Here is a 55,602-nt window from a genome sequence, read left to right as displayed (position 1 = left end):
CCGGAGCGGGGGAGGGCAGACGGGACAAGGTAGGACGCCGCACGCGAGGACAAGTCCCTCGTGCCTGAGAAGTTGTACGAGGACGCCGGCTCACGGAGCTCTTCGCGGACCTTCACATAGTGCTGGTACTCGGCCGCCGCGGCCGCCGTGATGAGTGCGGTGGCGTTGAGCGCCATGGTGCGTAGCTGCTCCGGGCTGAGCCGTTGGCCCACGGCGGCCAGATCCGGGTGGTTGGGCGCGGCACGCAAGGCCTCGTCGAGGATCCGCTCGTACTCCGCGCGGTCTTCGTTCAGCAGGTGCGGAGCGCTGTTCACAGCCCCTCCTCCCCGAACGCCGGTCCCTGCCGCCATCGCGGCGCGCCTCGACCATCGAAACCAGGTCGTGATCCGTCGGCCGGGTCCGCGGGGACGGGAGTGTCCCCGGGGCGTGTGAGATCCGGGAACTGTGTTCGATCCGCGGGGAGCTCGTCGGATGCGGGATCCGGCGAGCGAGCCTCCGCGAGCGCGGCAGCCGGCCTGGGGGAAGGCATCGGTCGCGCGCGCAGCGGCGGACCTTCAGAGATGGGAGGCTGGGCCGGGTCCGCGGGGGACACGGAGGGTGCGGACGCAGGCTCCGTTCGGGGCGGAGCAGCGGACGGCGCGGCGGCCGCTGCGGCGCCGGGGGCTTCTGCAGTGCCGGTGCCATCCGCACCGGCCACGCCCACGGCACCGGCAGCCGTAGGCACCCCGGTCTCCGCGACCGCCTCCCCTGCCCCAGCCGACTGCCGCTCGCCCGTCACCGCCTCGTTCACCGTCTGGATACGACTGAGTTGGGTGAGCAGAATGGGCGCCGACATTCCGACGACGAGAGCGGCGTACTCACCGCTGATCTGTCCCGTGGTACCGAACAGCACCGCGGCCCCGGCACCCATCACGCTGTGCAGGACAGCCGCGACGATGTCGACGGCGGGGTCAAAGTACACCCGGAACTGCGGGGGTACCCCTTGTGCCGTCCCTTCGGCGGTCATCTGCCGATGGACGCGGCGATCGGCCTGCCACGACACAAACCGCGTGTACAGGTCCAAGACCCCACGCAACAGACCGCCCGCCGCCCCCAACACAATCAACGTCGGGACGTCCACGGTCTCCCCCGGGTGACGGCGCTGTGGCCTGGCTACGAACCTCCGGACACCAAACGAGCGTAGAGCCGCACGCAAGCCACAGGGAAGAGACCAACCCGCTTCAGTCAACTTCCCGCCCTCCCTGCGTATTTGCACGCCACGTCAGAGCGGGCTCAACCCGCCCTCAACCCGCGAAACACTTCGCCGCCAGCGTTCCGGGGGTGTCCTCGAAGAGGAGGAGCGGAGTCGCGCACATGCACGACTCGGGGCCGGTTTCTGAACTTGGAACCGTGGCCCTTCGGGCTTCGGCTACCGTCTGTCCGTGACTGTTGACCATGAGTCCCTAGCCTGCGATCTGATCGCCCGCACAGAACGGGCAGTCGAGAGCCTTGCTCACCTCCAGGCGGACACCGAAATCACATTCAAGGTCGATGACATCGTGGATGCGGTGGAGCGCGGATTGCCCGCTGACTATCCCGCGCCGACCACGGGCGACGTGACACGGCGTGACGTAATCGTGGAGATGGCAAGGGACATTCTGAGCGAGACGATGTACGAGGACTCCTGATCCGTTCGCTGAGGCGTCACGGAGACGGTTCCGCGAACGCGCTCCGGTCGATTACCCAAACCCGTGAAGGCCTCTCATCGGGTGTTCTCGAATGCCACTGATCAGCAGTTGCTTGAGGGCTGAGGAGATCGCTGCCCGCTGCGGTGTTGATCGTTGCCCGCAGTCTGGGGGTACGGGAGCTGGCTGACCCCGTAGAGGCCGAGGAGTGTCCCTGCCCTGTGCCGGTCTCAGGCCGGGGCTGCGGCGATGCAGAACTCGTTGCCCTCCGGGTCGGCCATCACAATGTGGTGCCCATCGAATTCCTCCAGGACGGCCCCGCCCGCCTTCCCCAGCCGTTCAGACTCCGCCTTGATCCGCGCCCACCGCTCGTCGGGGCCGCCGTGCCCCGGCACCCGGACGTCGACGTGAAGCCGGTTCTTTGCCGTCTTGGGTTCGCAGACCTTGAGGATGGAGAGGCGGGGGCCAACGCCGTCGGGATCGCAGAGCCATGCCCCGTCGTCCTCGGCATCGTCCTCTGGCAGGTCGAACTGCGCGAGCCATTCCTCGCGGGTCTTGAAGGGGGCAGGCGGGGGCTCGTCGATATAGCCCAGTGCCGTCTTCCAGAAATCGGCGAGGAGCTGTGCGTTCGCGCAATCGAGGGTCAGATCGATTTTGGCTGCCATGACAGGACCGTACTGCGCCCCTCTGACAGCCGCCGTTCGTTACCGGTCCTCATGATCCGCCGATGGTGCTCATGAAGTCGCGGACGCTGCAGTCCCGTTTCGGGATCTTCTCCTACAGTATTGGGTGAACTGTCCGCCAACTCGCTTCTACTGCTTGCGAGTTGACGGAATCGAGCCTCGCGGTGGAGGCGGTTCGCGATGTCGTTACTGGAAGACCACGCCACGCCGACCCCGCCGGCCCACCTAGTAGAGCCGCACGTTGACCTCTGGGAAGGTGCCGAAGTACGGGATGCCCGGAGCCCTCAACCAGCCCATCCGGTGCATCTGGAACGCCACAAGGCCGACGTAGGTCAGCCCTTCGTGTGTGTCCGGCACGGTCTCAGCCGGCAGTAGCGGTGCCACGTCCGAGGGGGCAACGGCCCAGTGCAGAACGTCAGGTCGGGCCAGGACTGGGTCAGCAGCGTGCTCGGCACGGTGCGCGCCGGATCAGCTGTTAAGGGCTTGTCTGGGCCTCGGCGTGAAACAACACGATGACCTGCCCCGACGCCGCCTGGCTGTTGTGCTCGACGCCTCGTGCGGGACATCGAGCGTGGGGCGATGCATGATCAGCAGGACCCCTGTGCCCAGATGTTGATGAGTGAGATCACCTGCCGGGCGAAGAGGGGCCCTGCCGCTCATGACTCCACTCGCGCTGATTCCGGCATCGCTCCCAGACCCCAGGCTGAGAAGGGTTCAGTGACGTGTAGGCGGCTTGTAGGAGCTTCTGGCCGCGGGGGTCGGTGAGGCCGAGGTGGGTCATCTGGTTCATCACATAGGCGATGGTCATGCGTGCGTTGAGGTCGTTGACGACCAGCGATCCGCCCCTTCCGCCCCAGTAGCAGGTGCGGAGGTTGGCTGTGCTGACCGGCGCGTCGTCTGAGCTCAGGGCGTAGCCGATACCAAAGCGCAGGGGGATACCGAGCACAAGATCGATACCGTAGGACTGCTCGTCGAACACTGCGCGACGAGTGGCTTCGGAGAGAATGGGCGATCGGGGGGTATGGCCGCTGGAGGTGAGTGCCGATTGGATAGAGGCCACAGAGCGTGCGTTTCCGTAGCCTGCCGCGGCCGGGATCTCGGCGCGGTGCCACTGAGCGCTCCAGGTGTCCTGGGCCGTCACGTATGCGCCGACGGGGATGGTTACCCGTGGGTTGGCCGCGGGTGCGGGCCCAGGTGCGGGGATGACCTCGGAGACACGGTGATCGTCTTCAGATGCGAGGCCGATGTGGAAATCGGCGTCCGACGGGGCGGCGATGTGCTCGGCGAAGAAGGTGCCGATTGACTGCTGGCAGATACGGCGAATGACCTCGCCGAGCAGAAATCCATGGGTGAAGCGATGGTAGCCGGATGCTGTGCCAGGTTCCCAACGGGGCGACTGGCGTGCCAGCAAGGTGGTGGATTTCTCCCAGTCGCACAGGTCGTCGAGTGTCATCGGCTGGTCCCAGTCGGGGAGCCCAGCGGTGTGACTGAGCAGGTGCTGGATCTCGATGCGGTTCTTTCCTGCGACGCCGAACTCGGGCCAGTATTTCGTGACCGGTGCGAACAGGTCGAGTTCGTTACGGTCGGCGAGAACGAGAGCGCACAGTGCGGTCATCGTCTTCGTGGTGGACCACACGTTGGTGATGGTGTCGCGCTGCCATGGTTGGGTACGTTCTCGGTCGGCGTACCCACCCCAGAGATCGACGACAGGTTCGCCGTCGAGGTAGACCGACACAGAGGCACCGACGTCCGCTCCGCTGCGCAGAGAGTCCGCGAGGGTCTCCCGCACTGCGCTGAACTGGTCGCTGCAACTGCCGTGAATTTCCATATCGGACGAGGTCTCCGGTCTCAGTGTTTCTCTATTGAGTGACTCAGGTGGGCGGCGAGTCGGCGGATCTGGGGTGAAGTATCCGCCTTGGCTACTTTGCGTAGGAACTCGATTTCGCCAGGCAAGTCCGCACCCCCGAGGATCGGCGCGATCAGATCGCCGCGCAGTGGGGGCGTGCCTCCTGCCTTGATGCGTCGGGCTATGCGTAACCAACAGGCGGTCACGCGGGCGTCCTCCTCGGCGAGGGGCGCGCCTTCGCGTTCCAGGTGGACCCGGCGGTGCAGCAATAGCACCTTGACCAGGGCTTTCGTCCCGTCGATCTCGCCCAGTGCCTTCTTGGCTCCGGCCCAGAAGGCTTCGTGGACGGCCGTGAAGGAGCCTTCGGTTCGGGCCTGGTGGAGGACCTCAGAGCGTTCCAGAGCCCCGGGCTTGGTCAGCAGGGCTTCCAAGTAGTGGTCGAGTACCAGATGTTCGGCTCCGCGGCCTGCCAGCCGCCGGTGGCGGGCGATTTCCCGGCGCCTGTCGTAGGCGGTCAGCTCATCGCAGGTGAGTGTGACGGTGACCTTGCGGTCGACGAAGCGGACCGGCACCGAGTAGCGGCACATCTTCACTGTGATCATGCCGTAGCGGTCGACGCGAGGTGTCAGCGTGATGCCGGTGGTGAACGGGGCCTCCGGCAGCGGCAGAAGATGGGCGGACTCGCGGGCAAAGTCCTGGCTGATGGTCCGGATCCTTGCCCCGATCCTCCGATCGCCCTCCTTTGCCTCGAACTGCGCGAACCGGGCGTTGAGTTCGTCGAGACTGTCCGCTCGCGGGACAGGAGTGAGGTAGTTGCGGCGGAAGTAGCCCACCTGGCCTTCGACTCCGCCCTTCTCGTGCGCCCCGCGCAGTCCCGGCTCGCAGTAGAAGGGGGTGAAGCCGTAGTACTCGCGAAAGTGCGTCCAGCGTGGATTCTCCTCGCGTGACCGGCTCTTGAAGATCACACGCTTCACCGCCGGCGTGAGGTTGTCGTAGCGGACCTGCCCGGCCGGCACCCCGCCCAGCGTGCTCAGCGCATGCATATGGCCTTCGAAGAACGCCTGCTGACCGCACGAACGCGACACCCGGTGCACGGCCTTGCCCGAATAGGCGAGCCGGAAGGCGAACACGTAGCAGCGAGTGCGTTTGCCATCCAGGTCCACCCAGACATCACCGAAGTCGACCTCGGCATCCGCACCGAGCGCGTTGTGCCGGGTCACAAATGCCTCGAGCGGAGCCCCCGCCTGAGCGGCGATCTCCTTGCGCCGGACCGCCACGAAGTCCCGCACCGTGGGATACGGGACTGCCTCGCCGAACTCCTCCTCGATGCGCGCGGCAATTCGCCGCACCGTGTGCCGCTGCTCGCGCGGCGCATCAAGATCAGCCCGCAGCAAGGCATCGACCGTCTTCTTGTACGGCTCCATCCGCGGCGACGTGCGTACCGGCCTGCGACGCGGCGTGGGCACCGGCGAGGACAGCGCCTCCCGCACGAGCCGACGATGCACGCCGTACTTCCGCGACAGGGCCCGAATCGACATCTGCTGCCAACTGTCCCGCCGGATCCGGTCAAACAACTCCTGCTTGGACAAAGACATCCACCGCACCGCCCCTGCCGGAAACCACAGAGACCGTCTCACCGCAAGAGGCAGGGTGGGGCCACTTCGCCCCGTCACCACCCCTCAATGCGACCGTGCGACCCACCGACTGGGGCCAGCGCAGACCGTCACGGCGGAGCCGATTATCAACGTCACAGCCAGCAAGGACCAACGCTGGGCCCTGGTCCGCCGCCTCGTCCACGACGAGCAACTCCAGGTAGGCGACCGGGCCGCTGGCCTGCTCCTGCTGCTGTTCGCCCAGCCCGTGGGCCGCTTCAGCCGCCTCACCACCGAGCACATCGTGGACCGTGGCGACACGCTCGCTCTGAAGCTCGGCCGCGTCCCCGTCGAGACCCCCGCGCCCCTGGACGGCCTGATCCGCCAACTCGCCGAGCGACGGAAAGGTCGCGCAGCCACCGTTCCGATCGAGGAACCCAAATGGCTGTTCCACAGCCTCTACCCCGGACAGCCGATCGACCCGCACACCCTCGGCCGGCGCCTGAAGGCGATCGGCATCCCGCCCCAGCTCGCGCGTCACGCGTCGCTGATGGACATCGCCTGGGAGCTGCCCGCTGTCGTCATCAGCCGACTGCTTGGCTTCCACCAGTCCACCGGATACAACTGGACCCGGGAAAGCCAGGGCTTCGGCGCCGACTACGCCGCAGACGTCAGCCGCCGGTGAATCCGACATTCCGCAGCTTCTCATGGCCCGGCGGGCCCGAAGGTTCCGCAAGACTCTCATTTGTGTGCATCCCGACTGCAATCCCAGGGCGAGAGCCTTGGCCTGCAACCGAGAGTCACCAATCTTGCATGACGTCCTGATCTTCCTCAGACCCATGCTTCGTGTTCGTCTCCACCCAGTCTGGGAGCGCCCTGGGGTCTACTGGAACGCTGTTCCATGCGGAATCGTCACCACCAACGGTTACTCGCCGTTCCGTGCCGGTGCCGAGGTCTTTGGCACTGACGTGCATGATGCCGTTGGCGTCGATGTCGAAGGAGACCTCGATCTGCGGGACGCCATGCGGGGCCGGCGGCAGACCGGTCAGCTCGAACATCCCAAGCTTCTTGTTGTACGCCGCGATCTCGCGCTCGCCCTGGTAGACCTGGATCTGCACGGAGGGCTGGTTGTCCTCGGCCGTCGTGAAGATCTCGGAGCGCTTGGTCGGGATCGTGGTGTTGCGCTCGATGAGCTTGGTCATGATGCCGCCCTTGGTCTCGATACCGAGGGACAGCGGGGTCACGTCGAGGAGCAGGACGTCCTTGACCTCACCCTTGAGGACACCGGCCTGGAGGGCGGCGCCGATGGCGACGACCTCGTCCGGGTTCACACTCCTGTCGGGCTCCTTGCCGCCGGTCAGCTCCTTGACGAGCTCGGCGACGGCGGGCATACGGGTGGAGCCGCCGACCAGCACGACGTGGTCGATCTCGTCGATGGAGAGGCCGCCGGATTCCTTGAGGCGGCGGCTGGCATCCTTGATGACATTGTGGAACGGGGTCTTGCAGCGCTCTAGGAGGTCCGCGGTCAGCTGTTGGAACTGAGCGCGGGTGAGCTTCTCGTCGAGGTGCAGGGGGCCCTTGGCGGAGGCGGTGATGTAGGGCAGGTTGATCGAGGTCTCGGTGGACGAGGACAGCTCGATCTTGGCTTTCTCGGCGGCCTCACGAAGGCGCTCGCGGGCTATCGTGTCCTGGCTGAGGTCCACGCCGTGGCCGGAGGCGAACTGCTTGACCAGGTAGTCGACGATGCGCTGGTCCCAGTCGTCACCGCCGAGGTGGTTGTCACCGTTGGTGGCCCAGACCTCCGCCACTCCGTCTCCGAACTCCACCAGCGACACACTGAGGGTGCTGCCTCCTAGGTCGAAGACGATAATGGTCTCGTTGTCTTTCTCTATGGCGAGTGCAGCTGTGCTCGTCTCGTTGAGGATGCGAAGCACGTTCAGACCGGCGATTTCACCGGCCTCCTTCGTCGCCTGGCGCTCGGAGTCGTTGAAGTAGGCCGGGACGGTGATGACCGCGTCGGTCACCTTCTCACCGAGGTAGGACTCGGCGTCGTGCTTCAGCTTCTGGAGGATGAAGGCGGAGATCTGCTGCGGGTTGAAGGGCTTCCCGTCGAGCTCGATCTTCCAGTCGGTGCCCATGTGGCGCTTCACGGAGCGGATGGTCCGCTCCACGTTCGTGACCGCCTGGCGCTTGGCGACCTCGCCGACGAGCACCTCGCCGTTCTTGGCGAAGGCGACGACGGACGGCGTGTTCCTGGCGCCTTCGGCGTTGGTGATGACGGTGGGCTCGCCGCCTTCGAGAACGCTGACGACTGAGTTAGTCGTGCCCAGGTCGATGCCCACGGCACGCCTACCGAGGCGACGGGGAGCAGCGGCTGCCGGACGTGAGGACGCCTCGGCTGCTGCCCATTCGGCCCAGAACACGCGGCTGGCCTCTGCAGCTTTCGCATCGGGCCAGTCAGTCCCGTAGAGCCGCACGAGAACACTCCCGACCTCCCCGTACTTGCGGGCCGCCTCGGTGGGATTTCCAGCGCGCCCGACGCGCTCTTCTTCGTCGAGGAGCAGGCGTGGCTCACCGCAGCCATCACCATGTTCCGCCGACCGACGTTGGTGTCCGGAGGGCGGGCGATAGCCCACGTTGCGGGCGACGATCAGGTCCGCAACTGTGTCAGTGCCCTGCCGCCGTGGTCTGGGCAGCCCTCGGCTCCTCAGGTTTCGGTAAAGGGAGCGGTAAAGGTCGTCGAGCGTCAGCTCTGCTGGTGCTTCTGGGTCGCCCTTGTTGAGTAGCCTCAGCAGCTCTGCGGTGAATGCGGTGTTGCGGTCGCCGGTTGGGGCAAGGGCAGTCATCCCGGCGGGGGTAGCGGTCAGCGTGTAGGTGCCGGTGATCTCGATCTGGTCCAATACCAGGTCGTCGAGCGGGGCCATCACATCGACCGCACGCCCGGAGAAGCAACAGTCCAGGATGAGAACGCGGTTGCGTGCGGGGCTGCTGAGGACGAGGTCCCTCACCCCGTCGAAGGGCATCGCCGTATAGCGTAAAAGGTCGCCGCGTTGGGTTTCTGACAACCCGAGATACAGCTGACCGCGGCTGTCAAGTAGACCGTGTCCCGCGTAATAGATCAGGAGCAGGTCCTCCGCCTGCCGAACGAGTTCGGCCAGCCGACCTCCCAGCGCGGACGGGGTGGCCGGGTTGGCGATGAGCTGACAGGTGTGTGGGGTGAACCAACCGTGCACGGGCTCACCCAGTGCATCGGCTACGTCCGTGAGGTTGTTGAGCACTGACGGCAGGGCCGGCAGATCCGGATCCGCCGCATAGTTCGCCGTGCCAATCAGAACGACACGGGAACGCTCGCCGTCAGGCAGTCTCATCGGGGTCCGTGCCCGACTGTTCCCGGCTCAGGAAGTCGCAGAGCTGGGCAGCAAGGGCCTCGGGCGCGGTGACGCGGCGGAGATCGATCTCGAAGCTCTCCCCATTAGGCTTGACAGCCTTCACAGTCACATCGCTCTTGCGCTGCTTGACCCATTCGACGACGGCTCGGGCCAAGACGGTGGCTGCCCCTCCCGTAGAGAGCGCCACTACCAGAGCCTCGGGGAGGCCGCCCATCTGACCAGGCGTGATCTCGCAGTGCTCCAGCCGAGTCTTCCCTCGCAGGTCCTCTTCGTAGCGCAGCCAGTCCGTGAGGGAAAGGAGGTGCGTCGAAGCCCGCTCGGCATCAGCATCCTTGATGAGAAGCTTCGACTCCAACGTCGCCCCCTGCCCTAACGGTTGATGCGGTCATCCTACGCAGGGTCCCGAGCTGTACATGTCCTGAGTGCCCGAAGACGAAGGGCGAACTGCTCCAGGTGTGGCCACCAGACAAGAGAGCCAAGGAACGCGCCCCATTACGCAGGTTCTGATAGCCCGGCTTACCAACACAGGCGCAGCAGGGTCGCCCCATGCACGTGCTGGCGCAAGCTGCAGGTGGTCAGCTCCGCCCGCAGTTCGGCCCCGGTGAGACCGTTCAGCGGGAAGGCGGCAAGGCGAGGGGACGGCAGAACCGCCTCGACCTCGAACAACGACATGGTTCTCCCGGCGTCGGCACGGAACTCCGCGGCGATGCCCACGATGGCCCCGGGCGCGAGCCTTGGTACAGGGAGGGCACCCGTGCGGGGCGCGTCCGTCGCCCGTGCAGCCGAGCGCGACCTGGAGGTGAGTTACCGGGCAGCCGGGGCGGATCTCTCCGTCGTGATGTCTGTGTCGGCCCTGGGGCGAGGATCGGGCACGTCGGGCACGGCGTCTTGGTGATACGAGTCCGGATCCCTCCGCCAGGCCCGCGCCCGACGGATCGCAGCACGAAGTTGCGCCTCGTCGGCCTGGTCGCGGGCGGAGATGCCCATGAAAGAGTTGAACCGTCACTGGACCTGAGCGATGGCTGCCTTGACCTGGCCGGCCAATAGGCCGGCCAGGTTGTTCAGCTCCGCGCGCAGCGCCTGCTACGGCATCGGCACCGGAGTGATCGGCCTCGGCTACGTCCTCTTCGAACGCTGCTGTAGCGACCTGCGGGAGCTCTGAGTGACGTCCGTCAGGACCTGAGGGCTCGCGTGGGCTGCAATCGTGGCGATGCCGTCTGAACAGGGCTACTGCGGGAAGTTGATGGTGTATTCCTGTACCGGCCCGGTCCGGGCGGCGGCGTATTCGGCGCGGGCCTGGCGGTCTTCCTCACTGATTGCGGGGTGCACAGGGTCGGTGGCTGGTGCCCGCCAGAACTGGATCAGGTGGCGTTCTCCGTGGTCGCCGATGCCGGGTTCGGGATCGTCGGCGTGGCAGTACAGACGCATGCGGATCCAGCCGTGATGGGAAGACGGCAGGGGCATCTGCGGGCAGGGGAGGTCCTCGGGCCAGGCGTCGTCGACCTCTCCGGGGTCCAGGGTGGCAAGGTGGAAGCGGGAGTCCTCGGCCAGCAGGCTGATCTCTTCCGCTGCCTGCCAGCGGTCGTCCGGTTCGGGGGCGGGCTGGCTGCCATGGATCTGCAAGGTGAGGTTCAGAGGTCCGTCCTCGGTGATGGGCAGGACGACGGCGCCGGCGGTTCCGGCGGGCCCGCAGCGCCAGCCGTAGGGCATTTCGTCGGGGTAGTTGGCGTGCTCGGTGAAACCGATGAGGTATCCACCCTCGCCGAGGCCGAGAGTGAACTGGGCTTCGTGGACCAGCATGAGGGCTCCTGATCTCCCGCAACGGAGGTGTTCCTCCCTGCGGCGAGCAGGGAGGAACACAGGTGCAGCACGGGGTCGCGCGATGATTCAGACGATCACGTAGAAGGGGTCGTTGTCCATGACGTGAAAGGCGCGGCGCCAGTTGGTGATCGTGCCGCCCTGGCTGTCGTTCTCGGCCTTCTTGACCCAGGTGATCGTGCGCTGCTTCGCCGACAGCTTGGTGCCGCCTTCGTAGGTGCTGGCGAAGGGATACTCGTCACAGGAGGTTCGGCCGGCCTTCTTGTCGGCGGCCGGCGGGGACTTCGGGCAGACGGCTGTCCGGTTCTTGGTCTTCTGCTTGGCGTTGATCATCCAGTGCAGGGGCTTACCGCCATTGGGGTCGCCGTAGTCGCCGCCACGTGCGCGGAGCTTGCGGATGCCTTCGGCGATGCGCGGCTGGTTGATCATGGAGACGCCGGTCGGAGCATCCGGGTAGGCGCATCCGCTGGTGCCGTAGAAGTTGTCGCACCGGTAGGTGGCCGAGTCGTAGGAGACGAGACCGGGTTGGTAGCCGGGCTTGGAGGCCGTGAAGGTGTATGTGGTCTTGGCCTTGGCGTTGATCTTCTTGTTCGCGATGGCGCCGGTCGTGTAGCTGACGCTGCCGCTCGCTGGGCTGTCGAGGGTGCGGCCCTGGTCGAAGGTGACCTTGGCTTTGGTGCCGCTCTTCGACGCGGCGGCGATATTGATCCGGGAGCCCTTGCCCGCACCCGTGGTCCTGGCCTTGGTCAGCTCGAACGTCTCCGACCAGCTAGTGGACTTCGCTTTCAGAGTCATCTTGTGCTTGACGTCGAACTCTACGGTGCCCCGCAGCGTGGGCTTCCCCGCGACCTCCTTGTAGATGTCGAAGTGGACGGTGAGCCACTGGCACTCGCTGAACCGGTTGATCGATATCTGGTTCTTGGCGCAGACGGCGCTGGCCGCAGCAGAAGCCGAGACGGACGCGCTGGTCCGCTGTGCGGCGGAACTGACCCCGGCACGTATACCGCCGACACCCTGCTGGTCCGCGATGGCAGGCGCCCCGGCGCCCGCCATCGTCACACTCATGGCGGCAGCACCGACGACGACTGCTCGCTTCATCGTCGCTTTTGCCCCTGAAGTGCGGCTGCGCAGATGGCAGTGCCCGCTCCTGCGAGACGGGAACAACCGCTTGCTCATAGAGCCGTCCTTTTCCTTCCGTGTGGCAACGTGCTTGACAGCGACGATCAAAGCCGCCGCTGAACTGCAGTCCTGACATTCCCTCAGGTAACAAGTGCCTTTAAAGGGGCTCAAGTCCTGGAAGATCAGGTCTGACGACTCTTGACGAACTGCCCGTGGTTGACACCCGGGGTCTGCTGGCCGCACGCGAAGTCCGACCTGACAACAGGCAGTCCCGACCGTGGCCGCGGCCTGCCCCGTGAAACACTGTCAACACGCTGGGGGGTCAGGGGATTTGGGGGGGGGCGCCAGATGCTGGGGCAACTGCGTGGGGCATCGCCGCGCGCTGTCGGACCGTATGTGACGCTGGCCCGGCTGGGGGCGGGTGGCATGGGCGAGGTCTTCCTGGCCCGCCCGGAGCGGCTGGTCGCCGGATACGGTCCGGCGGACCTTGTGGCCGTAAAAGTGATCCGTAACGAGGTGGCCCGGGACGCGGACTATCTACGGCGCTTCGTGCGGGAGGCAGCGGTTGCGGCGTCGGTGACCAGTCCCTACGTGGCGCGGCTGACGGACAGCGAGGTGGCGGAAGAACTGCCGTGGCTGGCCACGGAGTTCGTGGTTGGGCCGACGCTGGCCCAGGCGGTGGGACGGCACGGTCCACTGCCGCTCGGGGCGCTCGCCCGGCTCGGTGAGGGCATGGCTCGCGCGCTGGTGGCGGTGCACGCCGTGGGCGCGACACACCGTGACCTGAAGCCGGCGAACGTGCTGCTCGGCACGGACGGTCCGCGGCTGATCGACTTCGGCGTGGCCCGGACCCGTACGGCCACCACCCTGACGTCGATAGGACGCATGGTCGGCACCCCCGCCTATATGTCGCCGGAGCACATCGCCGGTGGTCGGCATGTGGTGGCGGCCTCCGACGTGTTCTGCCTCGCCTCAGTCCTGGCGTACGCGGTGACGGGCCAGGACCTGTTTGCGGGAGGGCCGATCGCCGCGGTGCTGTTCCGGGTGGTGGAAGCCGACGCTCCACTCGACGAACTGCCCGCCGAGTTGGTGCCGCTGGTCACGGCGTGCCTGGCGAAGGACCCTGTGTCGCGGCCGACTGCGGAGGAACTCGTGCAGCGGTTTGCCGCGCTGCGTGCGGCACACGGCGAAGAGGGGAGCGGCACCGGGGCGGGCTGGCCGGCCCCTGTGGCCCGGGACATCGAGGACGGGCACCGCGACGTGATGGCGCTGTGCGCGACGGGGGCGCCGCTGCTGCCGCTGCCCAAGGACTCCGCGACCCAGGAGCCGTCCGCCGGACGGCCGCTCGGTGCGGGCACCCTGGCCCCGCACCAGTTCCCGACGATGGGCCCCATGCCGCCCGCGCCCGCCGCGCCCCCGGTACCCCGCCGCCGAGGGCGGCTCCGGGCGCTTGCCGTGGTCGCGGCGGTGGCTGTCGCAGGGGCGGGGGCGGGCGCATATCTGGCGTTGCGCGACGCGGACGGCGGGAACGGCGGGCCCGGGGCCGGCGGCGCCGCACCGACCCCGACGACGACCCTGACACCCGCCCAACTCGTGGCCCGGGCAGGGGTCGACGGGTCCGGCACGGTCGACCGCAGCGGGTACGTGCCGCAGTTCGCCGCCCAACGGGCGCCCGGCTGGAAGCCCTGGCGGGGGCGGCTCGGCGGCGCGCGCATGTCCTGCGCCGCGGACACCCGGGCCATCGTGTGCCTGCTGACCAACGGCACATACGAGGCGATCTCGACAGCCGACGGGCACCGGCTGTGGACGTCCGGCAGCCCGCCCGACTCCGAGGATGGCGTCTCCGAGGCCTATCTCGGGCCCGGCAGCGGCACACTGTTCATGCCGGGCGACTCGCTGGCACCACAAGTGACGGGCGGGCGCGCCCTGGTTGCGTCGGAGGGCGAGCTGCAGCTACGCGACTCGCATACCGGCGACGTGCAATGGCGGGCCCGACCTCCCTCAGGGCCAGGGGAGTTCAGCACACAGCCCCTGTTGGCCGGCGACACGGTCATCGCCACCGTGGAGGGCAAGTCCCTCAGCGGGGAGCCGAAAGGTGCTTCGATGCGCGCGTACGACGTCACCGACGGCAGTACCCGGTGGGATGTGACACTCAACGAGAACGACGACCCGAGCGACTCCGAGGAAGGCCTGTACGCGGCCCGGGCCCTGACCGGCGGCGTGGTGTACGCGCGCACCCCCGACGGCCTCGTCGCAGTCGACGCCCACAAGGGAGTCATTCTCGGCCGCGCTTCTCCGACGACGGCCACCGGCTGCCGCACCGTGTCCTCGGGCGGCGGCACAATCCAGTGCGACGGCACGGTGACCGAAGGACCAGGACAAGAGGGGGAAGAGGTCAAGGTCCGGGTTGACCGCTACGCACCTCGCACCCTCAAGCCTGTGGGCCACTACTCGTACCGGCTCGACCAGAAGACCACCCCTACCGATGTCACCGTCACGGCAACCGACAGCACCTACTCACTCGCTCGGCGCAGCGACGACTTCAACGACACCGGCGTCATCATTCTGACGGATCTGCGCACCGGCACCCAGACGCAGACTCTGAAGTCCCCCGTGAAGGGGCCCAGTGTGTCCGCCCCGCTCCTGACCGACGGGCACGCGGTGTTCGCCGACAACCATTCCCTGTACGTGGCACCCCTGGACGCTAAGAGGGGACGTCTCGGCAAGCCGCGGGCCGTCCCGCTGCCCAGTGCACCCGGTGACCGCAACGAACCCCCGGACGACGGGACCGGGACCGTCATCCGGGACCAGATCCGCCCGCCGCAGGTGCTGATGCTGGGCGGTGTGGCCCACGTGGTTTTCGACCGCGGCGCCATCTCGTCGGTGAGGCTGCCGTGAGCGGTGCGTGCACCCGACACGAGGAGTCGCTGTGCTGACCTCCTGGCAGGGACCGATCCGGCGCGCCGGCCCGTACCGGCTCATCGGCCGGATCGGCGCCGGCGGCATGGGCGAGGTGTTCCTGGGACGCCGGGAGATCGCAGGCGGAGTCGTGGCGGGACCGCTCGTCGCGGTGAAGACCGTGAAGACTCTGGTCGACGAGATCGACACTGACATCGACTTCCGGGTGCGCTTCCGCCGTGAGATCGACGCGGCACGCGCGGTGACAGGGCCGTACACCGCTGCGCTCCTCGACGGCGACCCCGACGCCCAAATCCCCTGGCTGGCAACGGAGTACGTCGCCGGGCCCGCGCTCTCCGACGCGGTGGCCAGAGGCGGCCCGCTGCCGGTGCCCGCTGTACGAGCCCTGGGCACGGGGCTCGCCCGGGCACTCGGTGCGGTGCATACCGCGCGCATCCTGCACCGCGACCTCAAGCCCGGCAACGTGCTGCTCACCGCCGGCGGACCACGCCTGATCGACTTCGGCATTGCGCAGGCCTTCGACGCGACGGCTCTCACCGCGACGGGCCTGCTGATCGGCACGCCTGGCTACATGTCCCCTGAACATCTGACCGGCAGCAACGCACTGGTGCCTGCCTCGGATGTGTTCTGCCTGGGCGCGGTACTTTGCTTCGCCGCAACAGGCCGTGGCCCCTTCGACGATGAGGAACCGGCCTCGGTCCTGTACCGCATTGCGTCCGGCGCGTCTGACCTGTCGGAGCTGCCACCGCTGCTGCATGACGTGGTCACACGCTGCCTCCGGCCCGACCCGGCAGCGCGCCCGACGGCTGCGGGATTGGCGGCGGAGCTGTCCGCCGTCGCTCCCGCAGAGCCGCACTGGCCCGCCCCTTACCTCTCTCTCTTCGCCGCCCACCACGAGGCCGTGGAACAGTGCGAACAGGCAGCGGGCGCCGTCCCGTTGGAGCAGGCGGTGACCTCCGCCGCAGCCCCCGTGCCCGCCCTGGTCGTGCCACCCTCGCCGACGGCGGCCTTCGCCCGCCATGTGTCGCCGCCTCCGGAACCGCCCACCGCACGGCGCCGGTGGCCGTGGATCGCGGGGGCCGCTGCCCTGATCACCGCGCTCGCCGTCACGCTGTCCGTGCTGCTGCCCGGCGACGGCACACGGGCTCCGGCGCCTGCGGCGGAAGGCAAGCCGAAGCAGGAACAGACCGGCCCACTCGCCGTGCCGGACGCTGACGCCGCACACAGCGGCGAGTTCACCCGCAACGCACTCGACACGAAACAGCGCCCTGATGGCTGGCGGCCCTGGTCCCACAGCGTCAAGGGCACTGGAAAGACCGGTGGTTGCGCTGCCGGGGCCGGGCTGCTCGTCTGCGGCGACGGTCACGGCGCAGCCCGCGCCCTCGATCTGGCCACCGGCAAGGAGAAGTGGCGTACGGCGGGTTTCGCCGAGAGCCAGACGAACGACGACCTCTTCCCGGAGACCCCGCCGGGGGATCCCGCCATCGCCCCCGTCACGGATGGCACCCTCTTCTTCGTGCCCGCGCAGGCCGGCGTCAGCGCCGTGGACGCGGCGACGGGCCTGGTCAAGTGGCGTTATCAGCGGGCGAGTTACACGGGCATGCGCGCACTCACCTATACGGACGGGCGACTGTACGTGGCGCACATCGACAACCAAGCGTCCTCCAAGGCCGAACTCCTCGAAGTACAGGCCCTGCGCACGAGGGATGGAGCCCAGGAGTGGTCGGGCTACCTTCCGGACGCGAACGGCCCCTTGGTCGTCCACGACAAGAAGGTCTATCTGCCGCTGGCCGACGGCTCGGTGGCCGCCTTGGACACCACCGAAACCGTGCCAGAACCGCGGATCCGTGACGGCGTCGACTGCTCCGGCCTGCTCGCGCACGACGACGCGCTGCTGTGCTGGTCGACCCGGCGCCGCGGCGTCACCGTCCTTGACCCGGCGACGCTCGCAACCCGACGGGCCCTTGCCCCCACGGCTGCTCCTGCCGCTGCACCGGTGGTCGGTGACCGAGGCATCCTCGTCCTGCGGGATGCGAGCGGACACCTGAAGGGCTTCAACTGGCGTACAGGCAAGAAGCGTTGGGGCCGCGCCGCACCGGTGGCGACCGGTGGCCTCGCGCTCGCCGATGGCCGCGTCTTCGCCATAGGACGCCGAGAGCTACGGACTCTCGACGTCACCGACGGTTCCACCTCAGGGTCCATACGCCTGCCCACGCCTGCGGCCCTGGGCCTCGGACCGCTCGCCGAGCCGCTCTGCCTGGGCGGCGTCCTCTACCTCACGACGCACAGCGGATTCACAGGCTCGGTCGCCGCGCCAGGCGCCCCGGCAGCCAAGGGCTAGGCCGTTTCTTCCGGATCATCTGATGGTTGGTCGGGTGTGTCGTTGACTGATGCGCAGTGGGCGCGGATTGAGCCGTTGCTGCCGGACCGGACGCCGAAGCGCGGTGGGCGGTGGCGGGATCACCGGCAGGTGATCGATGTGATTGCGTGGAAGTACCGCACTGGTTCGCCGTGGATGGACCTGCCCGAAGAGTTCGGCTCGTGGAAGGGCGCCCACAACCGGCTGCGGATGTGGGCGCTCGACGGAACCTGGCAGCAGATCTTCACCGCTCTGCTCGCGCAGGCCGACGCCACCGGCGATCTGGACTGGGTCGTGGCCGTCGACTCCACCATCGTGCGAGCACATCAGCATGGCGCCGGGCAAACTCGCTGGACGTCAGGAGTGGAATTCTCTGGGCCAGCGGATAGCTCGGGTACGTCAGCCGCTGGTCTTCCGCGGGGGTCTTCCGGTTCCTTGGCTCGCGACCATCTGGGCACGGTGGGTTGATACTGCCGCGATCACCTGCGTGCAGGTGCCGGGCGTCGGTAGAACAGCTCTGACTGGATCAGTGGGCGGGGCCTGACCCCACGACCCCGTGAACAAGGCACCTGCTCTCCTCCTCGCCTACGAGGAGGAGGTCATCGCCGACCTCGGGCACACATTTCGGCACAGGCCGAAACGACTCGTGCCGTATGCCGATCGCGACGGAATCTGGAACGGCACCGCACCGCAACGGTGCGGTTCTCAGTGCCCCACATCGAAGGAATGAGGCATCCCCATGGAACGTATCGCGCTGAGCGCGCGTTTGAAGACGGTCGCTGTCGCGGCGGCCATGACCGCGGGACTGGCGCTGCTGCCCGTCTCGACGGCGTCCGCGGCCCCTCCGGCAGCCACAGGACAGGGCGATGGCCCGAGGGTGGCAGCATCGGCGGGCGCGTCCTACAGCTGCCCCAGGATCCACACCACGGGCAGGTACGCGTACACCTGGTGCCGCGTCTACACCGGCAAGGTCCGCCTGATCGCCGACTGCGCGAACCCGTTCCCCGACATGGCATCCCACTGGATTAAGCCGATACAGGGTAATCCGACGCAGCGACTGCAGGCCGGGCCGTGCGTCAACGGCATGGGCCCGAACAGCGGAGTGCAGGGAGCCGGCTGATGGCGCGGCGAGCGAAGCGGTGTACCGCGCTCGCGGCTCTGGCCACCACGGCGCTCATCGGTCTGGCGGCACCGGGGGCCTCGGCCGCCGGGTCCGATCCTCTCGCGCGGGGGTGGCTGGCCGTCGTGGAGTGTCAGCTGGTGAGGATCAGTCCTCATTCGGTGGTGGGCCATGTGCATGGAACGGGGACGGGTACGACCCAGAACAGTGCGGTGGCTAACGCCAAGAAGGACGCCGACGAGGAGGTCCCGAAGGGGCACTACAAGCGGCACTGCAAGACCGTGCAACTGGTTCGGCAGTTCGCACCGGCTGAGGCACCGGCGGCTCAGGCTGCCTGACCGCAACTCCGCTCACCGTGCTTCCGTCGGAGTGAGGGCGACACGGCGGTGAGCGGTCCAACGGGGGGAGAGGCGAGAGGGCTGCGGGGGTGTTCGCACCCCCCGCAGCTGGGGGTGCGAAGGGGATTTGGGTGTGGTTTCTTTCGAGGGAAGCAGAGCGACCTGCCTCGACCGCGCCACTGGCATGGCGCATGTTCCGCCGAGGCCTGTGCAGCGGCTGACCGTTGGTGGTGACCTTAGCCATGGGGGAATCCATCTCGGCCCTGATCGCTGTCGCGGGAACGCTCCTGGGTTCCTTGCTGACGCACTGGTTTCAGCGACGGGCCTTACAGGACGCCGACAGGATCGCACGGGCGCGTGATCTGCGTACGGAGCGAACCGCCGCCTACAGCGCCTACGCCGCCGCAGTTATCGCGGCCGCCAACGCCCAGCTCAACCGCTGGCATTTCGCTCGTGACTCACCCGAGAGCGCGGAGGCGGTGCGCCTGCGCTCCTACGACTGCAGGTCCGCTGCCCGCCAGGCCCTCTACCGGGCAGAGCTGGTAGCTGGTGACGAGACTCTGATCAACCTGGCTCGAGCCGCGTTCGACGCCGCAAAGGTCATCAACCACGCCGGGGAGAGAGCGATGCACAGGAACTCACCCGCCAGCGCCGCGCAGCGGTCGAACGGTTCGTACGACACGCCGCCGTCTATGTCAGGTAGAAATAGACTCGGATAGACCTCACCCCACGCCAGTACGGCTGCTCGGGCACGGGCACACACCAAGCTGCGCCGCCCGCAACGCTTCCCCTCAGAGGAACCGCACCCATGGGGTTTCACGGACTCATGGACAAGGCGGGGCTGTCGAGCAGCGCGCGGCTGGCCGCGGTGATGTCGTGCCGGGCGTTCTTGCCGTCCCTGGTGAGGGTGAGTAGTCCGGCGTTGCGGAGGACGGTCGCGTGTTCGCTGGCGCTGGCGGGCGAGATCCGGGCACGGGCGGCCAGCTGGTTGGTGGTGCATCCGGGGTGGTCGGCGATGGCGCAGAGCACGGTGGCCCGGGTGCGGCCCAGGAGTGCTTTCAAGGCGCCCGGCGTTTCGGTCAGGGCTCGCGCGGTGAACTCCGCGGCAGGTGCGGTCAGGTGTGCGCTGTCGCGGAGGGGAAAGGTCAACCACGGCTGGGGTTCGGCGACGTCGTCGAGAGCCGGATAGTGGGCGCCGAAGACGGTGGGGATGAGGAGCAGCCCGCGTCCTGCGAGGTGGATGTCGCCGTCACTGCCGGAGGCCATGGTCAGGTGCAGCATCGGCGGAACCCAGCGGATGTAGCGGGGGTTGAGCTCTCTGAGCAGGCGCTCGACTCCGTCGTCAGCAAGCTGCGCGAGGCGCACTGCCCGGTCGGCGTGGGCGAGGTGTTCGATCTGTGGCCAGTACGGGGCGATGAAGCTCCGATAGGCGTAGTCGACACCGTCAGCGAGCTCCCCGATCAGCGCGGGGTTCTGTCCCAGGCGGCGTAGCGCGGCCGAAGGGCGGGAGCGCGGAGCGGGCCAGCTCTCCAGGCCGTCACGGACGCGGCGCGCGGGGTTGGACCGCATTCGCTCGATGATGTCGTCGACTGTGCCTTCGCCCGCGAGGTCGTCGAGGAACGGAGCGGTGAACCCCGTGGACGGGACCAGCTCGAACAGCGGCGCGAGGCGCGGCCGGATCGTGGCGACGGACCGCCGACGCCAGGCATCGAACCGCACGGGGTGCGAACGCTCCTGCAGGATGCGAAGGCCGATCTCAAGCTCAAGGAGGGGCCGCGGCCCTGGAGCCAGACGGGTCCGGGCCAGGTCATCGGCCGTGAAGTGGATCCTCAGCGTCACTCAGCGACCTTCCCGCACGACGCGCCGCCCGGGCCAGCCGGGAACCAGTCACTCCTGGTCATAACCTGAGCCACACCGATCCGTGCTGTCCCACTCTTGGCCAGGGAACCGGAAGTTCTCGTGGATGTCCTGGTAGGAGCCCTCGAAGCGGGCGATCGCCGCGCGCAGCGTGCTCTCCGTGGTCACGTCCGCCTCACCCCGGCAGCCTGTGGCGGCTGGCCCTCTAGAACTGGTGGCTTCCGGGATGACCGGCAGGGAGCAGGCACAAACCGTCGTCGTTGTCTGCGGCTGCGGTGGCGGGGCATTCGTCCATCGCGGTGAGGGCGTAGGGGTGGCCGGTGTGGGGTGCAGGCCAGCACACCCACCAGGCGGTGCTGGTGTTGTCGGGTCGGTCCTGGCTCTGGGCGAGGCGGACATGCGGACCGTCGTGGCCGGCCGTGTATTGGCAGCGGTGGTGTGTCTCGGCTTCGTGTACGGCATCTTCCAGGTCTTCCAGCATGGCCCGGTCGCTGTCGGTGATGTCGGTTGCTGCGGTGCACTGGCCGGCGTATGTGCTGCAGCCTGAGCCGACCGGATGCCCTTGCGGCAGGTGGCAGTCGGAGCAGGAGGAGGCACGGGTCAGGGCGTAGCCGCCGGAGTCCCACCACAGCCAGTACGTGATGACCGGGGGATCCTCGTCCCAGGCGAGGTGGTCGATGAGGGCGACATGGCGGCCAGGATGAGCCCCGCGTAGCTGGCAGCCGTAGGAGGGGCCGTCTTCCCACAGGTCTGAGATACCGGCCTTGGCGGCCAGAGTGAGCTGATCCTGCGGGCTGAGCGTCACAAGGTCACGGCATGTCATGCCGAGAGCATGGCAGCGGCCGCTGACAACGGCGGGGCATGCCTTCGGCGTCAGCGATCACGAACCAAGCCGCCAGGTTCTGCTTCAGTTCGTCGGGACGGGCAAGCACCTGCGCGTTGACCTGGAGCATGAGGCACCGGAGAAGCATGCGTGCTCGTGCTGACGCGGTGTGCCGCAGGGACGAGCGCGGTCGCCGGGCTCAGGCTTCCCGGGTGATACTTTGCAGCAAGTTGACGAGCTTGCGGGGGTGTGAGGGTGCTTCAGATCCAGATCGGGCCGGAGCGTGAGACGGGCCCCGGCGACAGCCTGGAGCGGTCCACGGTCGGCTGGCGCCCGGGCATGAGCGAGGACGATGCCTGGCAGGCGGGCCGCGGGGTGTGGAAGTTCCGGACCGACCGTGCTCTTGCCCAGGACGAGGTGCAGATCGTCAACGTCGAGGGCCTGGTCCTGGCAGTTGCGACCATCACCGGCATCTCCAAGCACGGCGATCGTTATGCCCTTCAGGGCAAGCTCCTGCGGGGCGACCCCCGCGTCGGGAACCTCACCGCCTACCCGCACCCGTCCCGCAACCCCGTGGCTTACGTCTGACGGCCCGTCATCCGCCGCCCACCGTGGCTGGGCTGCGGCCAAGGACTTGAGAGGAACCACTCGTGCAGGAGTCCACGCCCACCGGGCCCCCCACCGGCGACCGCACGCCCGCCGGGGGCGGGGGAGCGCCGCGGGGGCTGACTCTGCTGAGGGAGGCGGTGGACCAGGCCCTGAAGCAGCCCGCAGGCCGGGGCGGCCTGTCCTTCGGTCTGGCCGGTCTGGATGAAGCCACCGGAGGCCTCCAGCCCGGACGCCTGACCCTCCTCGCGGCGGCTCCCGGCGCGGGCGGAAGTCTGCTGGCACTCGCGGCCGCCAGCCAGTGCGCGCTCACCGCACACAAGCCCGTGCTGTATGCGGCGTCGGGGTTGACGGTGCAGGACGTGACCCGGCGGATCCTGGCGGCCGAGAGCGGCGCGGACTACCGGCGGCTGCGCGATGGCACCCTCACAGCCGAGGAGCATGCCGCCGTCGAACGCGTGCACACCGCGGTGAAGCACGCCCCCTTGCACGTCGATGCGGGCTCCGGGCTGAGCGCTGAGGCGATCGCCGAGACCGCGCCGTTCGTCGACCATCTGGCCCTGGTCGTCGTCGACCGGCTCCAACAGCTCCCCGCGGCGCACGTGCCGCTGTCCGGGGAGCGGCTGCCCGCCGCCGCCCGGACCCTGGCCCACCTGGCCCGCACCCTGCAGGTCCCGGTCCTCGCCGTGATCGATACCGACGAGGCCGCCGTCGTGCAGCGCCTGGATGCGGACGTCACGCTCACCCTCACCCTGGACCAGGACACCGGGGTCGCCGAAGTCGTGTGCGCCGAGCGGGACCTCGGCCCGCTGTCTTCCACCAGGCTGCACGCAGAGTTGGCGCACGCCCGCTTCACCGATGCCCCCGACCACCCTGCCGCCCATCACCCGTCCCCCGGCCATCTCGCGGCCGGCCCGGCCACCGGCCCGACTCACGCGAAGGCGCCGATCGCCGACGGGGCAGGGCGGGTTGCCGTCGCCGAGCGCGCGCTCATCGACGCGGCCCTGCCCTACACCTCCCACGCGCAGCAGGGTCTGCCCGCGCACGTGCTGCAGATCCTCTCCGCGCTGCGCGATGCCGTCCTTCGGAGCGAGACGGCCGCGCTGGCCGGCCTGCGCGCGCAGGCGGCCGCACTCGCCACAGCACCGCCAGAGCTTTCGTCCACCGCGCCGGGAGCGCGCCTGCAGGCGGCACTGACGGCCTTCGCCGAAGCGCACGCCGCCGAGGCTTCGCCAGCAACCAAACAGCAGGCGTCCGACGCCGAGCCGACCCCGGCGACCTCCGCAGGCGCCGGGAGCGTCGACGGCGACACCGAGTCCCCGCAGCACTCCCCCTCGAGTGCCGCAGCCGAAGAGCCCGTCACCGAGGGCGGAAACGACCTTGAGCCTGGGGACGAGGAGCAGCCCGCGGAGACGGGCTTTCCCGCACTGGACAAGCTGAAGGAGTCCGTGGGCCGCTCGAAGATGCACCCCATCCAGGCGGTGGGCAAGGACGAGCGCGCGAGCGCGCCCTGGTCGCTGTTTCACCAGGCGATGGACGGCGAGCCCGGCGGGTGGGTGCACCCCGACGTCACACGCGAGAAGATCCGCGACGTTAGCGGCGGCCGCCGCTACCGGCTCCTGGTCCCGGACTCCCTCGGCCCCGGCCGGCAGGTCACCATCGACCGCAACGGCTCCTTCCCCTCCGCCTGTTCGGCCGTGCCGCTCGCCCCCAACAAACTGCTCCACACCGGACCCCTTGAAGACGTCGAGAAGCGCAGCGCGGGAGCGTTCCTGATCGACATCCCGGCCTGGAACCATCCCCTGATGCCGCATCCGCTGGGACGCCTGGTCCAGCGGGCCGACGACCAGGGCCGGGTGTGGGCAGTCACCCCGCACATCCGGCTGCTGCAGCGCCTCCTCGCCAGGGAGGACCTCCGCAGCGAGGGCATCGTCTCCGGCACACTGGTCATCCACGACTCCTGGACCGGCAAGTCCAACGAGTCACTGTTCAAGCCCTTCTACGAAGACACCAAGAAGGCGCGCGACGAACTGATCGCAGCGGGCGAGGAACAGCAGGAGGCGTACGTCGACTACAAGCGGCGTGTGTCGAAGGCGCTGCGCCTGCTGTGGCCCAAGGGCGACCAGGTCCGGTCCCCGTTCTGGCGCCCGGACTGGTATCTGAGCATGGTCGCCGAGGCGTCCGTGCGGCACTGGATCACCGCCTTCAAGGCTGTCCAGCAGGGCCACACGCTCATCGCCCTGCGCAACGTCGACGAAGCCGTCTTCCACACCCCCGACGGCACCGTGCCGGACCCCTACCGCGTGGGCACCAGCTTTGGCCAAGTCAAGGTCAAGCATGGAGCTGAGCACTGATGGCCCAGGGAGACTCGCTGGGCGCCGCCCTCAACGACCTGCTGCAACGCGAACACGGCGTTCGCCTTGAGCACCGCCTCAAGTCCTACCGGGCCCGCGAATGGCACGCCCAGCTCGTCCAGCTCACCAAAACCCACCGCGGCTACGAGGCGCTGGAGCGGGCCGGGCTGTCGGTCACCGCCCTGACGCTGATGCGGTGGCTGGCAGATGCCGAGTACAACGTGCGCCGCAGCTACCGGGAGATCATCGCTGCCGCGTACAGGGACACGGCCACGATCCCCGCGGACCCGATCCCGCAGGCCTTCAAGGACCGCGAGTTCAGGATCTACGGAGCAGTCAAGACGGGCGACGACGAACGCGACCGCGGAGCGCAGGGCACCGCACCGTTCCTCATCGACGGCCGCCCGGGCGACTGGTCGGACATCGAAGCGAAGTGGGCCGCCGGCGAGCTGACCGACGAGAACTTCGAGGACCTGTTCATCGACATCATCGTCGACGACATCGGCGAAGGCAGCGACGGCTGGGAATTCCCCGGCGGCTCCTACACCATCACCTAATCGGCGCGCCGCCGGGGCCGTTGGTGGCGTCAAATCTTCAGCAGCCGGTGCAGCACCGGGGATGGGCCGGTCCCCGTGCGAAGTGGGGTGTCCGGTGCCTGCTCGCAGGGACGGGCACCGGGCCAGCCGACGTCCACGTCCAGCGACCTGCCGTGAACGGAACTGGATGGGGCGGGTGTTCTCGAATGCCACTGATCAGCAGTTGCTTGAGGGCTGAGGAGATCGCTGCCCGCTGCGGTGTTGATCGTTGCCCGCAGTCTGGGGGTACGGGAGCTGGCTGACCCCGTAGAGGCCGAGGAGTGTCCCTGCCCTGTGCCGGTCTCAGGCCGGGGCTGCGGCGATGCAGAACTCGTTGCCCTCCGGGTCGGCCATCACAATGTGGTGCCCATCGAATTCCTCCAGGACGGCCCCGCCCGCCTTCCCCAGCCGTTCAGACTCCGCCTTGATCCGCGCCCACCGCTCGTCGGGGCCGCCGTGCCCCGGCACCCGGACGTCGACGTGAAGCCGGTTCTTTGCCGTCTTGGGTTCGCAGACCTTGAGGATGGAGAGGCGGGGGCCAACGCCGTCGGGATCGCAGAGCCATGCCCCGTCGTCCTCGGCATCGTCCTCTGGCAGGTCGAACTGCGCGAGCCATTCCTCGCGGGTCTTGAAGGGGGCAGGCGGGGGCTCGTCGATATAGCCCAGTGCCGTCTTCCAGAAATCGGCGAGGAGCTGTGCGTTCGCGCAATCGAGGGTCAGATCGATTTTGGCTGCCATGACAGGACCGTACTGCGCCCCTCTGACAGCCGCCGTTCGTTACCGGTCCTCATGATCCGCCGATGGTGCTCACGAAGTCGCGGACCCTGCAGCCCCGTTTCGGGATCTTCTCCTACAGTATTGGGTGAACTGTCCGCCAACTCGCTGCTACTGCTTGCGAACTTGAGCGAACTCAAGAACTTCCCGCGGAGGGACCAGGCAAACCTCAGGGCCATCCCCCATGACGGAGAAGGGCGGCCGTCCTCGTGCAGGAGCAAGCTGTGGAACTGACCCTGTATCATCGTACGGACAGCACGGCTGCCGCAGCGATCCTCGCGACCCGGCGCATGGTCTCGGCTGACGCCTCCGGCGTGCTCTGGTTCTCCAGCCGCGACGACGACCCAGGCGGTCTCGACTACGGCGACACCCTCGTCACCATCCGCGTACCCGCGTCGATCTGCCGCCTTGATCAAGAACTTCCCCACGGCGAGAAGCACTACACGCTGTCAGCCGCCGACCTGAGACCGCACCACTTCGTGCACTGAACAGCGCACGGATCCCCCGGAGGTCAGGACCTTGCTGGACTTGCTGACGCACCGGGTGCCCGCCGTCGTGGAGACGGGGTTGTCAGTGGTGGCGGCGAGCTCGACGAAGACCTGCACCAACAGGCCCGCGGGAGCGGGGCGGCGCGGCCGGGAGCGGCGGGCCAGGGGTACGGGGCGGGCGCGGCGGCCTGCGCACACGACCGCGGTGGGGTACGAGGAGGCGACGAGGTCCTGGCCGCGGGCGGCCGCAGAGCCGGGGGCGTCCAACGACCGCCAGGTGCGGCGCAGCACCACGTCGGCGAGCACGGGTCGCCCGGGCGCCCGCGGACGATGACAACGGTGGAGAGGCAGGGCAAGCACGGGCAGCGGGTGCCGGGAGCGGGCGCGCCGGCCTGCGCACACGACCGCGACGTCGACAAGGCAGCGGTCATGCCCGGGGGGCGGCAGCACGCGGCAAGCAGCGGCATGTAGGCGGCCGGGCAGCGGGCGGCGCGGAGCTCGAGCACACCGGCGCCGCCCTGCACGAGCCCAGCAGCAGACCGACAGGCAGCGCTGTGGGGAGCGGGCGGGCGCGCGGGCGGGAGCGGGCCTTCCGGGTGTCGCCGGTGCCGTCGGTGGGGCGCAGGCGCGGGGGCCGTCTGGCGTCGTGCACGCGGGCGTCCCCGTCTGCGGCCGTCAGCACCACGCTGACCGCCCCGGAGGGCTCGGTGCCGACACGCTGCGCGGCCTCCGGACGGCGACCGGGAGTGCCGGTAGCGTAAGTGTCCTCCGCACGTCCGGAGTGAATTGCTGCTTGGTGAGCCCGTACTCCCGGCCCTCCGTCCGCATGCCCGGACATCCGCCGCACGACACCCCGCGCCCCACGCGCCGTGTCCCGGCGCCCCCGCCCGCACACCCGGGCCCTCCACCCCGCCCGGAGCACGGCCGTGCCCGCCACCGACCAGCCCTTCACTCCATGGAGTTGACCATGCCCCAGGCCTCCCTGCCCCAGCTCACCCGCGCCGACGTCGTAACCCTCCTGGGCTCAGGAAACGACCGCGCCGTCCTCTACCTCGACGGCGGCCCCGACAGCGACGAGGGCGGCCCCCTGCGCTTCGCCGTATGGGTCGACGCCCACGTCCCCCACGACCGCGTCCTCATCTCCCTGCCCGACCTCCAGGACCTCCTCGGCAACGACCCCTACGAGATCCTCGACTTCGCCCTGCCCGACCTCCAGAACCAGGCCGCCGGCCTTGTCACTGTCTACCGCGCCTCCCTGCGCTGACCCCCCGGACCGCACCGCAGCCCCCTCTCAAGCAGACACCCGCCGGGGCCCCGACGCTCCGGCCCCGCCGTCTACGGCAGAACCGGAGCGCGGCCGGGTGGGCGCGCAGTTGGGCCCGGAGGGCGGAGAGGACGGCACGGCCAAGGTGGCGGGACGGGCGCGGCGGCCCGGGAAGACGGGCGGGTACGGACGGCGGGCCGCGGGCCGAGGTTGCGGGGCGAGCTCCACCAAGACCTGTTGGCGCCCGGGGTGGTCGCGACAGCGGTGGGCGGCGCGGGGTAGGCGGCGCGCAGCCGGGCAGGCACGGCCGCCGGGCAGTCGCGGGCGGGACACGGCAGGCGGCAGCCACCCGCGGGCGCGGTGCGGCAACGGCCGGGGCCAGGAGCAGCGGCGCGGCGCGCGAGGCGGTAACGGGCACGCAGGCGGCCACACGGCGGGCGCGGCGCGCGACGAGGGCAGCAGTCGGCACGGCCCTGCGACGCGGGCACGGCAGCGCGCGGGCATGCGGGGCCCGACAGAACGCGCTCCGAGGCTGACCGGCAGGGGCGCGGGCAGCGGGCAGAGCGGCGAGCTCGAAGAAGACTGGTCTGCCGGCGCCCCGGGGAGCCGTGGAGCTCGGCAGGACGGGCAGCGCGGGCGGCACGGCGGCCGGGCGGCGGGCGCGGGCGAGCAGCACCACGCCGACGTTCACGAGCGCCAGGACCACAACGAGCGGAACCAGACCGGGGGCGACAGCAGGTCAGCCCTTCCCAGGCCGTTCACTGGTGTTCGGCGATGTTCACCGAACACCCGGGACTCACACGAGCCGGGCCCGCAGGCGGGGCGCGGCGGGGCAGCGGGACAACTCGGACGCGCGGCACGGCCGCGCCGCAGCTGCGGGGTGGGCACGAGCGCGCGGGGCCCGACAGAGCACGCTCCGGAGCGCGGGTGGACAGCGGCGGGACGGATAAGGGGGCGGCAACACCGCTGGGGGCAGGCGGTGTTGGGCACAGCAGGCACACAACCACGCGACCGGGGGGCCGCGGCACGGCGGCGAACCGCAGGCACGAGCACACGGCCGCCGCGCGGGCCCGGGACAGGCACGCGGACGTGGTCGCGGCCGCGCGGCGGCCCGGGGCACGCGAGCGCACGGCCGGGCCCGGCGCGGCGGGCAGCACGGGGCAGGGCCGGGGAGCGAGGAAGACCGCGCGGCCGAGCCGGGAGGAGGCACGGCCCAACTGGGCGAGTACGGCACGGCACCGGCCGGGCCCGGGCAGTACGCGGACACCGGGACAGGTACGGCCTGCGCGGCGGCCGAGCGGTACCAACGCGCGGACGGCGACCGGCCGGGACGAGCCGCAGGCGCGGGACGAAGACCTGGCGACATCCGGGACGGACAACCGCAGGCGGCGAGCAGTGGGAACGAGGACTCCGGCGCAGCGGCGGGCGGCTGGAGCGCGGCGCACGGCCGTGAGCCGGCCAGGCCCGCCGTGTTCACCGCGCCTTCGGCAGCCTGCCAACGCCGAAGCGGTCCTCGCTCGCTCCCCGGGGCGACGATCCGCCACACCGGCCCGGCCGCCCCGTGCTGCGTCTGCCGGTCCAGCGTCGTGCTCGCCACGGTGATCCGGTAGCCGACGTTCGACTGCCTGCGAGCCCGCTCGTGGAAGGCGGCCTCGCGGGTGGCCGGCGCTGCACGGCGCGCGGCCGGGACGAAGACGAACAGCACTGGCGGGAAGGGCCGCTCGAAGTGCGGGCCGGAGTGGTTGATGGAGATCGTGACCGCTGCCCGCAAGCACCTCGACGAAATCGGGCCGCCGGAGGGCCAGGACCTCGCCGGGCCTGCTGACGCACCGGGTGCCCGCCGCCGCAGGGACCGGATTGTCAGTGGCAGCGGCGACAATCCCCGCATGACCTCACCCCAGCAACTCCACGAGCTCCTCACCGGCTTAGGCCTGCACGTGGCGGCCACGTTCACGGCCGTGCACGGCGCGGATGAGGATGCCGTGATCCGGCTCTTCGGCGGCGACCCCGAACACGCCCGCCCCATGAAGCTCGAGGACTTGCGTAACCAGGACCACAGGGACCGGATCCTGGTCTCCCGGTCGGGGCCCGCGGTCGTCGTCGTGGAGGACAACGGCTATCAGGGCTCGCGCGAGGAGGTGCTGCGCCCTCTGTCTGGCCTCGGCCGCACCGCCAGCGCCTACTGGAACGTCAACGCCGTCTCCCGGCTGAGCCTGGCCGAGGGCGGACTGATCGCCTCCGCCTTCGAAATGATCCTGCCCGAGGAACCCGAGTACCGGTCCGGCGTGCGCCCCCACGCCTGGAACCCTCTGCTGGAGGGCCTGAACCTGGATGACGACGGCTGCCTGTGGGGCACTGGTCTGGCCGCTGTCGCGCGCGCAAGCGGTGCCCGGTTCGACGAGGCCTGGGTACACAGCCCGCACCGCGCCGTGCCGATCACCCCGGTGCCGGAGTACCTGCTGGGGCAGGGGCTCGTTAACTCCCCGCTGCTCAAGCGGGAGCCCTTCATCAGCTACCTGGCAGGCCTGGGGACGGCCATGGTGGGGCGGATGCGCCGCCATGGCCTGGACCTGGCCCTCGACCACGCCGGCCTGCGCGAGCACCCTCTGGCCGTCTCCGCCCTCACCGCGGACACCCTCCCGGCCACCGCACGCGAGCAGCTGCGCGACGACCTCACCGCCGCGCACGACCGGGCACTCCCTAAGGCCCGCGCGCTGCGGGCCGCCGAAGCCGAGGACTTCGAACCCGAGTGGGAGCGCCCCTCTCACCTCCTCTTCCGCCAGGCCCTCGTCTTCGAGGTCCTCTCGTGGTGCGTCGCCGCCCACCTGCCCACCCCCGCAGACCACCTCCCGGACATCCTCGGCTTCCTGTCCACGGCCATGACCGGCGACAGCGAAAGGGTCGCGGAGTTCTGGATGGTCCACCACCTGCACCACGCGGCGCAGCAAGCGACGTGACCGGCTGCAGCTCGCCTGAAGGCATCGGTCACCGGCAGCGCCGGGCACCGGTCAAGTAGAAGCCGGTGATCCGGGGGACGGCCCGCCGCTGTGGTGTTCGTGATTTCCGCATGCCACTGCGCCCGCGGACGCGATCCAACAGCAGATGAAGGATGCCATCGCCATGAAGACGCCAGCCGAACTGCGGGCCCGGGCCAAGGAGCTGGAAGACCGGGTCTCCCCGGTCACCTCAGGCCCGCGCACCGGCGACGAGCGCCTGCTCCTGGGGAAGGCCGCTGGCCCTGCGGGCTGAGGCAGACCGTGTGGAGCAGGACGTGATCCCCGGCCGGGTAGGCCCTCTGGACCAGCGGGTCCGGGAGGTCATCGACAGCGAAGTCCCCGCGCCCTGCGCTGCCCTTGGCCGTGACCTGCGACAACTCTCGTTTCGTAAGCGGCGGTTACGAAACGGGCGAGAGGTTCGTCAGCAGCCGGGCCGTTTCGTAACCGGCCGCACGGCCGGGCACGGCAGCCAGGGAGGGAAGGAGGCCGCTCATTCGTTCGGCGTCACGCGGTTTTTGGGGTGATCCAGCCAGAGGACTTGTTCATCGGGTGTGACCGTGATCCCGAACCGGGCACGTTCGGGTTGCCCCCACGAGATCCACTGCAGATACGCATCGGACACCTGAGCCCACAGGTTGCGGTCGCCCCACCAGGTGACCGTGTAGGCGTCGGGCCCAGCACAGTAGTCGACCGCGGCCCAGGCCCCTTGGGGGGCATCGGCCTCGGACAGCAGCAGGGACACGTCGCCGTCCGGGTCGGTGATCACGGTCTGCGTCACACCGGGCGCGAGCGCGGCGATCGCAAGGGCCGCTCCTTCGGGGGCATGGATGACAGTACGCGGGTCGAGGGCTGTCTGCTCGGTGGTGGCGTGCTGCGCGTCGTGGGGCGCCCAGCCGATGGTCCGCTGTTGTGCGCGCAGCATCATGAACGATGCCGTGCGCCCGAAGCGGCCGATCGCCTGGCCGTCGCCGTTGACGACGAGGCGGGCCAGCATTCCGTGGCCGTAGGTGGGGCGCCAGGGCAGGACGATGACACCGCCGGGACGGGTGTCACGCACCCAGGCATGCGGCACCCGTTCGACCGCGCAGGTGGCGTGCACACGGTCGTAAGGGGCGGCCGGCGCGTAGCCGTCCGCCCCGTCCGCAACGATCAGGCGGGGTGTGTACCCGGCGCGTGCGACGGCCTTGGCGGCGCGCGCGGCGACGGCTTCGTCGACCTCGACCGACGTCACGCACGGGGAGCCGAGACGCGCGGACAGCAGGGCTGCGCTCCAGCCGCTTCCCGTGCCGATCTCCAAGACCTTGTGACCGTCGAGCAGATCGAGGGCATGGAGCATCGGGAAGACGATGCCCGGGGCCGAGCAACTCGACGTCGGTGTGCCCTTGCCGGTCCGCAGGTCTCCGGTGCCGGCGTCGAGTTGGGTCACGATCGATGCGTCGGAGTAGACGGCCTTCAGCCAGCCGGGCGCGTCACGGTTGCGGTCGATGGCGTACTCGACGCCTGCTCCGTCGGGGACCACCCATGCAACGTCGGGGATGAAGTGGTGTCGTGGTACGGCGGTGTAGTGCTCGTGCCACGAGGCGGTGAGGCTGCCGCATGCGGTGAGGCGGGCGGCGAGCGCGGTGGCGAGCTGTTCGCTCATGCGGGTGCCTTTCCGGTGAGCACGTCGGCGAGGGCCGCAGCCACGGGGATACCGGTTTCGCCTGCGAGTCAGTCCCATTCACCAGACTGATTCGTTTCGAGGAACACCCACTCCCCGTCGGGTCGGCGTACGAGGTCGACGGCGCCGAAGACGAGGCCAAGTTCGCGGTGCAGCGCGACCAGCTTGTCCGCGACGTCGTCGGGCAGGGTGATGACGCGGTAGGAGAGGTGGTCGTAGTCGGAGCGCCAGTCGCCCCGCCCCCGGGCGGTCGCGGCATCGATGGCGACGGTGAACACCTGCTTGCCGACCACGATCGCCCGCGCCTCGTACTCCTTGGGCACCTGCCGCTGGAACAGGTGCGCGGTGTAGCCCAGGCTCGCATCGAGCAGACAGTCGAGGTCCTCGACTTCGTTGGTGTAGATGACGCGGACCTGGCTGTCGTCGGCGTGCCAGATACCCGAGAGCGGCTTGTAGATGATCGGGCCGTCTTGCTGCTTGGCCCACTGGTAGGCACGGTCGGGCTCGGATGCGATCAGGGTGCTCGGGATCGTCAGGCCAACCCGGGATGCGGTCGCAAGTTGCAGGGGCTTGTACTCCGCGTGCGCGGCGGCCACCCGGTCATTGACCCACCGGGCGGAGTCGAGGGCCCCGAGGACCCCGCCGAAGCCGCGACGGGCCTCGCCGTAGGCGAAGGCCTGCTCGGCGCGGTTCATGCCCTTGGGTAACCGGAACTGTGTCGGGCGCCGGTAGTAGACGGCGCCGACGGCGGCCAGGTCGACGGCCATACGGCCGGCGTCACGGTCGGTGAGAGCACCCGACCACGTCGCGCCCGTGGTGATCTCGGCGGACATACTGAGGCGGGTGGGGAAATCAGCCGGATCCAGCCGTACCAGCGGCACGCCGCGTACCGCGAGTTCGGCAGCGACGCGGCCGGCGGTGATATCGGACTCGTCGGTGAGGATGAGAACACTGCCCGTCATCGTCGCCCGCCCCTAGGGCCTGTCTGACAAATGATTACCCCGTGGACTCGCGGAGCCAGAGGATCAAGGAAGCCAGGACAACTCCGGCACGGTAGCGGTCGCCGAGCTTGTCGAACCGGGTCGCGATCGCGCGGAACTGCTTGAGGCGGGCGAAGCATCGTTCGACGACGTTGCGGTCGCGGTAGGTGACCTTGTCGAAGGCCGGCGGCCGGCCGCCGAGGGCTCCGCGTCGGTGGCGGTTCGCCGCCTGGTCGCGGCGCTCGGGGATCGTGGCAGCGATGCCCCGGCGCCTCAGCAGATGGCGGATGGCCCTGCTGGAATACGCCTTGTCACCCAGCACACGGTCCGGTGTCGTGCGCGGGCGGCCCGTGCCGAGGCGCGGGGTGCGGATGCCGTCGAGGACCTGGCCGAACGCCGTCGCGTCGTTGACGTTGCCGGGCGTGAGCACAATCGACAGGGGCAGGCCCCGGCCATCGACGGCGAGATGGACTTTGGTGGTCAGTCCGCCTCGGGAGCGGCCGAGGGCCTGGCGCGCCTGCGAGCGGCCCGGATCTTCCAGTTCGTCCCCGTTCACATCCCCTTTTTGCGGGCGCCGACTGCGTGCTGGTGGGCTCGGTTGATGGTGGAGTCGACGGAGACGGTCCATTCCACCCGGCCCACCGCGTCATCGCGGACCTGAACGTGCTCCAGCAACCGTGCCCAGGTGCCGTCCGCCTCCCAGCGGGCGAACCGCTCGTAGACGGTCTGCCACGGCCCGAACCGGTCGGGAAGATCCCGCCACGGAGCCCCGGTCCGCAGCCGCCACAGCACCCCGTTGACCACCTGCCGGTGATCACGCCACGGACGGCCCCGTCCGTCCACCTGAGGCAAAAGGGGCTCTATCCGCCTCCATGCCGCATCCGTCAACTCACCTCGACCTGCCACAAGATCAATTATCAGACCGGCTATAGAGTCCTGCCCGTGGCGAATCATCAGGACGAGACCAGGACGGCCTACGACGGTGTCGTCGAGCTGTACGCATCGCTGTTCGCAAACCGGCTGGAAACACAGCCTTTCTCCCGGGCGATGATCGGCACCTTCGCCGAACTGGTGCGCGCGACGGGCAACCTGCGGACAGCGGACGTCGGGTGCGGGCCCGGACATCTGACAGCCATGCTGCACGAACTCGGCCTGGACGCCTTCGGACTAGACCTTGCCCCCGGCATGGTCAACCACGCCCGGCAGGCCCATCCGGCGCTGCGCTTCCAAGAGGCGCGGATGGAATCCCTGCCGATCGAGGACGCCGCGCTCGGCGGCGTACTGGCCCACTACTCAATGATTCACACCCCTCCGGGGGAACTACCGGAGCTGCTCGCCGAACAGGTACGCGTCCTGGCACCGGACGGTCTGCTCCTGGTCTCCTTCTTCGGGACCGACGGACAAGAACCGGTCCGGTTCGACCACAAGGTGGCGCCCGCCTACAGCTGGCCGGTGGATCGCCTCGCCGAACTGCTGGGCGATGCTGGGCTCGATCCCTTCGCCCGGCTGCTCCACGATCCATCCTCTGATCGGGGCTTCCTCGACGCCCATCTACTGGCCCGCCGTTCGTAGCCACTGCCCAGTCCCCCCAGCCGATCGGCGCACCTCCGGATTGCCAGCTCAGCCGAATCTCGCTGATCAGACCGGAATTATCAGACACCCCCTAGTCGTCCTGCGTCTCTTCGCTGTGCGGCCCGTTGCCGTCGGGAGAGTCGCCGGTCGTCGTCTTGCTGCCGCCCTCGTGCTTGCCGCAGGACGGCCGGGGGATCTCGGCGAACCGCAGCCCCCACGGACGAACGGGAGACGGGGCATCGGTGACCGCGGTCAGGATGTGGCCCATCGGGTTGAGCGGGAACAGGCTGCCCGCCCGCTCGAACAGGCCGCGGGACTCCCCGTCAGGGGAATGCGTGACGAGGTCACGATCGGTCGCGACGGTGCCGGTCACCGGTAGGGACACTGTTTCTCTCCTCGTTCCGTATCGAGAGCCATGGGCCCCTTCAGGGTCAAGGGGCAGGGACGGGCCGGAGCGAGCGTCCTGCGGACGAGGTCGAGCAGAGCCCGGCCGCAACGCTGCGGGGCCCGGTCAGGCGGAGGGCTGCTGCCACGGAGTGTCCCACTGCCACGGCTCGGCGGTGGCATCAAGGGCGGGCCGGTAGTGGCGGGTGATGTGGTGGGCGGCGTCCTCGACGCTGTCGCCGCGGTTGCCCGCCATGCCCACCGTGGTGCCCGGCACCGGCTCGAGGAAGACCGTCACCGGCAGGTCCCGGCATAGGCATACACCGGGTCGTCGTGGACGACGGCGACGGGGATGGGCCAGTCGTCTGCCGAGAGTGCGTCGTCGTCTTCGCCGATGTCTGTGTAACTCCTCCACCATGTCGCGAGGAGTTCAGCGGGGTCGTGTATCTCGGGCGCGGACATGCGCTCGGGGGACAGTTCGCCTGATGCCCAGGGCCGGAACTCGCCGTCGCCTGCGTCTCGGGAGTCGAGCAGGAGGGGCCACAGGCCTGAGGTGTGGTGTTCGGCGCGGAGTCGGGACCATAGTTCGGCAGGGACAGGGCCGTCGCTCAGCCACAAGGCTTGCACGTCGCCGTCGCCTTCGTCGGATGTGATCACCCGGCCAGGTGGCAGGGCGACGTTGGAGGGCAAGAGGAGTTCAGGGTTCACGGGCGGATGCTAGCTTGATCTTTATCGTCGGGGGTCGAGTGCGGTCTCGAACTTGATCACTCGTGACGGTAACTCCCTGACGTGCAGGCGGCCTTCGGCTGATCATGTGCTCCGACCAAGGACACACAAGCTCAGCACGAAGGCCGTGGGATGAGTCTGTTGCACAACGCTGCTCCGGTGGAGCCGTTCGCGGAACTGTCACGCTTCCGGGGCGAGTTCTACTCGTGCCTGACCTCGCGGGCGGACGCGTTGTTCGAGTTGGCGGATGCGGTGTTGTGTGCAGGCGGCCCGGTCAGGTCGCTGGTCGAGTTGTCGCTGGTGGCCGAGCATCGCCGCGGGCACGGCAGCCTGTACTCCGCCCTGTCGGCGGGGCGGGTGGACGTGTCCCGGCTGCGGCGGGCCGTGGCCGCAGTCCCGCTGCCGCGGGCGGCCGACGGCCGTCTGGTGCTGGCCGCCGACATCACCTGCTGGCTGCGGCCGGATGCGCATACCTCGCCCGAGCGGATCCTGTGCCATACCTACGGCCGCGGCAAAGACCAGCACATTCCCGTTCCGGGCTGGCCGTACTCGGTGATCTGCGCGCTGGAGACGGGCCGCAGCTCCTGGACCGCGCCGCTGGACGCGCTGCGGCTAGCGCCGGGTGACGATGGCGCCACGGTGACCGCACGGCAGATGCGCGAGCTCATCGAGCGCCTCGTCGAGGCCGGGCAATGGCGCCAGGGCGAGCTGGACATCCTCATCGTGGTCGACGCCGGCTACGACGTGCCCCGCCTGGCCTTCCTCCTCAAAGACCTGCCCGTGCAGGTACTCGGCCGGATGCGCTCAGACCGCGTCCTGCGCCGGGCCGCCCCGCCGCGCGAACCGCACACCATGGGCCGCCCGCCGCGGCACGGCGGCGAGTTCGTCTTCGGAGACCCGGCCACCTGGAAATGCCCGATGCCGAGACGGTGACCGAGACCCGCCTCTACGGAAAGGCCACCGCACAGGCATGGGACCGGCTCCACCCGCGGCTGACCCACCGCTCCGCCTGGACTGCCCAGTTGGGCGCCCTCCCGGTCATCGAGGGCACCGCGATCCATCTGCGGGTCGAACGACTGCCCAGCGGAGCCACCCCGAAGCCGGTCTGGCTGTGGTGGTCGGGCACCGGCGCCACCGCCGCGGACGTCGACCGGCTCTGGCAGACGTTCCTGCGCCGCTTCGACATCGAGCACACCTTCCGGTTCTTCAAGCAGACCCTGGGCTGGACCTGCCCGAAGATCCGCGCCCCCGAGGCAGCCGACCGGTGGACCTGGCTGATCCTCGCGGTCTATGCCCAACTCCGGCTCGCCCGGCCGCTGGCAGCCGATCTACGTCGCCCCTGGGAGAGGCCCAGCGAACCGCACAAGCTCACTCCCGCCCGCGTCCGCCGCGACTTTCGGCACCTGCGTCCCAAGGCCGCATGCCCGTCCAGTGCACCGAAACCCACCAGCCCAGGACCGGGACGGCCGCCAAGCCGCAAGAACACCCGTCTCACCCCACGCCACGATGTCCACACAGTCCGCAAAACGGACGCTGCGAAACGGAAGAAGAAGGCGTCAACCACTCCTCGCCCACGGCGCACAGGTTAAAGATCAAGCTAGTGTCCGCTTTCAGGTTCGCCCTGTACGCCAGGCGTGCCGGGCCGTGCGCGCGGCGAGGGGGAACCCGTCGTGGGAGCGAAGAACCAGGCCTTGAGGAATGCCGCCCGCCGCCGGGCGGAGCAGACCGGACAGTCGTACGAGGCCGCGCTGAAGGACGTGCGTCGTGAGTACGAGCAGGGTCGTCTCGGCACTGAGGACGCGGCCGCGCAGGAGCGGATGGGCTTCGACGAGGCCGCTGACGCGGAGGAGTTCCGGCCGCGGACCGGAACGACTGGGTACTTCGTGGCCTGGGGCGTGCACGAACTCCTCGGCGCCGAGCAGGTCCGCGCGGTCGTCGAGTACGGCGGGCAGCACGACGGGGTGGTCGGCTCAGCGGTCGAGGCCGACCACTCCGGCGCTGGTCTGTGCCCAGCGGCTCAGCCGGTCACCGCCGGCCCGACGCGCCGAGTGCACGGCTGCCTTCCGGCTTTACAGCGCGGTCCACGGGCGAGGCTCTCCGCCCGTCAGGGGAACCCACACGGCCGATGCGGGGCCGTGCTGCTCGAGGTCTTCCAGCACGGCGGCTCCGAGTGGAACGTCGCGGGCCAGGGGCGCGACCAGCGGGTGTTGCGCAGCCATCGCTCGAAGATCGCCGATCCTGTTCTTCAGCCGGACGCGAGAGGCCCCGGTGAGCACGAAGAGCACCCGCGGAAAGAGCGGGTACCAGCGCAGCCAGGAAGGCCCGGTGGAGGCCTTCCTGCGGCGCCCGACGGACGGCGCCTCGTACTGGAACAGCCGGGCGTACTCGATCAGCTTCATGGCCAGGCGCTCACTGCTCATGGTGGTGCGATCCACTTCGACGAACGCCCGCAGCTTGCGCCGCTGCTGCCCTTCGACTGCGGTGTAGCGCATGACGGCGTCAGCCACGACCCGCTCTCCTTCACCGATGGCGTGCGACACCTCCGGCGTCCAGTCCCACGGGCCGTGCTCATGTCCGAGTCGGCGGGCATCTGCCGCGAAGGACAGGTGGGTGTGCACGACGGTGAGCGTGTGCGGTGTCTTCAGCGACGCCGCCGTGACCGGGGTGACCGGATAGGGTGGCCGCCCTCGCAGGGCAGGCAGATCGCGGGTCAGGCGGGCGCCCTCCTGAGTGAGGTACCACGCATGGGTACGCGAGCGGCGAGCCTCCGGCACCACCGTGCGGCCGACGAAGCCGTCGGCGCGCAGCCGGTTCAGGACACGAGACAGCAGTTGCCGTGTGCCATCGGGCCGCAGCATCCAGCGCAACTGCCCTGTGGTGGCGATGCGGTGCTGCGCGAGCGCGGACAGGACCTGGTGGCGCAGCGGCTCGACCGGGGTAGGCGCTCGGGCAGCGTCCGGACGGAGTGCGGGGCTGGTCATGGGCGCTCCTTCACTGCTCTCCTGCGGCCTGGTCGCCGCGGGGTGGGTGCAGTGAGGAAACCCCCCGACGTCGACCCGGCTCCCGACCACGAGCCCCCGACCACGGTCACGAAATCGAATCAGTCCATGGACGGTGACGCGGGTCCACGCTGGCTACGGCGAGGGGGCGGTGGCAACTGCCGCGGCCTGCCCCGGAAGGGGCATGTCGTTCTGGCTGCAGCGGGCGCGTCGATCGGAAATGACGTGCCGCGCTCTCGAAGCGCCCGCGCGGCATCGAGGGTCGGCGTGAGACGAAGGGGGCAGCGGATGCCGCCGTCACTCCCTCGCGTCGTTGCGCATGCACCGCTCGGCAGTTCCTCGTACGGTCGCTGTGCCCGGCCCGGACAGGACGGCGGGGCTCGGCGGTCCCGTGCTTCGCTCGCACGCCGCGCGGGACCGCGCTCCTCGCGCCGGCGCACACGTCACCGAGTCACTGGGCTTGTCTCAGTTCTGAGGCGGTGATCGAGGCCGGGACGCGGGCACGAACGGGGTCTTGTCGGCCTTCCTCCCGCCGCGCCGGCGATCCTGGTTGTGCAGGACGGCGAACCCTGGGATCGGTTCGGCGATGGCCGGCCCGCAGCAGCGGTTGCTGCTGCGGGACGTGGTGGCGAGCCACGTCATACCGGCCATCGTGCGGCTCGCGGTCCGCAAGGGACCAACGGCCCGTAACCGGGCGCCGCGTTCACGGGCGGCGGGCGGATGGAGGCCCGCCGCGGCTTCTACCTTCTGGACTTGCGCTGGTCTTTCTGCTCGAGGATCCGCCGGCGGGTCCAGCGCCGGCGTCCGCCTTCGGTGAGTGCGTCGGCATCCTTGAGTATCGGCAGATTGCCCTGGGAGAGGCTGCTGGAGAAGGAGTTGACGCTCTTGAAGCCCAGCAGGGCGGCCGCCTGGGTGGCTCCGAGGAGCTCCTCCGGGTCGCCGTCGACGGGGACGTCGGGGAGCGGTGGTGCCGCGCGCTGGGATCCGGTGCGTTTTCCGCTGCCGGGCCGGGTGGCCATCCAGTCCAGCAGTGTCTGCACGCGCCACTTCAGCCGGCGGTAGGGCTTCTCTGGGGTGCCGAGCTCTTCCACGGTGTCGGGTTCGGGGAAGTAGCCGGGGTGGTCGCGGACGTAGGTGGTGACCTGGTTGGGGTTCTTGTAGCCGAGGAACCGGGAGGCCTCTGCCGCGTTCAGCAGTTTCTGCGGGTTGCGGGAGGGAGGCGTGTGCGCGCGCAGCCGGGACGATTCGCGGTCGGCGAACCACTTGGTGACCTCGGTGTGGTCCCACTGGCGGGCGCGGCCGCGGTGGCCTTTGACATCGGGGAAGCCGTTCTCGTCGCGCTCGTTGTACAGAGCGCTGATCCGTGCTGCTGTCAGGCCTTGCTCGGCTGCGATCTCGGCAGCGTCGACGAGGCGCGGCGCGGGTCGCGAGGTCATGGCGGAAGGGGGCCCATCCCGTCGGAGGGAGAGCCGGCCCACCCGGCCCTCAACTCGCATAATGGCAGGAGGTCTGGGGTGGGGTCCAGTTCATCGCCCAGGAAATTCCCGGTGATGGCCGGCGTCTTACAGGTCAGGTTCGGGAATGAGGCAGACGCCGCGGTGTGCTGCCTCTTCAGCCATCTGGGAGTAGGCCAAGGCGGCCGGCGTCATCTCCCACTCGGTCAATGACAGCAGCAGGAGAAGCTCGTCGCGGTCCTGTGACGCGTCGCAGGGCAGTCCGGCCGCGCTCACGGCCTCTACCAGGTCTTGCACAGCAAGCCCGCTGAAGCGGCCGATCACGTTCTGGCGCAGGTCCTCAAGGCCGCGCTGGTACAGCGCGTTCGCCTCGCGCAGGAGAAGCAGCAAGTGCTCGTCGCGGCAGGCCGGCGCGGCAGCGGCGAGGTCGAGCAGGCGCTGGGTCGTGGTCGTCATCATCAGCAGTGTGCCTCCGGTACAGGGATCGGGGCGAGGGGGCGGTGGTCAGCGGCATCCGCCACAAGCGCGACGGGCCGTCCGGGCGGCGAGATCAACTGCCTTGCGGGGCGGCTGCTGCTCGAGCAACTCCATATGCGGGTCCGTCATCGGCGCAGATGACACCGGGCCGGAGCACCCGCCTCCCGGCTGCTTGCCCTGGTGAGGTCGGCGAACCCCAGTCGGTGACCTGTGCTGCAGCCCGGCGAGCCGGGGACGTCGGCCGAGGGCCAGGAGAAGATCGCGCTTGGAGTCCGCGGGGTGGTTGCACGGGCAGAGCCACCGGCAGGGGCGCTGGTCAGGGCGGTGCACGATGCCGGCGACGATTCCGCGGCCGAGGACTGGGTTGCCACCCATACGCTGACGGTGCTCACCGGCGGTGCCCGACAAGCAGCCGACACCATCAGCTGGCAGGCCACCACCGTTCGGCTGACGCGACGACGCCGTCGCGGAACGGGTGCTGAAGGGGTGAGGTAGTGGCCTGCTGGAGCTTTGGCTGGTGGCCGCCCAGTAGGCCGCCGTTCTCTCCTGGACGCGGCCGTGGCGCCCAGCTCAGCATGAAGCCTTGCAGGTCAGGTTCTCACGCGCGCCACTTGTGGTTGTCGCAGAAGCGGTCGTCGCCGGTGCCTGAACCGTCGTGATCGAGGCAGATGCGGAAGGTGTACTTGGTGCCGTCGGCGAGGTTGTACCGGCCGCCGTCGTCGGCGCTTCGATCGTTGCAGTTGCCGTCCCCGCGGGCCCTGATCGAGTAGCGGGTGCTTCCGTTCGGGTTGATGACGTAGCCGATCGCGCTCCAGCCGTCCGCATCAGTGTCACAGACCTTTGTCTTGTCGCCTTCGCTGTTGAAGGAGAGTTTGCCGCCCGGGTTGTCGTCGTCGGTCCACAGGTCGCCGCCGTCGGCATGTGCCCCCGTGGCCGTGGCTAAGGAGACGACGACTGCCGCCGCCATGACGCCACTGGCCTTGAGCATCCCCTTGATACGCATGAATCTCCTGCCCTTTGCTGTCGATGACGCAGCGCTGGCGGGGCAACGTAGTCCATGGATCGCATCTGCCCTCGCCCTTCCATCTACTGACGAAACAGGTCGGCCAAACGTGACACACCCGCAGCCCCGCAGGCGGCGGAGGCGGGCATGGCGGCCTCTCGGGCAGGGCGCTGCGCCGGCAGGTGAGCCGGCGCGGCCGCGGGGCGGGTGAAGGGGTCAGCTGCCGACGTGGCCGGGTGCCTCGCGGGCGGCTGGGGCGCGGTCGTTGCGGGGCTGAGTCCATCCGGCGGCGCGTTCCGTAGCCCACCAGGCGGGCACCCTGCCGCGCCCTGCGGGTGCGGGAGCTGGCCGGGCGGTCTCCGGGTGACGCGGGCGGTGGGCAGGCGTGATGACGGGGGCTGCGGCGGCGGGGCTGGGCAGGCTGGTCTCGGTGTAGGCGATGCGCTGGCGCAGGCTCAGCCCCAAGTCGTCGACGCTGAGGAAGATGAGGTCGTTCTTGATCTCGGTGATGCGTCCCTTGACCAGCACGTGCACTCCGGCGGTGAGGGACTCCGTGATGTTGCGCGCCAGATTCCGCCAGGCCGTGCAGACGTAGCCGATCGGGGCCCCGTCGCGCCACCGCTGCGCGGCGGCATCCCACCGGGCGGGCACCTCGGTCAGCCGGAACCGGCATACGGCGATGCCGGATTGGGTGAAGCGGCATTCCACGTCACCGGTGACGGTGCCGGACGCGTGGGCGACGGACGGAGCCATGAGAACACCTCCAAATTTCTATAATAGTGTGATACGGATTGGGGTCAATCCCTCTGTCGTTGCTCCGCCGCCCGGGAGGGCCTCAGTCTCCGGCACGTCAGCCGTCGCCGGCGCTCCTTGCGCCGCAGCCGCTTCGTCCGCCGCGCTGCGGCCGCGGCGCCGTCGGGGCGGCGACGTCACGGAAGACGACGGTGTCTTCGATCTCGACCTGCACAGGGACCGAGCCGTCGGCGCGGAGCAGCCGCTCTTCGGCGGTGTCGAGGTGCACTGACACCCGCACGGCCTGTGCGTCGGGGTCCAGGTAGGTGAAGGTCAGGATGCCCGAGACCTCGACGCAGGGCAGCCCCTCGTCGTCCGGATCCGCCATGGGGTGGAAGACCGCCGAGCTGTTGGCCCTCGCGCATTCCTCGGCGTCCGGGAAGAAGACGAAGCGGCTGAACCACCTGCCGAGGAGGTCGACGACGTCCGCGCCTGGCCATTCCCCGGTGCGTGCCTCAAGCTCACGCAGTTGTGCATGCAGGTCGCTGACGGCCCTGCCTTCGGGCGTGGAAAGGTCGGGTGTGATCACAGGAACTCCTTCACGTGGCGGCGGGCAGGGGGCGTTCACGGTTTGTCGGTCAGCGTGCGCAGCCTGTCGGCCGGGCACTGCTGCTCGGGAGGGAGCCACGCGGTGCGCAGCAGGCGTCGGCGCACGACGGGCACGTCGAGGCTGATGCCGCGCGGGGCGCCGGGACGGTCGGGAGCGAGGACCAGGCGTCGGGCAGTGCCTCCTAGCGCCGGGGCAGTTCCCGCAGTTCGGTCAGGGCCGCCGGGTGCGTCGTACGCGGCCGTGTCCAGCGCGCGGAGCCGCTTCGCGGCGGCCTCCTGGCCCTGCGCGACGGACACCGCATCGGGCAGCTCGCCGATGTGGCCCACGACTTGCCCGAAGGTGATGGACATGCGGGTTCGCCTCTTTGTGACGAGGGAAGGTGGCCCGGCCGGTCAACGGGGCGTGCCCGGCCGGGGAACAAGGGGGAGGTGCCGGTCAGTTCGTGCTGTCCCGGTGACGGCTGACGGCTTGCTGCTCGACCTCCGAAAGCTGGTAGCTGCCGTCGGCGGCCTGCCCCAGTGATTCCAGGAGCAGCAGGTAGCGGGCGTAGCGGCGGTCGGGGGACTCCCACAGGTAGATGTGATCCATCCGGGAGGCGTCGAACTGCTTCGGCTCGCGGATGGCGTCTTCGAACGCGGCGGCGACCTGGGCGAACAGCACATTGGCCAGGCGGTTCTTCGGGAGGGCGGCCGCGAGGGCGGCGGCGGACTCCTGCTCGGGGTCCTTGGCGCCCAGCAGCAGGGCCACGGTCTGGGTCTTCTGCTTGTCCGCCCACTTGCCGTAGAAGCGGGGCAGCTCCAGCAGGACCTGCTGCGTGAACAGCCGGGCCTCCTCCGGCAGGGCCTTGCCGCGAACCAGCCGCTTGAGGAACTCCTGACGCGGCCCGGCAGCGGCCTTCCATGCCCGGTTGCAGGCCACGACCCGGGCCCGCTCCTGGGCCTTGTGGTGGTCCTCTTCGGTCTTGGGCTTCTTCGGCTGCGGGCGGACCTTGTGCCCGTACGCGGACGGGTTGTCGCAGTGCCAGACGGGCCGGTGCTCGTCGTCCAGCCGGGCGCTGTGACCGGGGCAGTTGGCGTGGTTGTCCTGGGAGAGCGGATTGCCCAGCCCGGTGGTCAGCTGGGCCAGCGGCCGGGCAGGGTCCTTGTGCGAGGACGGCGCCGTGTCCAGCAGCGTGATGCCTGCCTCAGCCAGCTCGGCCTTGGCCTTGGCGAGGGCTTCGGCGTCGTCCCGCTCGGCGGCCAGCAGTGCCACCTCCTGATCCCAGAAGCCGCGCCCGCCGCCGCCCTCGGCCTGGTCGCGTGCATGCGCGCGCATGAGTCTTGGCTCCGAGCCGCGCAGGCCCTCGAACTCGGCGAGCTGGGCGGTCTGTTCCAGGTCCAGGCCTTCGGCGGCCGCCCGGCGCAGTGCGGAGTCGTCGAGCCGCTGTGCCGTCTTGGCCTGCTTGACGGCGTTGCGGCCCACGCCGAGTGCCTTGGCGGCCCTGGCGCGGTCGGCGTCGTTCATGTCGATCAGGGCGAGTTCCTGCCCGCGCAGGCAATCCCGCTCGCTCATGCCCGCACGGTGGTCGTTCTCGATCACGGACAGGAGCCGGGTCCAGCCGTCGTTGCCGACCAGGTCATCGCGCACCCATGCCTTGACGGGGCGCAGCGGGCGGCCGTCTTCCTCGGCGGTGGCATTGGCGATCTGTGCCGCCTGCGCACGCCTCCAGCCCTTGAAGACGCCGTAGGTGCCGTCGCCCCGGGGGCGGACGCTGATGGCTTCCTCGACCCCGATCTCCTTGACGGAGGTCTTCAGCTTCTCGTCCGGCTCGGTGTCCTCCTCGCGGGCGTTGCACGGGTCGCGTACCAGCAGCGCCGGGTCCAGGCGGGCGAGCTGCGGAGCGGCTTCCTCACGCTCTTGCTGGGCGTCTTCTTCCTGAGCGGTGCTCTGGTCGGCCGTGGTCGGGACGGCAGTGGCCATGGGGCTCTCCTTCTGCGTGCCTCATCGGCGGGTTGGAGGGCGGTGGGTGGCGGCACCTCCGCCCACATGAAATAATAGTGTGTTGTGTTGTGAGGGCTAGATACCCCCTGAGCTGCGTGGATACGGCTTCATGCAAGGGGGTTTCGGCGCAGGGGCCGGATTGCCGGGAACGAGAAGACGTAGTGGCCCAGGTCGCGCAGAGTGCCGGCGGTGCACTCCGCGTCGGCCGGGCTGCTGGCGGCCCGGCGGGTGAATGCCTCGATCCGCTGTTCCAGGAGAACCCCTGCCCGGCGAGGGCCTGTTCGGTCGCGGGCGTGCGGTCGATGCTGGACCTCGGTGCGGCGACGAGTCCGTATGCGGGATCGGGAGTGACCAGGAACATCAGGCGGTCCTTTCGCTGCGCGGGCCGCCCCGCCGGGGTGTGATCAGCCTCTGGCGGTGATCGCGTAGTCCGCCTCCAGGATGGTGAGTACCGCGCGCATGGTGACGCGTGTTTCCGCGCTCGGCGCCGTGTAGGGGAAGTCCAGGGCGCCCACGGTGTCGTCCAGGTGGTCGTCGGGCATCGGCAGCGTTGTACCCGCTGGGGTAGAGGGCGACGGTGGTCGCGGCGGCAGTGCGGCCGCGGTTGTAGACGATGGCTTCCTCGGCGGTGGCGTCGGTGCCGAGGGCGTCGCGCGCGGTGGGCGGCAGTGCCGCGATCCCGGCCGTGAGCCGGCGGACGGGGACGCGGAGACGGGGGCGATGGCAGGGCGCGGCGCAGTGCGGAGCATGGCAACTCCCCAGGGCTGGAAGGGGGGAAGGGGGGAAGGGGGCCGCCACCTGGTGGGTGAAGTGACGGCCCTCGATTCACTAGGGAACTGTCCCGCCGGGGGTGTGGGGCGGTGTACGCGTGGCCCCGCTCTCCTACGGGAGGGCGGGGCCGCTTGCGCATGCAAGGTGGTCAATGCAGGGCATCGATCGCCTTCACGATCAACGCCCGTGCTTCCGCGCCGTACACGGCCATGCTGCGCAACTGCTCGAACGCGTCTGCGTACACGGCGATGTCACTGGGCTGCGTGACGGTTACGCGCGCCGAAAGGATCTCCACCGACACGAGGGTGTCGTCGTACATGTGGAAGGTCTCGATGGGCCACATCGGCCGTGCGGGCGTCTCCATGGGAATCACGCCGAGCGACACCGACGGCAGCGCCCCGGCGGTTAGGAGGTATCCGAGCTGAGCAGCCATTGCTTCGGCGTCGGCAACTTGGTGGCGCAGGGCCGCTTCTTCGACCACGAGGACGAAGCGATGGCCGGGCTCGTGGAGGACTCGGGAGCGTTCAAGGCGAGCGGCGACGGCCTCCGCTACGTCGTTGGGGATGTCCCGGAACTTCGTGATGGTGGACAGCAGGCCCATCGCGTATCCCTCGGTCTGCAGCAGGCCCGGCACCAGAGTGGGCGAGTAGACACGGAAGACCCGGGTGGACTTGAACAGGGGGAGATAGCTCTGCTGAAGCTGCTTCAGCCCGGAGCGCAGTTTGCGCCGCCACTCCACGTACATGGACTCGGCGTTGCGGGACTGGGCGATGATGTCCGGGGCTTGGTCGGTGACACCGCAGGCCTGGCACCAACGACGGATGTCCTCGGTCGAAGGAGGCGTGCGGGCGCCCTCGATCCGGTACGTCTTCGGGTGACTCCAGCCGCAGCGCGCGGCCAGCTCACTTCCACTGATTCCGGCGTCCAAGCGGATTTCCCGGAGGCGCTGCGCGACAGACTCGCGCGCAGCTTGAGCCGAGGACGACGGAGAGATGGGCATGGGCTGGCCTGACTGCCTTAGCGCTAGGTGATCTTGTAGTTGTCGTGGGGAATGGCGCGCTCCCACACGGCCTCGAACGCGCTGGCGCACAGACTCGCCACGGCTGGGTCGGTGCTGATCTCCCCGTCTGCTGAGGCTCCCTTACCCGTGAAGTGGTTCCACCTCACGAGATGTTGGTCGATGAGCCAGAAGTCATTGGCGGGAAGGGCGATGTTGGAGGTCTGGCGCCTCGGCAGCCACCGCACGTGCTCGCCCGCGATGACGTTCTTGAATGTGCCGTCGTACAGGAAGCGTGTGTACTCGCTGACCGGCTCGGAGACGATGCGGGCGCGGCGCACGACGACGCCTCGGCTCACCGTGTCGGCGATCAGGGAATGCCACGGACGCCACCAGGATGTGCGATCGCCGGGCGACTGCCGCATGCCGTCTCGCCATGCGGCGAACGGGCCCTTCTCGTAGTCCACGGCGTAGGCGTCCCTCATCTCCAGGTGTACGGCGGAGCGTTGCGCCATGCCGAGGAGCTCACTCCACGCCGGAACGCTCGAGGGCATCGCACGCCTCCCCTGATCATGTGCACCATCCTGGCCGGGATACGGATCACCGCCTCGCTTTCCGGGATGCCGGCTGCATGGCCAGGCGCCTGGAAAGCGGCGCACTCCACTGCGAGTTCGGCCCCCGCCTTCCACCCCTGCAGGACGAGTTCCTTCTGCTGCAGATCGGCCCAGACCGTGGGGCTCTCACCTTCCTCGGTGTTGGGGTCGATCCCGATGAACAGTAACGACATGCCTGCCTCCACTGCCGATGGTGTGCACAGATGAACACCACTGTCAGTCGGCGTAGTTGGAGGGGCAAGGGCGCTGGGCTGCGAGGCCTAGTGCGGCATATTGCTGTGTACATCCGTGCACATTGCTGGCCGTGATGCACAGCACGCTCCTAGCGTCGGAAGTTCCAGCACAGACCTCGGCGGCCGCGCGAACGGCCCCGGGGCGTGGCCGACTATCGAGGAGTCGACGTGGCCGAGAGTATGGGCCCCCGGCCGGGCCCGGGAAGCAGCGCACGGGAGCAGGCACCGGACAGGGGCGCGATCGCCGACTGGCTGGCGAGGGCCCACTCCGTGCCGCGTCAGGCTGTGTCCGAGTGGGCGAATCACGGGGTGGCGTTGCTGCCGCTTGGCCGTCGCTTCGACGCGGTCCGCATCCAGCCCGAGCGCATCCGCGCCGCTGTCGGCAGCACCGGGCCGGACACCGTGGCCACGGTTCTCACCGACTGGCTGCACGGCCCCGTCATCCGTGACACGCGGTACAGCGAAGGCCCCTACTACGCGCTCGTGCCGCCGGGCGCGCAGTGGGACGGCGAGGAGGAGCGCCTCGGCGCGGACACCTACCTTGGCATCCCCCGTCTCGGCCACGCGTCGGTGCTCGCGGCCTGGGTGGTCCTGCCGCAGTTCCCGGGGAACCTGTGCGACACCGCCCGGTTGCGCGCGCTCCTGGACCTCTCCGAGCCTCTGCCTCTGCTGAGGGTTGAGTCATGACTCCCGTATCCGACTTCGATGCCCGGGCGACGAAGCTGTACCGGAACTACATGGGGCATCTGCACGGCTGTCCCCGCTGTCAGCGGGAGGAGCACTGCGCCGAGGGCACGCGCATGCGCCGGGCCTGGAAGGCAGCCCAGGGAGCCGCCATCCAGGCCCGCCGAATGCGCGCGGCGGGGCAGCGGTGACACGCGACGTCACCGAGCGCCGCCGTGCCGTACAGCCATGCCTCGACCTGGTGGCGCGCGTACGTTCCCGCGCCGTTGTGACGGTGGCGCAGGTAGGGGAAGGGGTGGGCCGTCGCCCGGTGGCTGTGTCACTTTGTGAGGGAGTCATGTGGAGGTGGTTCCGGGAGTCACCTCGCCTGGTTCAGCAAGATCAATGTCAGTGAGTTTTGATGTCACTGGCTCGCCCGAGAGAGGGGTGAGACGCGTGTTCGTCGCCAGCGAAGACGCTCGTGGTCCACGGCTGCTGCTGCCAGGGTTTGCTCATGAATACGACACCAGATGGACGGCCTATCCCACCCGCGCATGCCGACGAACGCGCCATGCTGGAAGCGTGGCTGGACTTTCACCGTGCGACTCTCGCCCTGAAGTGTTCGGGCCTCAAAGATGATCAATTACGGCTTGCTGCAGCGTCACCCTCGTCGATGACCCTGCTCGGTCTCGTTCAGCACTTGGCTGAGGTGGAGCGCAACTGGTTCCAGCGTGTATTCGCAGGTCAGGATGCGCCGCCGGTCTTCGGGGAGAGCAACCTCGACGGGTTTGCCCTTCAACCGGACCGAGGGCTCGACGAGGCGATGGCTGCGTGGCAGGCGGAGGTCGCCCGAGGCCGTGAGTTGATCGCCGACGCATCGCTGGACGGCTCCGGCCGCCTGTCCGAACAGGAAGCGGGTCACGTCGGCGATCAGGGAGTCTCCCTGCGCTGGATCATGGTGCACATGATCGAGGAATACGCACGTCACAACGGTCATGCCGACCTCATTCGCGAGCAGGTCGACGGAACTACCGGCGCATGAAACGTGCTTGCGCGGTCGGAAAGACCGCGCCAGCATCCGAGTTCGTCGATGCAGAGCAGGTCGGTGCGGCCGTAGCGGGCGATCGTCTTGGACAGCTGCTTTTCATCGGCGGCCTCGACCAGTTCGTTGACGAGCTTGGTGGCCAGCACGTAGCGGGCCCGGAAGCCCTGCATAGCGGCCTCGGTGCCCAGCGCGATCAGCAGGTGGGACTTGCCGGTGCCGGAGTCGCCTATCAGGCAGAGCGGTTCGTCCTTCTTGACCCACTCGCAGGTCGCGAGCGTGTTGACGGTGGCGGGGTCGACGTTGGGGTTGGCGTCGAAGTCGAAGGCCCGCAGGCTCTTCTCGCGAGGGAAGCCGCCCGGGCTGGCGCGGCGACGGCCCGGGGTCGTTCAGTGGTGGTGGTGTCCCGCAGTGGGGCCTGCCGGTCCGAGGTCGGGCGGTAGGCAGTAGTCGACGTCTGATTCCGGGGACATGAGGTCGCCGGATGCGGCGTCGGTGCAGTAGGCGTCGAAGACTTCTGCGGCGGTGAGGGGGACGAGGTCTCCCGCTTGTAGACGCCAGCCGCAGACGCGCTCCGTGGTGCTCGGGGTGCTGGTCCGCATGACGAGTCCGCCGGGTCCGGCCGCGAGGCCGACGGCGAGGACCGTGGTGAAGTCGAGGGCCTCGTCGACGTCGACTTGGGTGGCGCCGTCGGCGTCCGTGTCTATGTGGAGGGCTGACACCAGGGTTTCCGTACCTGTCGAGACGCTGCACACCAGGTGCCGGTGGCCTGGTCGGGCGGTGCCGAGAATGCGGGCGAGGACGTCCTGGGCGCGGGTGAAGGCCTCCTGGCCGAGGTCCTTGCCGCAGGAGGCGCAGGTGCCGAGGCGGGCCAGGAGCGCGGAGGCGTACTCCCAGGTGGCCTGGCGGGCGGCTTCGTCGATCAGGACCGGGACGAGGTCGGACAGGGGCTTGCCGTCGTAGAGGATGGTGGAGCCGGTGGTGGCGATTTCAGCGGTGAAGCGGGTGCGGCTGGACGGGGTGTCGGGGTCGAGGCCGGTGTCGGCGCAGAAGTCGGCGTACTCCTGCGGGTCGAAGAGGGCGAGCGTGGTCAAAGTGCCCTGCGAGGCGCGGGCCGTGAGAAGGTCTTCGACCCCTGCCAGGTAGGTCGCGTAGTCGTCGAAGGCGAAGCTGCGGTAGTGCCGCATGGCGCGGAAGTCGCGCTCATCGGTGAGCAGGCCGATCGTGCCCGCCATTTCGCGGCGCAGGACGCGGCGCGTGGTCCGATGGCCGGCGCGCGCCGTGCTTCCTCCCGTGCGCGATCGATCGGCGCGGGGCTCGTCCGGGCGGCGCTCGGAGGGCGGGGGTGTGGAGGTCACGTGCGCGCCTTTCTCGTGGGCGAGTTGAGGAGAATCGCTGCCCGGTCGCACGCAGGAGCCGTGGCTGGTGCTGGCCGGTTGCCGGGGGCGTGCGGTGCAGGCGGGTGGCCGTCCCCGCGGGGACGGGTGGACCCCGGTCTCACATCTTCAATAATAGTGTCTCTTGTCTAGAGGGGAACCCACCCCCTGACCTGCGCCTTCCTCTGGTTTTCAGGGGCCGCCGGGCAGGGATGGGCGGCGGCGGTGCGGGCGCCTGCGCTGCTGCGCGCGCAGGGAGTTGGCTTCGTCCTGGGCCCGGCGAGCGCGCTGACGTTCCTGCTCGGCCACGTCCGCGTAGTACGGGGCCATGGCGGTCAATACGTCGGCGCGGCGGGCCAGGGAGCCGGGGACGTCGGCCAGCGTCAGCAGCAGGACCGGGTGCGGCCGGGCCACGAAGCAGCGTGCAGCTGCCCACCAGGCCGCGACCGCGGTCCTTCTGCCGGATTCGGCTGCGCACCGCTCTGCTTCACCGCGGGCAGCTTCACGCTGTGCCTCAGTGGCCGACCAGGCCAGGAAGCGCAGAAGGGCAGGAGTGTCACGGCGGCGTGAGAGGTCCAGGATGACCGGCAGGTCCGCGCGCTGCGCGACGTGCTCGGCGCAGGCGCGCAGGACGGCGGTGAGCGCCGCTGCGGCCTTGTCCGACACCGGCCTGTCGCTCGTTGCACTCAGCGGGCTGGCCGAGGCCTCACGGTGGTCCGCGTCGCCGTAGAGGGTCAGGCTGCCGTGGTACCCGCGGCTGCCGCGCGCGAGACGGGGCAGGTCCTCGTCGGGGGCGGTGGCCTTGTAGGCGTTGACGGGACCCAGGCAGGCGCGCACCGCGGTGAACCTGTCCCAGTGCCGGGGGTGGTGGGTGCCGGTGACGTGCACGCGGCCGCGCACGGCTCCGGTCACGGTGAACACCAGGGCGTCACCCTGGCGGGGGCCGGCGGACGCACGCGCCGTGCCAGCGGGCGTATCGATGAGCAGGCTGTGATCGGCCACGGGGTTCCGCTCCTCGGAGGCTGGATGTGGGCGAGCGAGGGGGACCGCCCCGGCACTCGTCAAGGGGGAATGCACGGGCACCGGGGCGGCGGTCTTGGCCTGAGGCGGTGAGCTGTCCTGCTGCGCCGCCGCCTCAGAGTGCGGTGGCGGGGTCCGGTACGTCCGGCGTGGGGAGGACCTGAGCATTGCTGCCAGGCAGGACGATCTGTTGCACCGCGTCCGGCGGCATGCTGTGAAGCCATCCGTTCTCGATACGCCAGCCGCGCACGAGCACGTGAGGCTCGTGCCTGGTCACGACGATGAGGAGGGCGCGCTCGACACAGCTTCCCTCCAACGCGATGGTCAACGCTGACTCCATGACGAGGAAGCCGTGCGGGTCGGTGTCCAGGCCCAGGCTCGGCTCGGTCGTGAGCGTGACGCTGACGGCGGCCAGAGCAATGCCCCCGTCACTGTTGGCTGCGCCGTAGTGGAGGCAGTGGTGCCCTTCTCCCAGTACGGAGAAGAGGCCTGCGAAGGCGTCGCACGCACGGTCATTCGCGGCTTCCATCCGAGCGTCACCTGGATAGTTGAGCCGGGGGCGGTGGGCATGGGGCTGAGGTCGACATGAGTTGGCCACAACGACTCCTTTGAGGGCGGTGGGCTGAATACGCACAGGCGCGGCGGGCTGGCGCCGCTAGGAACACGCGCCGTCCTCGTCGGCCGGGCTGCTCGCCGCGACTGCCCGGCCGACGAGGGCGGCGCGGCCGTGCGGTCATTCACGGCGAGCAGCGACCGGAAAGAGGGGGCGGGCGGGGCCAGGTGCGTGGTGTGGTGCGGGGCCTGTGTGGGCCGGGCTCGGGGGCCCGGCCCACACGGGGGCTTCATCAACCGTGCGCGGCGGCGGCCGCGAGAGCGGGCACGGCGAGTGCTTCGAGGGCGGCGGCCTGGTCGGCGTCGCCCAGGGTCTGTGCGGTGGAGGTGATGGCCTGCATGATGCCTCCGGCCGTCATCTGACCCCCGCGCACGAAGTGCGCAAGGATCTTGTCCTTGGTCTCGGCACCGATGCTGAGCGACTTCGTGACGTGCTCGATGGTCTTCGTCGGCTCCGAGATCTCCCTACCGGCGGCCCGCTCCATCTCCGCGACCTTGGCCTGCACGTACTCCGGCGACAGGAAGGTACGCACGGCGTCGGTGGTCTTCGACGTGATCAGGTCCAGCGTCCTGCGCTGGGTCTGACCGGACCAGGAGATAACCCCCTCGTCCTGCCTGCCCCCCAGGTGCACCGCGCGCATGAGGTCCTTGGCCATGGTCAGTCCGTTGCGGCAGACCTGGACCACGGCGCGGGGGGTGATGGTGTACGCCCCGGAACCCACCTCGCTGTTGCTGATCACGAACCCGGCCGAGACGACCGGCAGTTCATCGCCGCTGCGCCCGTCGAACGGGGAGCGGTAGCCGCTCAGCAGGGAGCGGGCACGCACCGCAACCTGTTCGGACTCGACCCGCACGTACATGCGCCGGTCGGTCAGGTCGCAGCCGGTGACGCGGGTCGGGTGGCCGGACTGCTCAACGCCGTCCAGGGCGGCAAGCAGCATGTCGAAGTTGTCCATGAGCTTGTAACTGTCCGACAGCAGTGCACGGGCGACACCCTCTGTGGGCGCCGTACCGGGGGAATGCTCGCCACGGAACGCGCGCAGCATGAACCTGCGCTCCGGCTCGTGCCGCAGCCAGGCGTTGATGTTCTCGTCCAGAAGTGCGACCCGCTCCGCGCGCATGCGGCGCAGATAGGCGAGCGGGATCCGCAGCTTCTCCGCGATGCCCTCGTCCGCGACAGCGGTGGGCCGGTACAGGCCGTCGACATCGGTCACGCCGTCGTCGGTGATCTGGGACTCCACCCCCTCAACGAGCAGGCTTCCTTCAACGGCGCGCAGGGCGGGGGCGGGCACGATGATGTCGAGCTTCTGGTGCTGCTGGCCTTCGAGGATGCTGACCAGGTCGGACAACTCGGCGTTGCGGGCGCCGGTCGGCGCGACGCTCACGGCGCGCTCGGCGAACTGCTGGGTCATGGACGATTCCCCTTCGTCGTCGGCTTCTGCGGTCCGGGGGTGGGGCCACCACCCCCGGACAACTGCAATAATAGTGTGTGTTGGGAGAGTGTGAACCCGCCCCTGACCTGCACACTTAGGGCGACAGGTACTCGTCCACCAGCGTCAGGCTCTGGCGCCGCACCTTCGTGATCCGAGGGCTGCCCGTCGGCGCGTCCAGCGCGTGAAGGTCAAAGCGCGAATCCGTGCTCTGCCCGTAGGGCTCTCCGTACGCGTGGATCGCCCCGACCCAGTAGGCGCCATGACAGCGCGTCAGGCTGCCGCGATACCAGACCTTCTGCCACAGCACCGGACCAGAGCGCTCCGGGTCCACTGCTGGCGTGCCCACTTGCTGAAGCTGGCTCAGCAAGTGGAACGTCTCCTGGACCGTAGAGCGGTCCACCGGAACCCCAACCACGGCCAGCCCGGTGTGACCGGTGCGCACGCCCATCGCCCAACCCAACTCGAAGAGCGGGCGGGCCAACGCCAGTACCCGGTACGGCGCACGCAGCGCCTGCGCGCTGCTCTCACTGCGCGCCAAGATCCGCCACGCGTGGAGGGCCTGATCCTGCTCGGAGTCCGTGATCTCGGCCTCGGCCTGCTCGGTGATCTGCGTGTCTTCCATGGCTTCGCCTTTCATTTCGGTGTGCTGAACAGCGGGGGCGTCCTGCGCCGGACGCCCCGCACGGATTAGCTCAGAAACCCGCGCGAGCGCAGGAACTCAGCCGTAATGTGGGCGATTCCACGAGGCTTGTAGATCTGAGGGAAGCGCCGCATCTCCACACTGGTGCGCCCCGCTGAGTCCGCTTCGATCAATTCACGAACCAGCCGATAGGGCCCGTCACCTGACGGCATTTCCAGGATGATTGCCCCGTGCTTCGTGTCGAAGCGAATACCGATGTAGTTCGCGTCGATGTTGTGCACGATCTTCGCTCCTGCCCGTACACACATGAGTGGCAGGAAGTTCGCGATGGTTCGGGCCTGAATGGCCATGCCTGACATGGATGCGTCTTCGCCGCGCACACGCCGGACAATTCCGGCTTCAATTTGGATTTCCACGTCTTCCCCTTCGTTGGTCATTGCGCCCCTGGGGGTCGCCTCTCCCAGGACTTCAAATAATAGTGTGTGTAGCTTCAGGGCGGAAGCCCCGTTGCGCCACGTATTGCGGTAGATGTTGCGCCCCGGCGTTGCGGTACGGGTTGCGCTGAAGGTTGCGGTGCGCCGACAGGCCTACCCTGCCGGTCCGCAGGTCAGCCCTGCGGATGAGGCTTGGGCGGCTTGCTGACATCCCCTCCGCTCCCGCTGCTGCCATGCCGGTTGGGTAGAAGGAGCGAGGCGGGCAGGGACGTGGCGGCGGCTTCGGGGATTGGGGCGAGGCGGCATCTTGTGCGCGTCGGCTCGGCCGTCGCGCCGGGGTGGTATGGAGGGTGGGGCGGCCGGAGGCCGACCCCGGGTTGGGCCCGGAGGGCTCAACCCGGCCCGGTTTCCGGGAGTTCTGCTTTCCCGGGAAACCTCATAGGCTGTTGTCCTACGGAATGGAATTCCGTAGAACAACAGCGGGGCATGGAATGCCCCAGAACTGAGCAAACATCTGAACCACTACATGGAATAGGAGTTGACAACGCGTCAGTTCCGAAAATGCTTAACCCATTCGGGAATTCGTGAGAATTCCCAAGCCGGCCC

54 protein-coding genes and 7 pseudogenes (1 of these 61 only partly in view) are annotated in these 55,602 nt (G+C 69.2%); 20 read left to right on the top strand and 41 right to left on the bottom strand.

The genetic code is table 11. From position 1 onward, the window contains the following. On the bottom strand, nt 1–314 hold the beginning of the coding sequence (locus tag AC0KTA_RS39615; protein WP_481056800.1) for a hypothetical protein. It extends 814 nt beyond the left edge of the window; only the first 314 of its 1,128 coding nucleotides appear in the window; the start codon lies at nt 312–314; the stop codon falls past the left edge of the window. Between the two features lie 1,107 nt (nt 315–1,421). Here AC0KTA_RS39615 and AC0KTA_RS39610 point away from each other — a divergent pair. Then, nucleotides 1,422–1,667: a hypothetical protein gene (locus tag AC0KTA_RS39610; RefSeq protein WP_481056799.1), complete on the top strand. Its 246-nt coding sequence runs from the start codon at nt 1,422–1,424 to the stop codon at nt 1,665–1,667. A 227-nt stretch (nt 1,668–1,894) separates the two neighbouring features. Here AC0KTA_RS39610 and AC0KTA_RS39605 read toward each other — a convergent pair whose 3' ends face one another. The 4 genes and pseudogenes from AC0KTA_RS39605 to istA form a co-directional block, all read right to left on the bottom strand. Further along, nucleotides 1,895–2,329: a VOC family protein gene (locus AC0KTA_RS39605; protein WP_481056780.1), complete on the bottom strand. Its 435-nt coding sequence runs from the start codon at nt 2,327–2,329 to the stop codon at nt 1,895–1,897. Between the two features lie 246 nt (nt 2,330–2,575). After that, a pseudogene (locus AC0KTA_RS39600) lies at nt 2,576–2,913 on the bottom strand (DUF2071 domain-containing protein); the annotation flags it as partial. Nucleotides 2,914–2,972: 59 nt separating this feature from the next. Then, nucleotides 2,973–4,175 (bottom strand): serine hydrolase domain-containing protein, encoded by a 1,203-nt coding sequence (locus AC0KTA_RS39595; RefSeq protein ID WP_481056798.1) that lies wholly within the window; start codon nt 4,173–4,175, stop codon nt 2,973–2,975. Nucleotides 4,176–4,195: 20 nt separating this feature from the next. Then, on the bottom strand, nt 4,196–5,788 hold the full coding sequence (istA, locus tag AC0KTA_RS39590) for an IS21 family transposase (protein WP_481056797.1): 1,593 nt from the start codon (nt 5,786–5,788) through the stop codon (nt 4,196–4,198). A gap of 55 nt (nt 5,789–5,843) precedes the next feature. Between istA and AC0KTA_RS39585 the strand changes: the two genes are divergently transcribed. After that, complete coding sequence (locus AC0KTA_RS39585) at nt 5,844–6,470, top strand: hypothetical protein (RefSeq protein WP_481056796.1); 627 nt, start codon at nt 5,844–5,846, stop codon at nt 6,468–6,470. A 220-nt stretch (nt 6,471–6,690) separates the two neighbouring features. Here AC0KTA_RS39585 and dnaK read toward each other — a convergent pair. The 6 genes and pseudogenes from dnaK to AC0KTA_RS39555 all read right to left on the bottom strand — a co-directional run. After that, a pseudogene (gene dnaK, locus AC0KTA_RS39580) lies at nt 6,691–8,127 on the bottom strand (molecular chaperone DnaK); the annotation flags it as partial. Between the two features lie 372 nt (nt 8,128–8,499). Continuing rightward, nucleotides 8,500–9,153, bottom strand: a pseudogene (locus AC0KTA_RS39575) (caspase family protein); the annotation flags it as partial. Beyond that, nucleotides 9,140–9,529 (bottom strand): effector-associated constant component EACC1, encoded by a 390-nt coding sequence (locus AC0KTA_RS39570; RefSeq protein ID WP_481056795.1) that lies wholly within the window; start codon nt 9,527–9,529, stop codon nt 9,140–9,142. The gene AC0KTA_RS39570 and the pseudogene AC0KTA_RS39575, both read right to left, overlap by 14 nt. 161 nt (nt 9,530–9,690) lie before the next feature. Continuing rightward, nucleotides 9,691–9,888, bottom strand: a complete 198-nt coding sequence (locus AC0KTA_RS39565; protein WP_481056794.1) for a hypothetical protein — start codon at nt 9,886–9,888, stop codon at nt 9,691–9,693. 513 nt (nt 9,889–10,401) lie between these two features. Continuing rightward, nucleotides 10,402–10,974 carry a hypothetical protein gene (locus AC0KTA_RS39560; protein WP_481056793.1) on the bottom strand — a complete coding sequence of 191 codons (573 nt, stop codon included), beginning with the start codon at nt 10,972–10,974 and terminating at the stop codon, nt 10,402–10,404. An 87-nt stretch (nt 10,975–11,061) separates the two neighbouring features. Then, nucleotides 11,062–12,090 carry a NucA/NucB deoxyribonuclease domain-containing protein gene (locus tag AC0KTA_RS39555; RefSeq protein WP_481056792.1) on the bottom strand — a complete coding sequence of 343 codons (1,029 nt, stop codon included), beginning with the start codon at nt 12,088–12,090 and terminating at the stop codon, nt 11,062–11,064. 369 nt (nt 12,091–12,459) lie between these two features. Here AC0KTA_RS39555 and AC0KTA_RS39550 point away from each other — a divergent pair, with 369 nt between their 5' ends. The 6 genes from AC0KTA_RS39550 to AC0KTA_RS39525 all read left to right on the top strand — a co-directional run bounded on the left by AC0KTA_RS39550 (nt 12,460) and on the right by AC0KTA_RS39525 (nt 19,566). Continuing rightward, a complete protein-coding gene (locus tag AC0KTA_RS39550; protein WP_481056791.1) occupies nt 12,460–15,009 on the top strand; it encodes a protein kinase domain-containing protein in 2,550 nt (849 codons plus the stop codon). A 31-nt stretch (nt 15,010–15,040) separates the two neighbouring features. Further along, nucleotides 15,041–17,371 (top strand): protein kinase domain-containing protein, encoded by a 2,331-nt coding sequence (locus tag AC0KTA_RS39545; protein WP_481056790.1) that lies wholly within the window; start codon nt 15,041–15,043, stop codon nt 17,369–17,371. A gap of 42 nt (nt 17,372–17,413) precedes the next feature. Then, entirely contained in the window at nt 17,414–17,857 is a 444-nt protein-coding gene (locus tag AC0KTA_RS39540; protein WP_481056789.1) for an IS5 family transposase, read from the top strand. A 271-nt stretch (nt 17,858–18,128) separates the two neighbouring features. Further along, complete coding sequence (locus tag AC0KTA_RS39535) at nt 18,129–18,509, top strand: hypothetical protein (RefSeq protein ID WP_481056788.1); 381 nt, start codon at nt 18,129–18,131, stop codon at nt 18,507–18,509. A 212-nt stretch (nt 18,510–18,721) separates the two neighbouring features. Next, nucleotides 18,722–18,847, top strand: coding sequence for a hypothetical protein (locus AC0KTA_RS39530; RefSeq protein WP_481056787.1), 126 nt, complete (start codon nt 18,722–18,724; stop codon nt 18,845–18,847). A 242-nt stretch (nt 18,848–19,089) separates the two neighbouring features. Further along, nucleotides 19,090–19,566 (top strand): hypothetical protein, encoded by a 477-nt coding sequence (locus AC0KTA_RS39525; RefSeq protein ID WP_481056786.1) that lies wholly within the window; start codon nt 19,090–19,092, stop codon nt 19,564–19,566. 97 nt (nt 19,567–19,663) lie between these two features. On the opposite strand, the gene AC0KTA_RS39520 is transcribed toward AC0KTA_RS39525, so the two are convergent. Then, entirely contained in the window at nt 19,664–20,566 is a 903-nt protein-coding gene (locus tag AC0KTA_RS39520) for an ArsR/SmtB family transcription factor (protein WP_481056785.1), read from the bottom strand. A gap of 343 nt (nt 20,567–20,909) precedes the next feature. Further along, the gene (locus AC0KTA_RS39515; RefSeq protein WP_481056784.1) at nt 20,910–21,509 is read right to left on the bottom strand and encodes a hypothetical protein; all 600 of its coding nucleotides are present in this window, start codon (nt 21,507–21,509) and stop codon (nt 20,910–20,912) included. Nucleotides 21,510–21,782: 273 nt separating this feature from the next. On the opposite strand from AC0KTA_RS39515, the gene AC0KTA_RS39510 reads away from it, so the two are divergent. From AC0KTA_RS39510 to AC0KTA_RS39500, 3 genes are all read left to right on the top strand, one after another. Continuing rightward, nucleotides 21,783–22,115 (top strand): hypothetical protein, encoded by a 333-nt coding sequence (locus AC0KTA_RS39510; RefSeq protein ID WP_481056783.1) that lies wholly within the window; start codon nt 21,783–21,785, stop codon nt 22,113–22,115. A gap of 62 nt (nt 22,116–22,177) precedes the next feature. Further along, nucleotides 22,178–24,487 (top strand): DnaB-like helicase C-terminal domain-containing protein, encoded by a 2,310-nt coding sequence (locus tag AC0KTA_RS39505; protein ID WP_481056782.1) that lies wholly within the window; start codon nt 22,178–22,180, stop codon nt 24,485–24,487. Next, entirely contained in the window at nt 24,487–25,044 is a 558-nt protein-coding gene (locus tag AC0KTA_RS39500) for a hypothetical protein (protein ID WP_481056781.1), read from the top strand. Before AC0KTA_RS39505 ends, AC0KTA_RS39500 begins: the two co-directional genes overlap by 1 nt. 321 nt (nt 25,045–25,365) lie before the next feature. Here the strand turns inward: AC0KTA_RS39500 and AC0KTA_RS39495 are convergent, their stop codons facing one another. After that, nucleotides 25,366–25,800: a VOC family protein gene (locus AC0KTA_RS39495; RefSeq protein ID WP_481056780.1), complete on the bottom strand. Its 435-nt coding sequence runs from the start codon at nt 25,798–25,800 to the stop codon at nt 25,366–25,368. A 260-nt stretch (nt 25,801–26,060) separates the two neighbouring features. Here AC0KTA_RS39495 and AC0KTA_RS39490 point away from each other — a divergent pair, with 260 nt between their 5' ends. Then, the gene (locus tag AC0KTA_RS39490; RefSeq protein WP_481056779.1) at nt 26,061–26,324 is read left to right on the top strand and encodes a hypothetical protein; all 264 of its coding nucleotides are present in this window, start codon (nt 26,061–26,063) and stop codon (nt 26,322–26,324) included. On the opposite strand, the gene AC0KTA_RS39485 is transcribed toward AC0KTA_RS39490, so the two are convergent. Further along, nucleotides 26,286–26,630: a hypothetical protein gene (locus AC0KTA_RS39485; protein WP_481056778.1), complete on the bottom strand. Its 345-nt coding sequence runs from the start codon at nt 26,628–26,630 to the stop codon at nt 26,286–26,288. The two genes, AC0KTA_RS39490 and AC0KTA_RS39485, sit on opposite strands and share 39 nt — an antisense overlap. 661 nt (nt 26,631–27,291) lie before the next feature. Here AC0KTA_RS39485 and AC0KTA_RS39480 point away from each other — a divergent pair. The 3 genes from AC0KTA_RS39480 to AC0KTA_RS39470 all read left to right on the top strand — a co-directional run bounded on the left by AC0KTA_RS39480 (nt 27,292) and on the right by AC0KTA_RS39470 (nt 30,837). Further along, nucleotides 27,292–27,588, top strand: coding sequence for a hypothetical protein (locus AC0KTA_RS39480; RefSeq protein WP_481056777.1), 297 nt, complete (start codon nt 27,292–27,294; stop codon nt 27,586–27,588). 1,745 nt (nt 27,589–29,333) lie between these two features. Further along, entirely contained in the window at nt 29,334–30,545 is a 1,212-nt protein-coding gene (locus tag AC0KTA_RS39475; protein WP_481056776.1) for a DUF6461 domain-containing protein, read from the top strand. A 163-nt stretch (nt 30,546–30,708) separates the two neighbouring features. Continuing rightward, on the top strand, nt 30,709–30,837 hold the full coding sequence (locus AC0KTA_RS39470) for a hypothetical protein (protein WP_481056775.1): 129 nt from the start codon (nt 30,709–30,711) through the stop codon (nt 30,835–30,837). A 237-nt stretch (nt 30,838–31,074) separates the two neighbouring features. Here AC0KTA_RS39470 and AC0KTA_RS39465 read toward each other — a convergent pair whose 3' ends face one another. From AC0KTA_RS39465 to AC0KTA_RS39455, 3 genes and pseudogenes are all read right to left on the bottom strand, one after another. After that, a complete protein-coding gene (locus tag AC0KTA_RS39465) occupies nt 31,075–32,226 on the bottom strand; it encodes a methyltransferase domain-containing protein (protein ID WP_481056774.1) in 1,152 nt (383 codons plus the stop codon). A gap of 68 nt (nt 32,227–32,294) precedes the next feature. Further along, nucleotides 32,295–33,206 carry an MvdC/MvdD family ATP grasp protein gene (locus AC0KTA_RS39460; RefSeq protein ID WP_481056773.1) on the bottom strand — a complete coding sequence of 304 codons (912 nt, stop codon included), beginning with the start codon at nt 33,204–33,206 and terminating at the stop codon, nt 32,295–32,297. Nucleotides 33,207–33,218: 12 nt separating this feature from the next. Then, nucleotides 33,219–34,130, bottom strand: a pseudogene (locus tag AC0KTA_RS39455) (IS5 family transposase). A 36-nt stretch (nt 34,131–34,166) separates the two neighbouring features. Between AC0KTA_RS39455 and AC0KTA_RS39450 the strand changes: the two are divergent. Next, nucleotides 34,167–34,796 (top strand): class I SAM-dependent methyltransferase, encoded by a 630-nt coding sequence (locus tag AC0KTA_RS39450; RefSeq protein ID WP_205035544.1) that lies wholly within the window; start codon nt 34,167–34,169, stop codon nt 34,794–34,796. A 91-nt stretch (nt 34,797–34,887) separates the two neighbouring features. Here AC0KTA_RS39450 and AC0KTA_RS39445 read toward each other — a convergent pair whose 3' ends face one another. The 3 genes from AC0KTA_RS39445 to AC0KTA_RS39435 all read right to left on the bottom strand — a co-directional run bounded on the left by AC0KTA_RS39445 (nt 34,888) and on the right by AC0KTA_RS39435 (nt 35,888). Then, nucleotides 34,888–35,181, bottom strand: coding sequence for a hypothetical protein (locus AC0KTA_RS39445; protein ID WP_481056772.1), 294 nt, complete (start codon nt 35,179–35,181; stop codon nt 34,888–34,890). Nucleotides 35,182–35,307: 126 nt separating this feature from the next. Further along, complete coding sequence (locus AC0KTA_RS39440; protein WP_481056771.1) at nt 35,308–35,478, bottom strand: hypothetical protein; 171 nt, start codon at nt 35,476–35,478, stop codon at nt 35,308–35,310. After that, nucleotides 35,475–35,888, bottom strand: a complete 414-nt coding sequence (locus tag AC0KTA_RS39435) for a hypothetical protein (protein WP_481056770.1) — start codon at nt 35,886–35,888, stop codon at nt 35,475–35,477. Before AC0KTA_RS39435 ends, AC0KTA_RS39440 begins: the two co-directional genes overlap by 4 nt. A gap of 150 nt (nt 35,889–36,038) precedes the next feature. Between AC0KTA_RS39435 and AC0KTA_RS39430 the strand changes: the two are divergent. Continuing rightward, nucleotides 36,039–37,495 (top strand): annotated as a pseudogene (locus AC0KTA_RS39430) (NF041680 family putative transposase). A 21-nt stretch (nt 37,496–37,516) separates the two neighbouring features. Here AC0KTA_RS39430 and AC0KTA_RS39425 read toward each other — a convergent pair. The 13 genes and pseudogenes from AC0KTA_RS39425 to AC0KTA_RS39365 all read right to left on the bottom strand — a co-directional run bounded on the left by AC0KTA_RS39425 (nt 37,517) and on the right by AC0KTA_RS39365 (nt 47,716). Continuing rightward, nucleotides 37,517–37,861 carry a hypothetical protein gene (locus tag AC0KTA_RS39425; RefSeq protein ID WP_481056769.1) on the bottom strand — a complete coding sequence of 115 codons (345 nt, stop codon included), beginning with the start codon at nt 37,859–37,861 and terminating at the stop codon, nt 37,517–37,519. Between the two features lie 114 nt (nt 37,862–37,975). Continuing rightward, entirely contained in the window at nt 37,976–38,887 is a 912-nt protein-coding gene (locus tag AC0KTA_RS39420; RefSeq protein WP_481056768.1) for a replication-relaxation family protein, read from the bottom strand. A gap of 758 nt (nt 38,888–39,645) precedes the next feature. After that, the gene (locus AC0KTA_RS39415; protein WP_481056767.1) at nt 39,646–40,341 is read right to left on the bottom strand and encodes a hypothetical protein; all 696 of its coding nucleotides are present in this window, start codon (nt 40,339–40,341) and stop codon (nt 39,646–39,648) included. A 126-nt stretch (nt 40,342–40,467) separates the two neighbouring features. Further along, nucleotides 40,468–40,815: a hypothetical protein gene (locus tag AC0KTA_RS39410; protein ID WP_481056766.1), complete on the bottom strand. Its 348-nt coding sequence runs from the start codon at nt 40,813–40,815 to the stop codon at nt 40,468–40,470. A 619-nt stretch (nt 40,816–41,434) separates the two neighbouring features. Then, a complete protein-coding gene (locus tag AC0KTA_RS39405; RefSeq protein WP_481056765.1) occupies nt 41,435–41,839 on the bottom strand; it encodes a hypothetical protein in 405 nt (134 codons plus the stop codon). A gap of 216 nt (nt 41,840–42,055) precedes the next feature. Beyond that, nucleotides 42,056–42,592: a single-stranded DNA-binding protein gene (locus tag AC0KTA_RS39400; RefSeq protein ID WP_481056764.1), complete on the bottom strand. Its 537-nt coding sequence runs from the start codon at nt 42,590–42,592 to the stop codon at nt 42,056–42,058. Nucleotides 42,593–42,689: 97 nt separating this feature from the next. Beyond that, nucleotides 42,690–43,160: a hypothetical protein gene (locus AC0KTA_RS39395; protein WP_481056763.1), complete on the bottom strand. Its 471-nt coding sequence runs from the start codon at nt 43,158–43,160 to the stop codon at nt 42,690–42,692. A gap of 35 nt (nt 43,161–43,195) precedes the next feature. Then, nucleotides 43,196–43,531: a hypothetical protein gene (locus AC0KTA_RS39390; protein ID WP_481056762.1), complete on the bottom strand. Its 336-nt coding sequence runs from the start codon at nt 43,529–43,531 to the stop codon at nt 43,196–43,198. Nucleotides 43,532–43,616: 85 nt separating this feature from the next. Next, nucleotides 43,617–45,140: a ParB/RepB/Spo0J family partition protein gene (locus AC0KTA_RS39385; protein WP_481056761.1), complete on the bottom strand. Its 1,524-nt coding sequence runs from the start codon at nt 45,138–45,140 to the stop codon at nt 43,617–43,619. 425 nt (nt 45,141–45,565) lie between these two features. Further along, nucleotides 45,566–45,703, bottom strand: coding sequence for a hypothetical protein (locus tag AC0KTA_RS39380; protein WP_481056760.1), 138 nt, complete (start codon nt 45,701–45,703; stop codon nt 45,566–45,568). A 377-nt stretch (nt 45,704–46,080) separates the two neighbouring features. Next, nucleotides 46,081–46,932 (bottom strand): helix-turn-helix domain-containing protein, encoded by an 852-nt coding sequence (locus tag AC0KTA_RS39375; RefSeq protein WP_481056759.1) that lies wholly within the window; start codon nt 46,930–46,932, stop codon nt 46,081–46,083. 23 nt (nt 46,933–46,955) lie between these two features. Continuing rightward, on the bottom strand, nt 46,956–47,483 hold the full coding sequence (locus AC0KTA_RS39370) for a DUF6879 family protein (protein WP_481056758.1): 528 nt from the start codon (nt 47,481–47,483) through the stop codon (nt 46,956–46,958). Beyond that, nucleotides 47,455–47,716 (bottom strand): annotated as a pseudogene (locus AC0KTA_RS39365) (hypothetical protein). The gene AC0KTA_RS39370 and the pseudogene AC0KTA_RS39365 overlap by 29 nt, the downstream one beginning before the upstream one ends. 228 nt (nt 47,717–47,944) lie before the next feature. Here AC0KTA_RS39365 and AC0KTA_RS39360 point away from each other — a divergent pair. From AC0KTA_RS39360 to AC0KTA_RS39350, 3 genes are all read left to right on the top strand, one after another. After that, nucleotides 47,945–48,463 carry a hypothetical protein gene (locus AC0KTA_RS39360; RefSeq protein WP_481056757.1) on the top strand — a complete coding sequence of 173 codons (519 nt, stop codon included), beginning with the start codon at nt 47,945–47,947 and terminating at the stop codon, nt 48,461–48,463. Beyond that, a complete protein-coding gene (locus AC0KTA_RS39355) occupies nt 48,460–48,651 on the top strand; it encodes a hypothetical protein (protein ID WP_481056756.1) in 192 nt (63 codons plus the stop codon). The genes AC0KTA_RS39360 and AC0KTA_RS39355 overlap by 4 nt, the downstream gene beginning before the upstream one ends. A 302-nt stretch (nt 48,652–48,953) precedes the next feature. After that, the gene (locus AC0KTA_RS39350; RefSeq protein ID WP_481056755.1) at nt 48,954–49,481 is read left to right on the top strand and encodes a DinB family protein; all 528 of its coding nucleotides are present in this window, start codon (nt 48,954–48,956) and stop codon (nt 49,479–49,481) included. A 35-nt stretch (nt 49,482–49,516) separates the two neighbouring features. Here the strand turns inward: AC0KTA_RS39350 and AC0KTA_RS39345 are convergent. From AC0KTA_RS39345 to AC0KTA_RS39315, 7 genes and pseudogenes are all read right to left on the bottom strand, one after another. Further along, nucleotides 49,517–49,855 (bottom strand): annotated as a pseudogene (locus AC0KTA_RS39345) (ATP-binding protein); the annotation flags it as partial. Between the two features lie 15 nt (nt 49,856–49,870). After that, nucleotides 49,871–50,716: a hypothetical protein gene (locus tag AC0KTA_RS39340; RefSeq protein WP_481056946.1), complete on the bottom strand. Its 846-nt coding sequence runs from the start codon at nt 50,714–50,716 to the stop codon at nt 49,871–49,873. A gap of 333 nt (nt 50,717–51,049) precedes the next feature. After that, entirely contained in the window at nt 51,050–51,859 is an 810-nt protein-coding gene (locus tag AC0KTA_RS39335; RefSeq protein ID WP_481056754.1) for a hypothetical protein, read from the bottom strand. A 133-nt stretch (nt 51,860–51,992) separates the two neighbouring features. Next, nucleotides 51,993–52,406 (bottom strand): hypothetical protein, encoded by a 414-nt coding sequence (locus AC0KTA_RS39330; RefSeq protein ID WP_481056753.1) that lies wholly within the window; start codon nt 52,404–52,406, stop codon nt 51,993–51,995. A gap of 316 nt (nt 52,407–52,722) precedes the next feature. Continuing rightward, complete coding sequence (locus tag AC0KTA_RS39325) at nt 52,723–53,901, bottom strand: DUF932 domain-containing protein (RefSeq protein WP_481056752.1); 1,179 nt, start codon at nt 53,899–53,901, stop codon at nt 52,723–52,725. 115 nt (nt 53,902–54,016) lie between these two features. Beyond that, nucleotides 54,017–54,544 (bottom strand): hypothetical protein, encoded by a 528-nt coding sequence (locus AC0KTA_RS39320; RefSeq protein ID WP_481056751.1) that lies wholly within the window; start codon nt 54,542–54,544, stop codon nt 54,017–54,019. 65 nt (nt 54,545–54,609) lie between these two features. After that, nucleotides 54,610–54,999 carry a hypothetical protein gene (locus tag AC0KTA_RS39315; protein WP_481056750.1) on the bottom strand — a complete coding sequence of 130 codons (390 nt, stop codon included), beginning with the start codon at nt 54,997–54,999 and terminating at the stop codon, nt 54,610–54,612. Nucleotides 55,000–55,602: the final 603 nt, after the last annotated feature.

The sequence above is a fragment of the Streptomyces sp. Y309 genome (assembly GCF_056712025.1).
Note: the sequence above shows the minus strand (reverse complement) of the source record. Positions and strands in the feature narration are given on the sequence as shown.

Excerpts from the sequence above, each read along its gene's own strand:
- AC0KTA_RS39605 (WP_481056780.1), bottom strand. The coding sequence starts at position 2,329 with ATGGCAGCCAAAATCGATCTGACCCTCGATTGCGCGAACGCACAGCTC.
- AC0KTA_RS39595 (WP_481056798.1), bottom strand. The coding sequence starts at position 4,175 with ATGGAAATTCACGGCAGTTGCAGCGACCAGTTCAGCGCAGTGCGGGAG.
- istA (WP_481056797.1), bottom strand. The coding sequence starts at position 5,788 with ATGTCTTTGTCCAAGCAGGAGTTGTTTGACCGGATCCGGCGGGACAGT.
- AC0KTA_RS39560 (WP_481056793.1), bottom strand. The coding sequence starts at position 10,974 with ATGCTGGTCCACGAAGCCCAGTTCACTCTCGGCCTCGGCGAGGGTGGA.
- AC0KTA_RS39555 (WP_481056792.1), bottom strand. The coding sequence starts at position 12,090 with ATGAAGCGAGCAGTCGTCGTCGGTGCTGCCGCCATGAGTGTGACGATG.
- AC0KTA_RS39550 (WP_481056791.1), top strand. The coding sequence starts at position 12,460 with ATGCTGGGGCAACTGCGTGGGGCATCGCCGCGCGCTGTCGGACCGTAT.
- AC0KTA_RS39535 (WP_481056788.1), top strand. The coding sequence starts at position 18,129 with ATGGAACGTATCGCGCTGAGCGCGCGTTTGAAGACGGTCGCTGTCGCG.
- AC0KTA_RS39525 (WP_481056786.1), top strand. The coding sequence starts at position 19,090 with ATGGGGGAATCCATCTCGGCCCTGATCGCTGTCGCGGGAACGCTCCTG.
- AC0KTA_RS39500 (WP_481056781.1), top strand. The coding sequence starts at position 24,487 with ATGGCCCAGGGAGACTCGCTGGGCGCCGCCCTCAACGACCTGCTGCAA.
- AC0KTA_RS39495 (WP_481056780.1), bottom strand. The coding sequence starts at position 25,800 with ATGGCAGCCAAAATCGATCTGACCCTCGATTGCGCGAACGCACAGCTC.
- AC0KTA_RS39480 (WP_481056777.1), top strand. The coding sequence starts at position 27,292 with ATGCCCCAGGCCTCCCTGCCCCAGCTCACCCGCGCCGACGTCGTAACC.
- AC0KTA_RS39475 (WP_481056776.1), top strand. The coding sequence starts at position 29,334 with ATGGAGATCGTGACCGCTGCCCGCAAGCACCTCGACGAAATCGGGCCG.
- AC0KTA_RS39470 (WP_481056775.1), top strand. The coding sequence starts at position 30,709 with ATGAAGACGCCAGCCGAACTGCGGGCCCGGGCCAAGGAGCTGGAAGAC.
- AC0KTA_RS39465 (WP_481056774.1), bottom strand. The coding sequence starts at position 32,226 with ATGAGCGAACAGCTCGCCACCGCGCTCGCCGCCCGCCTCACCGCATGC.
- AC0KTA_RS39460 (WP_481056773.1), bottom strand. The coding sequence starts at position 33,206 with ATGACGGGCAGTGTTCTCATCCTCACCGACGAGTCCGATATCACCGCC.
- AC0KTA_RS39420 (WP_481056768.1), bottom strand. The coding sequence starts at position 38,887 with ATGACCAGCCCCGCACTCCGTCCGGACGCTGCCCGAGCGCCTACCCCG.
- AC0KTA_RS39415 (WP_481056767.1), bottom strand. The coding sequence starts at position 40,341 with ATGACCTCGCGACCCGCGCCGCGCCTCGTCGACGCTGCCGAGATCGCA.
- AC0KTA_RS39410 (WP_481056766.1), bottom strand. The coding sequence starts at position 40,815 with ATGACGACCACGACCCAGCGCCTGCTCGACCTCGCCGCTGCCGCGCCG.
- AC0KTA_RS39405 (WP_481056765.1), bottom strand. The coding sequence starts at position 41,839 with ATGCGTATCAAGGGGATGCTCAAGGCCAGTGGCGTCATGGCGGCGGCA.
- AC0KTA_RS39400 (WP_481056764.1), bottom strand. The coding sequence starts at position 42,592 with ATGGCTCCGTCCGTCGCCCACGCGTCCGGCACCGTCACCGGTGACGTG.
- AC0KTA_RS39390 (WP_481056762.1), bottom strand. The coding sequence starts at position 43,531 with ATGTCCATCACCTTCGGGCAAGTCGTGGGCCACATCGGCGAGCTGCCC.
- AC0KTA_RS39385 (WP_481056761.1), bottom strand. The coding sequence starts at position 45,140 with ATGGCCACTGCCGTCCCGACCACGGCCGACCAGAGCACCGCTCAGGAA.
- AC0KTA_RS39380 (WP_481056760.1), bottom strand. The coding sequence starts at position 45,703 with ATGCCCGACGACCACCTGGACGACACCGTGGGCGCCCTGGACTTCCCC.
- AC0KTA_RS39375 (WP_481056759.1), bottom strand. The coding sequence starts at position 46,932 with ATGCCCATCTCTCCGTCGTCCTCGGCTCAAGCTGCGCGCGAGTCTGTC.
- AC0KTA_RS39370 (WP_481056758.1), bottom strand. The coding sequence starts at position 47,483 with ATGCCCTCGAGCGTTCCGGCGTGGAGTGAGCTCCTCGGCATGGCGCAA.
- AC0KTA_RS39355 (WP_481056756.1), top strand. The coding sequence starts at position 48,460 with ATGACTCCCGTATCCGACTTCGATGCCCGGGCGACGAAGCTGTACCGG.
- AC0KTA_RS39350 (WP_481056755.1), top strand. The coding sequence starts at position 48,954 with ATGAATACGACACCAGATGGACGGCCTATCCCACCCGCGCATGCCGAC.
- AC0KTA_RS39340 (WP_481056946.1), bottom strand. The coding sequence starts at position 50,716 with ATGGCGGGCACGATCGGCCTGCTCACCGATGAGCGCGACTTCCGCGCC.
- AC0KTA_RS39330 (WP_481056753.1), bottom strand. The coding sequence starts at position 52,406 with ATGGAAGCCGCGAATGACCGTGCGTGCGACGCCTTCGCAGGCCTCTTC.
- AC0KTA_RS39325 (WP_481056752.1), bottom strand. The coding sequence starts at position 53,901 with ATGACCCAGCAGTTCGCCGAGCGCGCCGTGAGCGTCGCGCCGACCGGC.
- AC0KTA_RS39320 (WP_481056751.1), bottom strand. The coding sequence starts at position 54,544 with ATGGAAGACACGCAGATCACCGAGCAGGCCGAGGCCGAGATCACGGAC.
- AC0KTA_RS39315 (WP_481056750.1), bottom strand. The coding sequence starts at position 54,999 with ATGACCAACGAAGGGGAAGACGTGGAAATCCAAATTGAAGCCGGAATT.